The organism is Arthrobacter rhizosphaerae (assembly GCF_023062595.1).
Lineage (GTDB): Bacteria > Actinomycetota > Actinomycetes > Actinomycetales > Micrococcaceae > Arthrobacter > Arthrobacter rhizosphaerae.
On sequence record NZ_JALLAN010000020.1, the window covers coordinates 1 to 57,671 of the forward strand.

Here is a 57,671-nt window from a genome sequence, read left to right on the forward strand (position 1 = left end):
GGAATCGCCGCGGGCTACGAGCAATTGGACGAGCTCCTGGGCGGCGGATAGGAACAACGAGTTAAAGTACGACGGCGTCCCCAGGCGCTCCCACCGCTCGCAAGCTCGCAGCGGGTCCCTCGCGCCTGTGGGCCCTGGTTTGTAGTGCCTAGAGGGCTGCGTAGACTTCGCGCAGCAGCTTAGCGGTCTCGGAGGGCGTCTTACCGACCTTCACACCGGCTGCCTCGAGGGCTTCCTTCTTGGCCTGGGCTGTTCCCGCGGAGCCGGAGACGATGGCGCCTGCGTGGCCCATGGTCTTGCCTTCGGGAGCGGTGAAGCCAGCGACGTAGCCGACTACCGGCTTGGTGACGTTGGCCTTGATGAAGTCAGCGGCGCGCTCTTCAGCGTCGCCACCGATTTCGCCGATCATGACAATCGCCTTGGTCTCGGGGTCAGCCTCGAACGCGGCCAGTGCATCGATGTGCGTGGTGCCGATGACCGGGTCCCCGCCAATGCCGATGGCAGTGGAGAAGCCGAGGTCGCGGAGCTCGTACATCATCTGGTAGGTCAGGGTGCCGGACTTGGACACCAGGCCGATGGGGCCCTTACCGGTGATGTTGGCCGGGGTGATGCCGACGAGGGCCTCACCCGGGGTGATGATGCCGGGGCAGTTCGGGCCGATGATGCGTGTGACCTGATTGCCTTCGGCGTCAACCTTGGACTGTGCCAGTGCCCAGAACTCGGCGGAGTCCTGTACAGGAACGCCTTCGGTGATGACGACGACCAGGCCGATGCCTGCCTCGATGGCTTCCACGACGGCGTTCTTGGTGAATGCCGGCGGGACGAAGACGATGGAAACGTCAGCGCCGGTCTCGGCCATGGCTTCCTTGACGGTGCCGAACACGGTGATTTCGTTCTCGCCGTGCAGCACGGTGGTACCGGCCTTACGGGCGTTGACGCCGCCCACAATGTTAGTGCCGGCCTTGAGCATCAGGGCGGTGTGCTTGGTGCCTTCGCCGCCGGTGATGCCCTGGACGATGACCTTGGAGTCCTTGTTCAGATAAATAGACATGTCAGTCCCTTTACTTAGCTGCGTAGGCGAGCTCGGCGGCCTTGTCGGCGCCCTCGTCCATGGTGGCGGCCAGCGTAACCAGCGGGTGGTTGGCCTCGGCCAGGATGCGGCGGCCTTCCTCGACGTTGTTGCCGTCAAGGCGGACTACCAGCGGCTTGTTGGCTGAGTGTCCCAGTTCGGCCAGTGCGCCGACGATGCCCTTGGCAACTGCGTCACAAGCTGTGATGCCACCGAAGACGTTCACGAACACAGACTTGACCTGCTCGTCGCCCAGGATAACGTCAAGGCCTGCAGCCATGACCTCAGCGGAAGCTCCGCCGCCGATGTCCAGGAAGTTGGCGGGCTTGACGTTGCCGTGGTTTTCACCGGCGTATGCTACGACGTCCAGAGTGGACATCACCAGGCCCGCACCGTTACCGATGATGCCAACTTCGCCGTCCAGCTTGACGTAGTTCAGGTCCTGCTCTTTGGCCTTCGCCTCGAGGGGATCGGTGTCTTCCTTGTCCTCAAGGAGAGCGTGCTTGGCGTGGCGGAACCCGGCGTTTTCGTCCAGGGACACCTTGCCGTCCAGGGCTACGATCTCGCCCGCACCGGTCTTGACCAGCGGGTTGACCTCCACCAGGGTGGCGTCTTCCTTCTTGAAGACGTCCCAGAGCTTCAGGATGACGGCGGCGACTTTGCCGCGCAATTCCTCAGCGAAGCCTGCTGCAGCAACGATTTCGTCAGCCTTGGCCTGGTCGATGCCGACGGACGGATCGATCGAGATCTTAGCGAGGGCTTCCGGGCGTTCGACGGCGAGCTGCTCGATTTCCATGCCGCCTTCAACCGAGCACATGGCCAGGTAGTTGCGGTTGGCCCGGTCCAGCAGGACGGAGAAGTAGTACTCCTCGACTATGTCAGCACCCTGGGCAATCATCACCTTGTTGACGGTGTGGCCCTTGATGTCCATGCCCAGGATGTTGGTGGAGTGCTCAAACGCCTCATCGGCGGACTTGGCAACCTTGACGCCGCCGGCCTTACCGCGGCCACCGGCCTTAACCTGTGCTTTAACAACAGTTACGCCGCCGATCTTCTCGGCAGCTGCCTTTGCTTCTTCAGGGGTGTGCGCCACGATGCCAGCAAGCACGGGTACACCGTGCGCCTCGAACATATCGCGCGCCTGATATTCAAACAGGTCCACGGTTTAGTGTCCTTCTACGTCGAAGTAGTTTCTGTACAGCCGGACCCCACGTACTCGCGGTTACCGGGCTGCGGATTGAAAGCACCCTGGGACAAGCTTGGAAACGAGCCACACGGCGCAGTGCTCCTTTCGGAACTCTAGTCCTTTGCGGGGACCAGCCCGTTCCAGAGTACCGGTTAAGTGAGTAAGGACACTATTCTATGGAACGTAGAAAAACTGCAGGATTACGGGGTTTTTCCGGCTTCCGAAGGGCTTGGCGACGCTGTTTTGCCGCCGTCAAAAATAAGTTCGTAACGGTCCCGGGAAACGAAGAAAGCGACCCCTGCGGAGACATTGCCGCAGGCAACACCATCGTTGTATGCAGAGCAGCGCAACCCGTTGCGCTCAATATTCTGACCCTCGGCCAGGACCGGAAGCTGTGAGATCGGGCCGCTGCCGGTACCCTTGGGGCCGGCTTCTGATTCCATCTGGGTTACGCCGGAGCGGCATTCCCCGTAGCCCGCCTTCTCGGGCGTTAGCAAGGCAACCCCGCCCAGATACCCCACGCCGGTACCGGCACAGTCATCCTTCACGTCGGCTGACTCAGGCTTGGGATAAACGGCAAATTCACAATGGGCTACAGGCACCGTGGGGAACTTGTTGTTGGCGCTGTCAGTGAAGGCATTCTGCTCATAGGGCAGATCGATGTGTTCCCCCTTGGCGGAGGTCAGGGAGCAAGCGGCGTTCCGGTCAGCTGTGGTGAAACTGATGACGTCCCCGCCCGAGGAAAAGGGCGTGGGGTCTACTAGCGGAGCCTGTTTCAGCTGCTCGAGGGCAGCCAAGGGCGGCGGGGGGACGTAATTCGGATCCTTCGCCTCAAAGCTGCAGCCGGTGACAGCCAAGAGCAGGAAGGCGGCCAGTATCCCCAAAAACGTCCGTCGCATGGCTCCCATTATGCCTGCCGGCAGTCCCCCTCAACGCTCGGGAGACCCTCAGGCGTCCAGCTTGGTCAGGGGGGCGTACCTCAGCAGGAGCCGCTTCTCACCGACGTCGAACTTCACTTTGGCTACGGTCTTGTCCCCGGCGCCTTCCACTGCGAGCACCGTTCCGTTGCCGAAACTCGTGTGATTGACTTTGTCCCCGACGTTGACGGCAACAACTTCCTTTTGGGGCTGCACCCTGTTCTTGGCCACGGCGGCTGGAACGTCCGCGTTGAAGCCGGCAGTCGGGCTGGCTGCCGCGCCCCGTGACGTCCCCGCACCCCAGAACGATCCGCCGTAGCGGCTGGAACCGACGGGTGCGCTGCTCCCCCATCCTCCGGACTGGCGGATGGAACCTTCCCGTCGCCATTCCACGAGTTCCGCCGGGATTTCCTCGATGAACTGGCTGGCCGGGTTGTACTGGCTCTGGCCCCACATGCTGCGGACCTCCGACCGGGTCACGTACAGACGCTTCCGGGCCCGGGTCAGGCCCACGTACGCGAGCCTGCGCTCCTCTGCAAGTTCCTTTGGATCTGTGGCTGAGCGCTGGTGCGGGAACAGTCCGTGTTCCATGCCGGTGAGGAAAACCACCGGGAACTCCAATCCCTTCGCGGTGTGAAGGGTCATCAGGGTAACCACCCCGAGCCGCTTTGCTTCAGCAACGGCTGCGTCAATGTCGGCTCCCGGGGCGTCGGGGATCTGGTCAGCGTCGGCAACGAGCGAGACCTGCTCCAGGAAGGCCTCCAGGGACCCTTCCGGGTTGTCACGTTCATATTCACGTACGACGGCGACCAGTTCCGCCAGGTTCTCCACACGGGACTCGTCCTGTGGGTCAGTGCTGGAACGCAGCCCGGCGAGATAACCGGTCTGCTCCAGGACAGCTTCCAAGGCCGCGGCCGCACCCGAACCGGCTGCCACTACCGAGAGGTCATCAAGGAGTTTCACGAACCCGAGCACTGCGTTGACGGATCGTGTGGCCATGCCTGGCGCTTCCTCGGCGCGCCTGGCTGCAGCCATGAAGGACATCCGTTCGCGCGTTGCCAAGGCTGCAACTGCACCCTCGGCGCGGTCGCCGATGCCACGCTTGGGTTCGTTGAGCACGCGGCGAAGGTTGACGTCGTCGTCCGGGTTAACCAGGACCCGCAAGTAGGCGAGGGCGTCCTTGATCTCCTTGCGTTCGTAGAACCGGGTGCCGCCAACCACCTTGTAGGGCAGCCCGACGCGGACCAGAACATCTTCGATGGAACGGGACTGCGCGTTGGTGCGGTAGAAAATGGCGACGTCACCGGGACGGAGGCTGTCCTCGTCCTGCAACCGGTCGATTTCCTTGGCGATGAACTGGGCTTCGTCGTGTTCGTTTTCACCCACGTAGCCGACGATCTTCTCACCGTCGCCCTCTGCAGTCCAAAGCCTCTTCTCCGGCCTGTGGGGGTTCCGGGAAATGACCGAGTTCGCGGCATTCAGAATGTTCTGTGTTGAACGGTAGTTCTGTTCCAGCTTGATGGTGCGTGCATCCGGATAATCGTTTTCGAACTCGACGATGTTGCGGATATCCGCGCCGCGGAACGCATAAATGGACTGGTCGGAGTCGCCCACCACCGTGAGCTCGGCTGCACCTTCTCCCTCGCCGACGATTTCCCGCACCAAGGCGTACTGGGCGTGGTTCGTGTCCTGGTATTCATCCACCAGGACATGCCGGAAACGCCGCCGGTAAGACTCCGCCAGCGCAGGGAAAGCGCGGAACATGTAGACCGTCTCGGCGATGAGGTCATCGAAATCCATGGCGTTCGCCTGCCGCAGACGCTGCGTATACCCCTTGAAAACCTCGGCCACGGCCTGCTCGAAGGGGTCGTTGTAGTTGGCGCTGGACGCATAGGAGTCGGCGTCGATGAGCTCGTTCTTAAGGGCCGAGATCTTGTGCTGGATGGCCTTGGGGGCAAACCGCTTGGGATCGAGGTCCAGGCCTTTGGAGACCAGCGTGATGAGCCGGAGCGAGTCCGCGGAGTCGTAAATGGAGAAGTTGGATTTCAGGCCGACGTTGGGTGCTTCACGCCGGAGGATCCGCACACAAGAGGAGTGGAAAGTGGAAATCCACATGGTTTTGGCCCGTCCGCCCACCAAGGCCTCGATGCGCTCACGCATTTCCGCGGCCGCCTTGTTGGTGAAGGTAATGGCCAGAATCTCCCCGTGATGGGCGCGGCGGGTCGCGATGAGGTAGGCGATCCGGTTGCTGAGGACGCGTGTTTTTCCGGAGCCTGCGCCGGCAACAATCAAGAGGGCACTGCCCGAATGTTTGACTGCCTCTTCCTGTTGCGGGTTGAGCCCCTGCAGAAGTTCGGCCGCGTCAGGGTTCCTGCGCCTGCCCTCCTGTGAGGTTCCCTCCCCGGGAATGTGGCTTCCGCTGTCCGGTTTCGGTTCACTCCCGCCGCCATTTTCAGGCGCAGAACCACCACTTCCGGCGCGCACTTTAGCCAGTGCAGCCGGGTGGGAGGCAGCTTTGAAAGGACCGTCCGCGTACGGGTCAAACAACATATCCATGATGGGTACAAGTCTAGGCGGTGGGGCCGACAGCAAGTTCGCGCAGGCAAGCCCGGCCCGTTTCACTCCATGTCATCCTGTGGGTCCGGGCCACCGTTTCAGCTCAAGAATTCATCCGACCGAGCCGGACAGCAAGGCCTCGCGAAGCTCGCGGACCGCCGTCGACCCTCCGGCCATGAACCAATCAAGCCCGTTGACACGAACCGTGTCCGCGGAACCGCCGGCGGCCCGGACGATCGCTTTCCCCGGAAGCCAGTCCCACTCGGGGCAGCTGTGCTGAAACCAGCACCCGAGTTGCCCGTCCGCCACCCGGCCCAGGTCACAGGAGCCGGAGCCGAGCATTCGAAGGGCGGCAGCGGAGGTGGCGGCAGCGTGCCATGGCATGGCGCACATAGGGTCCGCAAGCCAGCCGGGGTGGATGTACGTGGCCGCCCCAAGTTCCGCCAAGGGAGTGCCGGAGCGTCCTGCCCCGTCCGAATGAAACGTGGAAAGACGTTCACCGTTCAGCGTTGCAGTCCGGGCAAGCCCGCCGAGCCACAGCTTGTCCTCCTCGGGCTGGAAGATCGCGCCCAGCACCACTCCCGATGCGTCTTTGAGCGCAATGGCGGAGCACCAATAGGTGGAGCCGTGGAGGAAGTTGTAGGTCCCGTCCACCGGGTCGATCACCCACGTTCGTCCGCTGCTTCCGGCAACTGAACTCCCTTCCTCCCCCAGAATTCCGTCCTCGGGGCGGCAGCGCTGCAGCTGCTCCAGAACGTAGGCCTCAGCTGCGTGGTCGGCTGCCGTGACGACGTCGGATATTGACGTTTTACGCTGGCCTTCCAATCCGCCCTGGCGCATCATCAGGGCGAGAGTTCCGGCTTCCCTGACCAGTGCTTCTGCGAGCTGGTAGTCGTCCATTGACGCAGAAAGTTCCGCGGCGCTGTGCTTGCCAAGTTTGTGTCTTCCAAGTTCGGTCACGCGTCCCAGCCTATCGGCACGGGCAATAATGGAGCCATGGCCAAAACACCTGCACAACGGATCAAGAAGCATGGAACCAAGGCTGAAATCCCCCAGCACCATCTTCCTGCTGTCATCAACCCCAGCACTTCGCGTACCCCCGAGAAGGCTCAGAACAACAGTAATCTGATCCTCATTGCCGGTTTGGTGGCCAGCCTCTTCCTCTTTTGGTACCTGCACCTTCTGACCCTCGATCAGCTGACCCAGCTTTCAGACGGGCTGGCTATGCCGGATTCCCTGTTCGGCGGCTTTGACGTTTCGTATGTGGAGCAGTTGCGCCAGGCCATGGATGCAGACGCCGTGGGACAACTCAACTACCTCCACAAGACGGCGGGAACCCTGTTTCCCCTCATATTTGGCTTTACCTGGCTTTTGCTGATCGGCACCAACGTCGCCCGAAAGCCGCTCCGCTGGGCTCTCTGGGCCGTCCCCCTTCTCTTCGTCGCTGTCCGCTTGTGGGGCAATGCGGCCATCGATTCCATGATGTCCGTGTCAGCGTCCGACGCCGGTGCTGTTGCGCTTGCTTCCACGCTCACCGTTGCGGGCTGGGTGCTGTTTTTGGTGAGCCTGCTGGTTGGCGCAATTGCTGTATTTTCCGGCCGCCGGCCCGGCGGCCGGGGTTAGAAGGGACGTTGACAGCTCGCCGACGGCTGATCGACTGCTGATCCACACGTACCAGTGGGGTGTTCTGCCCATCGCGGCTGCTGCCCGCGTGCAGTAGCGTTGCTGCCATTGCTGATCGAGCCTCTTGGGAGACTCTGAAACGAAGGTCTCAACCATGGCAGGCTCCACTGTGAAATCCTCATTGAGCACGTACCGCCTCAGTAGCCTCGCATGGGCTCTGGCAGTGGACAAGACCATGATGGCCTTGCGTTCCGAGCCGGAAGTGGACTTTGATTCCTATAGCGCTTCAGGACCGGCCAGGATGCTGTCCGGGCTGGACGATGACACCATGGGCGCGCTCCGTGAAGAACTGGCGGTTGCCGGCATCACCACTGCGGCGGGCAGCATCAGCCCGCAGTGGATTCTGGCAATCTGGCAGGCATCGAATGCCCCGATAAAGCTGGAGCTGGTATCGCGGGCAGACGGACTTTCAACGCACAGCCAGGTCTCTCTGTTCGACGGCCGCGGACTCGCCAATACCTTCTCACGGACAGTCGCCACTGAAGCGGACGGCTCCGTATCGGTCGTTGGCATCGGCACCGTCTCCACAATCACGTTGTTCACGGAAGACATTCTGTGGCCGGTATTGGCCGGCTCGATGCCCCCGCACCCGGAACTCACCGCCACCGGATCCGCAGACCCGGACTCTTCTTCGCTCACGGGCGGGCCACGCATTAAAGTTTCCGCAGAGGAAGTCTCAAAGCTCGTAGACGGGTCCGAAGGCGCGACAACTGTCCCTAACGACGTCACCGCAGCCATTAAGTCCCCCACGGCCACAGTCCATCTGAGTGTGGTGGCCGGCTCTGAAGCCGGCGATGCAACGCGTTCAGATGAGCACTACCAGTCAGCTGCAGTGTGGGCGCTCGCAGACAAGCTCTATTCCGTGAAGACAACGGGCGCAGATTCGCAGCGCAGCCTGGTGCTTGCAGAGCGGCCGCCTGGCCATATAGCCCAGCAGGTGGTGTGGTCCGTCCTCGGAGCGCACGACTTTCTGTCCAGCCGTCGCAGCGAAGAGGGCGCATCATGACGCTCCACGGAATGGACATCGAGCAGGGCCGGAATCTTGCCAAGGAACTGGCAAGGCAAGTGAGCGATTCGCGCTGCTCAGCAGCCAATTGACTCCGGTGGTCCATAGCAGCCTTTGGACGGGCGCGGACAGCCAGCAGTTCAAGGCCGATTGGAAAAATCACAGTCGTACCCTCATGTCCGCATCCCACGCTCTCGAAGAGGCCTCTAAGTCCCTCCAGGAGAACGTGCGCCAGCAGCAAGAGACCAGCCGTTCAGGGGGTCCCGGTGACGGGACCTCGAAATCGCTGCTGGATCGGCTCATGGAAAATGCAGAGTCTGCGGCCGAAGGACTTTGGGACGGACTCGGAGACCTGTGGGACGGCGCTGGGGACGTCGTGGACACAGTGGGCGACACCATCGGAGCCGGCTGGAACGTCTTCGCCAACATGCCTGTTCCTGATGCTGCAGGAGACGTCCTGGACGATCTGGGAAATCTTGGGCGTCTGGGGTGGGATTTCATGACCAGCGGAGAGCCTCCCTCCATCACGGAGCTTATGACGGGCGGTACCTTGCTTCTTGCCTCCGTGGGCAACCTCGGCGCCACACTTAACTCCGGAGGCCTGTACAACCCCCATGTCCTGGACGACGGTACTGCGACAGCAGGCGAACCGATAGCGGTGCCCGTCGGACCGAACACAGTTCCGGGTGCGAGCCATGCTTCGACCCCAATGCCCAGTTCGCTCGCCAATATCTTGGAGGGCGTCACTATGGCCTACGGCGACGCCGGGAAGGAAGGAACCCCGGACGCCGCGATCCGGATTGTCACCGTAGACGGCCCCGACGGCCCCGCCCACATAGTGATGATTCCGGGCACCTCGGAGTGGAACGTACAATCAGGTTCCAACCCGATGGATACGGTGGGGAACCTGAGTTCGGCCTCCGGCGACCTGTCGACGGCTTCACAAGCTGTGGCATTGGCCATGGAGAAAGCCGGAATTTCGCCAGATGCCCCGGTGTTTCTGGTGGGACACTCTCAAGGCGGCATGACAGCTGCGGCGCTCGCGGCCAGTGCCGAATTCCGCGCACAGTTCAATGTCACCAATGTATTAGCCTACGGCTCCCCCATCGACTCCACCCGGATACCCGACAACATCCACACCTTAGCCCTGCAACACCCGAACGATGTTGTCCCGCGTGTGGACCTCGACAACGCCAAGCCCGGGCCCGGCGGCCTTCCGATCCTCTCGGAAAGCCGCAACAACGCCACCGTGGTCACGTTGCCAGGCTTACCCGGCGTAAGTCCGGTCGATGTGCTCGCGAACCATGATCACCCTGCGTATGCTTTGTCGGTCCAGGCGAATGAGAATTCCGGCCCGATAGCGGCTTTCAAAAATGATCCCTCAACCCAGGCATTCTTCACCGACGATCCCAGCAAGGTGTCCTCGACTGTCTCCAACCTAGGACGAGAGCACTAAACCATGATTCGCAAAGCACTGACGATCCTGCTCATTACGACTTTGGCGATGCTTCTCGGCGGGTGCCTGGGAAAGTCCGGCGGGTCGGACGCTGACCTCGCTGCCAAATATAAGGCGGCCGCCGAGTCCATTGCTCACGTTGATCGGGCAGAAGTTGAGTACAAGACGATAGCGGGGATGGGGCGAACGGGACGAATAGATATCTTTGCGGACAGTTCCGACCATGACATCATGATGCGCGTTTTTGAGGAGGCCCTTCCCGCCATCGTCGATGCAGCGGAAGGCGACCCGGAAGTAAGTCTCCCCATCCAGGTTGTTTCTATGGATGGCAGCAAAATTCTTGGGGTGCAAGATCTCGGCATTTCAGGAGTCAGAACCCTAAACAGCTACCGCGAGTTCCTCGGCAAGAAATGATCCGCGGTCCACACTAACTCTTCAACCAACGCGGTCAGCGCCCGGCCTCCTGCAGCCGCACAGCTTTCCGGACCTTGCGCTCCTCGTGGACACGCTGGGCGATCACCAGGCCCGCCGCAGCCAGGCCAACGGTCACCGGATACCCCATCAGCCGCTCCAAGGTGCCTGGCTCGGGGACATCCATCCTGGTCAGGCCACCCACCACGAGGGCAGAGAAGGACACCACCCCGCAGCCCAGAATGAACCATGCCAACGGTGTCTTGCTGAGCCACACACCCCCCAGGGTGATGAGTCCCAGGGCGCCAGCGATAAAGAACATCAGGGCGCCGGCGAAATGCAGTGGAGATCCAACGTCCTCCGGCACCAACCCCACGAGCATTGTGCCCGCCCCTGCTGTGGCCATCAGAATCCGGACCAGGATGGCGGCGCGCCACGGTTTCTCGCCCGGCAGGACCCGTGCCCCCGGCTTGGCTGCAACGCACAACAATCCGGAACTGAGCAGCAACGCGCCCAGCAGAATGCCAAGCCCCTGGATAAAGAACGAGACGTTCATGAGCAGGTGCAGCGGAGAGCAGACAGCCCGGTCGTCGAAGATTCCGCAGGTTACCGCGCCCAGATCACTGATAAAACCGGTACGGCGGTCATATGGCTGCGGGCCTGCCCAGGCACCGATGACGGCGGATTCAGCTGCAAAATACTGCAGGACACTGAGAACGGACCAGGCTCCGATGTATTGCCGTGTTGAGGCTGTGTCCGGAATAGAGACGAGGGCGGCGGCTGGCGAAGGGGCAGAACTCATGCCAAGAGCGTAGTACGCGCCAGCACCTTGTATGCTTGTAACCGTGCCCGAACAGGATGGCCTCGTGCCGGCCGGTTCGGACGCCCGCCCTCGTAGCTCAGTGGATAGAGCACGGCTCTCCTAAAGCCGGTGTCGTTGGTTCGATTCCAATCGAGGGCACTTGAATTCGCACACGCCGGGCGCCGCTTCCGCCGTCGACCTGCGCGCCTATCTATTGGGCTTTTGGTCGGTGGACCGTATCTTGTGGGATCGGTCCGCTGACATCCGCGGCACCTTCGGCGGCGTCGCAACTTTTCTTGAAATGGACGACGGCGCCCTCCGCTTTCGTGAAGAGGGAACAGTTCGCTGGGTAGTTCCTGGCGGCGAACCCTTCACTGGCCCGGCGCAACGTGAGTATGTACTTCGCCCCTCGGAGAGCCCCGACACCCTTGAGGTTTTCTTTCCGGATGGACGACCCTTCCACCGGATGAGTTTCCTTCCGGCTGACGACTCCGAACTTCATTGGTGCAATCCCGATACCTATCGGGTCACATATTCGCTGATCGGCCCGGACGAATACCGGTACGCCTGGGACGTCAGCGGTCCCGCCAAGAATCTTCTGCTGGAGTCTGTACTGCACCGCGGTGCCGTTCCAAGAATCGGAGGCGGGCGATGACAGCGCGCATTGTGGTTTCCGCCGTCTGCGTGTTCGACGACGCCGGACGCCTGCTCACCGTCCGTAAGCGGGGCACGGACAAGTTTATGCACCCCGGCGGAAAGCCTGAACCCGGTGAAACAGCGGCACAGGCTGCTTCCCGTGAGCTTCTTGAGGAGGTTGGGATCGTCGTCCCGCCCGAGCGTCTTCGGCTCATGGGCGTGTGGATCGCTGCGGCCGCGAACGAGGCCGCCACGGACATTGAGGCCACCGTCTACACGGCCCCGGGTGTCTGGTCCGCCCACCCCTCGGCCGAAATCGCTGAGATCCGCTGGCTTGACCTCACCGCCGAGCTTCCCCTGGATCTGGCTCCGCTGCTCACAGACCACATATTGCCGGCACTATCCGGGACAACCCGGTCCTAAGGCTCAGGAACGGCCTCTTCGGCAACGGCGTGGGCCTCTGCAAACTGGGTGTGGTAAAGCTCGGCGTAGCGGCCATCGGCTGAAAGCAACTCGGTATGCGTCCCGCGTTCCACGATTCGGCCTTCCTCGACGACCAGGATCATGTCCGCTGCACGGATGGTGGACAGGCGGTGGGCAATCACGACGGCGGTGCGTCCTTCCAGCGCCGCCCCCAAAGCAGCCTGGACTGCTGCCTCATTGGTGGAGTCCAGGGCAGCTGTGGCCTCATCCAAGATCACCACCCGCGGCTGTGCAATGAGCAGGCGGGCAATGGTCAGACGCTGCCGTTCCCCGCCGGAGAGCCGGTATCCGCGCTCCCCCACAACCGTGTCCAGTCCGTCAGGGAGGGACCTGATCATGTATTCCAGCCGCGCCTGGCGCAGCACGTCCCACATGTCCTCTTCGGTGGCCTCGGGCCGGGCAAGGCGCAGGTTGGAGGCGATGCTTTCGTGGAAAAGGTGCCCGTCCTGGGTCACCATTCCCAACGTGGCCCGCATCGAGTCAAAAGTGACATCCCTGACGTCCACTCCGGTACCGGGCAGGGTGCCGCCGAGGCGCACGGCGCCGGAATCGACGTCGTACAGTCTGGCGAGCAACTGGGCGATAGTGGATTTTCCCGCTCCGGAAGATCCTACGAGTGCTACGGTCTGGCCGGGCTCAACCCGGAAGCTGATGCCGTGCAGCACTTCCTCTCCGCCGCGGGTGTCCAGTGTGGACACATCCTCAAGGGAAGCCAGCGATACCTTGTCGGCGGAGGGATACGCGAAGCGGACGTCGTCGAACTCCACGGCCACCGGCCCTGGTAGTACCTCGACGGCATCGGGTTTCTGCTGGATGAGGGGCTTGAGGTCCAGTATTTCAAAGACGCGTTCGAAGCTGACCAGCGCACTCATGATCTCGACGCGGGCATTGGAAAGGGCTGTCAACGGCGCGTAAAGCCGCGTCAACAGCAATGCCAGCACCACGACGTCGCCCGCTGCCAACTGCCCGCCGAGCGCCAGCCAGCCGCCCAGCCCGTAGACCAAAGCGAGGGCCAGGGCCGAGACGAGTGTCAGGGCGGTCACGAACGTGAACTGGAGCATGGCTGTGCGGACACCGATATCCCGGACACGACCGGCGCGGACGGCGAATTCGCGGGATTCTTCATCCGGACGGCCGAAGAGCTTAACTAGAGTGGCGCCGGGAGCGGAGAAACGCTCTGTCATCTGGGTGCCCATGGCTGCATTGTGCTCAGCAGCTTCTCGCCGAAGGTCTGCAAGCCTGGACCCCATGCGGCGCGCCGGAATGAGGAAGATGGGCAGCAGAACCATGGCCAGCACAGTGACCAGCCAGGACTTCTCCAGCATCACCACGAGGGTCAGCAGTAGCGCCACAGAGTTGCTGACCACTCCCGAAAGTGTTCCGGCGAAGGCTGCCTGCGCGCCGATCACATCGTTGTTGAGGCGGCTCACCAGCGCCCCGGTCCGCGTCCTGGTGAAAAACGCGATCGGCATTTTCTGGACGTGGTCGAACACCCTGGTGCGAAGGTCAACGATCACACCCTCGCCAATGGTGGAGGAGAGCCACCGCGTCAGCAGGCCGATGCCCGCTTCCGCAGCCGCGACGACGGCAATCAGCACAGCGAGCCGGATCACTACCGACGCCTCCACGCCGGCGATGATGGCATCCACCACCTGGCCCGCCAGAAGCGGAGTTGCCACAGCCAGGACCGCCATGACGATCGAAAGCACTACAAAGACAATCAGCTTGCGGCGATGCGGGAGGGCAAAGCCGAAGACCCGCTTAATCGTGTCCTTGGAGAACGATCTGGGGCCGCCTGAGGCCCGGGTGATCTTGTAGAGGGAGCTCCAGGCCACCCCGTCCATGCTCATCGGTTACGCCCGGTTCTCACGGTGGGGAGGTCTCCTGGGCTATGAACAGATGCGGTCCCGGAAGATTCCGTGACCTTCCCATCAAGTACGTGCCATCTCACATCGAGCCGGACATTTTCCAGCAGTCGCCGGTCGTGGGTGACCAGCAGGAGTGCACCGTCATAGCTTTCGAGAGCCTCCTCCAACTGCTCGATGGCCGGGAGGTCCAGGTGGTTGGTGGGTTCGTCGAGGACCAGCAGATTAACGCCCCGCGCCTGCAGCAGCGCGAGCGCAGCCCTGGTTCGTTCCCCAGGGGACAGTGAGTCGACCGGCCTGGATGTATGGTCCGCTTTCAGGCCGAATTTGGCCAACAGTGTGCGGACTTCAGCCTGCGTCATGTCGGTAAGCACAGCCTCCACCGCTGTGGCGAGCGTCAGGTGTCCTGCGAGAAGGCCACGGGCCTGGTCGATCTCGCCGATCGCCACGGAGGCGCCCATGGACGCAGTTCCTTCAGCGGGCTGCTGTGCTCCCAGCAGGAGCCTCAGAAGCGTGGACTTGCCGGCGCCGTTCGGGCCGGTAATCCCGATCCGCTCCCCCGCGTTGAGCTGCAGGTTCACGGGACCCAGGGTGAACTCCCCCTGATGGACCACGGCATCCCGCAGAGTGGCCACCACGGAGCTGGAACGCGGAGCCTGCCCGATGCTGAACTGGAGCTGCCATTCCTTACGGGGCTCCTCCACTTCATCCAGCCTGGCGATCCGCGATTCCATTTGGCGCACTTTCTGCGCCTGCTTTTCTGAGGATTCGGTGCTGGCCGCCCGCCTGATCTTGTCATTGTCCGGGCTTTTCTTCATGGCGTTCCGTACACCCTGGGAGCTCCATTCCCGTTGAGTGCGTGCACGCGACACCAGGTCAGCCTTGGTGGACTCAAACTCCTCATATCGCTCCCGGGCATGCCGCCTTGCGACCGCGCGCTCTTCAAGGAATGCCTCATAGCCGCCGTCGTAGACGGAGACGGAATTCTGGGCGAGGTCCAGCTCCACGATGGTGGTGACGCAGCGGGCCAGGAACTCACGGTCGTGGGAGACCAGGACCACACCACCGCGAAGGCCCTGCACAAACGCCTCAAGTTTTGCGAGTCCGTGAAGGTCCAGGTCGTTGGTGGGTTCGTCGAGGAGGACGACGTCGAAACGGCTGAGCAGCAGAGCAGCAAGTGCAACCCGTGCGGCCTGGCCGCCGGAGAGACCCGTCATGAGGGCATCGGTGGCGGTTTCCAGGCCGAGATCCGCGAGGACCGGAGCGATTCGCTCCTCAAGGTCCGCTGCCCCCGAAGCCATCCAGCGGTCAAAGGCAAGCGAGTAGGCATCCTCGGATCCCGGCGCTCCGGTCCCCAGTGCCTCTGCCGTTGACTCCATGGATGCGGTCGCCTGGGCACAGCCGGTCCGGCGGGCAATGTAGCCGCCAATGGTTTCGCCGTCGACCCGTTCATGCTCCTGCGGAAGCCAGCCGACAAAGGCATCCGACGGCGCCAGGCTGACGGTGCCGTCCTGCGGCTGATCCACACCGGCCAGAAGGCGAAGCAACGTTGATTTTCCGGCTCCGTTGGCTCCCACTACTCCTACAACATCGCCCGGTGCCACGGTGAGGGAGAGATTTGAGAAAAGGGTGCGGTGATCGTGACCGCCGGAAAGGTCTTTGGCAACAAGGGTTGCAGTCATTGGTCCATCCTCTCACCGCCACTAAGACGGCGAAAAACAGCCGGACATAGAAGAACCCGTTGATCCGGACTTGGGGGGTGTACGGACCAACGGGTTCGACCATCTAGCATAGTTGATACGTCCCCCGGCGTAAAGCCGGGCACCCCTCCCCCGATGCAGGAAGCCGTCCATGCCAGTCCCCGCCAAGGCTTTCCAACGATGGCTGCAAGGAGTTGCACAATCGGCGAGTATGGCCGATATCAGCCGCATCTCGGGCGTCAAGCGCACCACTCTGGCGCAGCAACTGGTGCGGGGCAAGGTCGCGGAGTCAACGGTAGTCAGCATCAGCCGTGCTTTCGGCGTCAACCCCGTGACTGCGCTTGCCTTCTTTGACACCTTCATTAGCTTGCGCATAGAACAACCGCCTCCGAGGCCGGAGGAGCTGGTCAGCCAGATCGCCACGACTGACCTGTTGCACGCAGTGATTGCCCGCTCAATCCCGGACGATCCGGGAGTGCCACCTGTGCCGCAGCCCCCGCTCATCCCTGCACCCCACGCAACCTCCGTGAAGAACTGGGTGGACGCCATCGACGACGGCGAGCTCCGGCACCGGGTCTCGGCCGCAACCGGCATCGCACCCCAAAATTATTCCGCCCAGCTGACGGCCAACCGCCTGACCCCCGAACTGGCGATTGCAACTGCGGTGGCAGCGGGCGTGGCTCCAACGAGCGGTTTGGTCGCAACGGGTCTCATCAGCGAGGAGGAGGCGGGGTGGGCCCCGGAAGCCCGGCAGCGGGCTTTGGCCGGCTTGTCAGACGGAGAACTCGCTTCCATGGCAGGAGAGCGGCTACAAGCCATTGGCAGGACGTTGCGCCGCCAGGAGCTGGACCATGAACGAACAGAAAAGATTTGGGAGAACCTCGGATGATCGAAGTCCTGCAGTGGTCCACACTCGCAGTATGCAGTGCCGTGGCGCTGGCTCGCATCCCCAGCGCCCTCCGAGGACGGAACCGCTCCCTCTTCGCCATTTTTGTGCTGGCCACTGTGGCCATCCTCCTCAGCATCCGGGAGCCGTACCTGGCCGTGGATTCATGGCTGGGCTCTGAAAATTACACCAACCTCATCCTCCGGTTCATCATCTACGCCACTGTCTTCCTCGCCGGGCGTGGGATAGCCCGGGCATTTGACGCTCCAAAGGCACTGCGCCGACTCACAGGCACTGTTGGTGCGTGCGTTCTTGGCCTCATCATCCTTGCCACAGTTGCATTTTTTCTCCTGGCGGATACTACAGGGTCCTCGGCAGGCCTTTCAGCGCTTCCCAGCAGGAGTCCTGAAAACCACCTGCTGATAGAGCTTTACGGTTCTGCCGGACGGCTCTACCCGGCCTACGTTGCAGCCTGTTTATTGCCCGTCACGTTCAAAGCCGCCATGCAGCAGCCGCTTCCTGGTGCCGTACGCTGCGGAGCCGTTTTACTATCGCTCGGGTTCGTAGCCTTGTTCCTCGGGATGCTCTTCCCTGTTATCCCCGAGCCGCTCGCATTTCTCCGGCCCCTCATCAACTACACAGCGGTCCTGGCCCTGATGACGGGACTGACCAGCATTTGGCTCGGGAGGGTCCTGCTGCGGCGGGCCAAGCCGTCTCTGAGGACATTTACAGAAAAGTAATAAGAGGGGCTTTCACAAAATCATTAGAACGTGAAACAATCATGAATGTGTGAACACCTTGAAGCGGCGTTGGGGGTAGGGATAATCTGCCCGACGCCGGCTCGGTGTAAGCAATGTTGGGGGATGAGTGGTGGCGGGCTGTTGGGGACCGCCCCCACTCAGCCTATTTAACGGGCCTTGTCGGGCTGCAGAAGCTTCCGCTACCGCGCGAACCTTAGCGTAACCAACTGGAACGGCCGCAGTGTCAGCTCCACGGAGTCCTTTCCGGCGCTGATGCCAGGGACTTCAGCCGGTCGTTCCAGCAGGTCGACGGCATGCACGGACTCAACCGGGAAGTTGGCCGTGATCAAGCCCGCGGACCGTTCCCCCAAGGACTCGTAGAGCCGGACAATTACGTCTCCGGAGCCGTCTTCTGCGAGTTTGACAGACTCAATCACCAGGGCCTGGTTGAAGACCGAAAACAACGCCTCCACAGGCTGCCCTCCTGTGACGATCCGCGGGGCAAGGTTGGTGCGGTAGCCTTCTTCCACTGCGTCCGCTATGGTCGCTCCCGGCCGGATGCTGACTGTCAGCTCGTGCACTCCGCGGTCTGCTGCGGGATCAGGAAACTTCGCCGCCCGGAGCAGCGAGAGGCGAACGGTGGTGGTCGTGCCGCCGTCGCTCCTCACATTCCGTGTCACGTCGTGTCCATACGTGGAGGAATTCGAGATGGCCACTCCGTAACCCGGTTCCGATACGTGGATCCACCGGTGGGCGCAGATTTCGAACTTGGCGGCCTCCCAGGATGTGTTCAGGTGGGTGGGACGGAACACGTGGCCGAACTGGGTCTCGGATGCAGAGCGGTCAGCCCGGACATCCAGCGGGAATCCGAGCTTGAGCAGCTTTTGACTCTCCTGCCAGTCGACGGCAGTTGAAATGGTCAGGGAGTCGGCTCCGGCTTCAAGGGAGATCCGCTGGGTCACTGCTGACGAGCCGGCCAGCCGCTCCACAACGACGACGGCGTCCCAGCCGCCGCGTTCCAACGTCACCGACCGCGCCTCCTGCAGTGATGTGACGTTGCGGCGGTAGAACTCATCGATGTCCCACCCGTCCCATTCGTTGGGAGTGTCCCGGTGGAGTTCCAGATGGTTCCCGAACTGGCCGGGCGCTATTGCCTCGCGCCCTGTGGAGTAGTCCATGAGTGAGGTCAGGAGTCCGTTGCCATCCACTACAGCCCGGATGACACCGTTATCCAGGATGTACCCTCCTGCTTTTTCCGTCACGGTCACGGGAGTCTCTGAGCGCACCGGTTCAGCTATGGCGAGCGCGGGTACGCCATAACGCTCATGCGGTGCGGCATTCAGGAGGAACTTTTGCCCGCCTTCCCCCAGCAGGGCCGTGACTGCGTTGCCGATGACAGCTTCGAGGCTTTCCATGACAGCGGCGTAGTTCCGCTCGGCATCCTGGTGCACCCAGGCGATGGAACTGCCGGGCAGGATGTCATGAAACTGGTGCAGGAGAACCAGTTGCCAGAGCCGTTTAAGTTCGGCCTGGGGATAGTCATAAGAGCCGCCGGTACGCACTGCGGCCGTTGCACACCACAACTCAGCTTCCCTCAGCAAATGCTCGCTGCGGCGGTTGCCCAGTTTGGTCTTTGCTTGGCTGGTGTAGGTGCCCCGATGCAGCTCCAGGTACATTTCGCCTACCCAGACGGGCAAGGCACTGTACTCGGCTTCGGCTTCGGCAAAAAAACTCTGGGGGGTTCCGATACGGACCCGCGGCGAGCCCTCCAGATCAGCCGTACGGTGCGCCGCTGCGACCATTTCACGCGTCGGTCCGCCGCCGCCGTCGCCATAGCCGAAGGGAACGAGGGAAACAGTGCCGCGCCCATGGTCCCGGTAGTTCCGTTCCGCATGGGCGAGGTCCCGCCCGCTCAATTCGGAGTTGTAGGTGTCAACCGGTGGGAAGTGCGTGAACAGGCGCGTACCGTCGATTCCTTCCCACTGGAAGGTGTGGTGCGGCATCCTGTTCACTTGGTTCCAGGAAATCTTCTGCGTCAGGAACCACCGGCTTCCGGCAGCTTTCACGATCTGCGGAAGGGCAGCCGAATATCCGAACGAATCCGGAAGCCATGCCTCCTGGCAGTCCACGCCGAACTCCCTCAAAAAGAAGCTCTTGCCTTCAATGAATTGGCGGGCCATGGCTTCCCCGCCGGGCATGTTGGTGTCCGATTCGACCCACATTCCCCCCACGGGGACGAATTGTCCGGACGCGACCTTCTCGCGGATGCGTCCAAAGAGCTCAGGGTAATACTCCTTCATCCACGCCAGTTGCTGGGCGGACGAGCAGGAGAACACAAAGTCAGGGTATTCGTCCATCAGTGCCACAACGTTGGAGAATGTCCTCGCGCATTTGCGGACAGTTTCCCGGATGGGCCACAGCCAGGCCGAGTCGATGTGGGCGTGGCCGGTAGCAACGAGTCTGTGGGAGGACGCGTAGGCCGGCCGGGACAGAACGGTGGCCAGTGCTTCACGGCCGGCAGCAGCCGTGCCAGCGACGTCCTCCGGGTCCATGACGTCCATCATTCGCTCAAGTGCCCGGAGAATCTCGTGGCGGCGCGGAAGCTCCATTGGAAGCTCGTGCATCAGGCCATGGAGCGTCCAGACATCCTGCTGAAGCTCCCAGACAGTCTGGTTCATTTCCGCAATGGCTATCGTTCCGAGCCTGTACTGGGGCTCGGTGCCGGCGGTGACCTTGTCGCCATAGGGAGAAGGCGCAAAAGTCCAGCCCTGGGCTACGTCGGGATTGGCAGCGGCCTCCACATAGAAATCGATCGCCATGCCGCTGCCCAGGAGCTTCAGCGGAACATACTGGTTCCGCGGTGAAATGGCCTTGATGATGGTGCCATCCGGACGCCAGGCGATTCCTTCACACTGGAAGCCCGGGAGTTCCGTGGTGAAACCGAGGTCGACGACGATTTCCACGGTTGTGTCCGGCAGGGTCCCCCAGGAATCCGGCACTTCACCCTGCAGCCGCAGCCATTTTGTACTCCACGGCTTTCCCCAGGGCACCCCGTGTTCCTGGGGTAAGAACTCCTGGCGCAGGGCTTCGATCACAGGAACGGGCTCGTCAGGGACATCCCAACTGCTCAGGGACAACTCCGTGGTGCGGGTATAAACGGCGGCACTGATACGTTCGCGCATAAAGCGGTCGAGACGCACTTCCGTGATCCGGCGGTCGTCGTGCACTTGATTCCTCTTTAAGCTCGTATCCGGGTAGCTGCTGGAAAAGTCTGTGGCTGGAACGTGACCTTCAGTTTGCTTGCGATCCAGTCACCTTCCCGTGGGCAGAAGACAGTTTCCATTCGATGGATAAAATCTACTTGTCCGAAAGTGTATTACCAACCCCGGATCCTATCCTGCCAGCGGCGTCGGAACCGTGATCCTGTGCTCCCCCGCGTAAACGTTAAGGCTGGTCGCGCGGCTGAAACCCACCAGCGTCATTCCGCTTGCTTCAGCCAGTTCAACAGCAAGGCTGGACGGAGCACTCACCGCTGCCAGGGCAGGGATTCCGGCTAACGAAGCCTTTTGGACAAGCTCAAAGGAGGCCCGGCCCGAGACCTGTAATACTGTGCCGGCGAGCGGAAGGAGTCGCTCCCTCAACGCCCAGCCCACAACTTTGTCCACAGCGTTGTGACGTCCCACGTCTTCCCGGAGGCAGAGGAGTTCAGCGTCGCCGTCCTCCTGTATCCGGAAGAGACCGGCAGCATGGACTCCCCCTGTCGCGTCAAACAGCGACTGGGCCGCGCGAAGCCGATCGGGAAGGGAAGTGAGGGTGCCGAGCGGTATCGACATGGTGTCTGCCGCCGGGCTGAACCGGGACGATTTCCTTACCGCCTCGATGGAGTCTGTGCCGCAGATGCCACAGGAACTCGATGTGTAGACGTTCCTCCCGGTTTCCGGAACTGCCACGTCAGGCCGCAACTGCGCCTCCACCACGTTGAAGGTCTGCACGCCATTCTCGTCTTCGCCGGCGCAGAACCTCAATGAGACGAGCTGATCCGGGTCCCAGATGACACCCTCGGAAACGAGGAAACCTGCCACGAGGTCAAAATCATTTCCCGGGGTCCTCATCGTTACGGAGAAAGAAAGAGATCCAAGCCGGATCTCCAGAGGCTCCTCGACGGCCAGGACGTCCTCTTTATGCCGAACAGGGAAGTCAACTGCACCCGCAGAGCCGTCCATGACGAACTTGTGAATTTTGCGGCGTACGCTCATGCGTCCCATGGTCAGCCCTGACTTTCGTTCATATCTCCATCATTGCAAGCGCGGGCGGGCTATGCCAGCGAGTCCTGTTCAGAAGGAAACGGTCAGTCCAGGAGTGCACTCCAGTCCACCGGTCCATCCGCCGCTGCACTTTTCCTGGCAGTCCTTTTGACGGACTGTTTCCCTGCTGGCTTTCCGGCTCCCGCATCGGCAACGGATCCAGGGGCTGCAACGCCGGCGCCCCATGGCAATGCGAAAGCCGGAACCAGCTCCCCGAGTTGCACCCCATGGGGAGGTACCACCAGTACGCCGTCAGCGGAGGCAAGTCCGCGCATCATGCCTGGCCCCGCATGTTTCGCCGGCGAGGCCATGCCATAGAGCAATCTGTACGGCACCAGCCGCGTTCGCCCGGGGTCCGGTTCGATCGTCGTCCCGCTGGGGACTTCGCTGACGGGAGTCATGGGCTGGTGTCCAAGGGCCGCCAGAAGGGGTGCCCCCACGGTCGACAGGGCCAGCATCGCCGCCAGCGGATTTCCTGGCAGGCCCAGGACGAATCTGCCATCCGGCAGTTCGGCGAGTACCACCGGGTGCCCGGGCCGCATAGCCACCCCGTCGATCAGGAGTCGTCCGCCCAGATCGGCGACGGCCTGCCGTAGATGGTCCGTGCCGCTGCGTCCGGTGCCTCCTGTGGTGATGACGACGTCGGCCGGCAAGCTTTCCGGGGCAGGGAGGCTTTCGGGGGCAGGCAGGCCGCCGTCAGGTTCAGGAATGCTGTCTTCCAGGCCCGCATGCCAATCGGCGTAGCCGTCCCCAATCCTGGCCTGGGAAGCGCAGATTCCCCCGAGCATGGCCACGACGGAGGCAAGTTGCGGTCCAAAGGTATCCCGAACCTGCCCAGGCGCGGGCAGGCCTTTGCTGACCACCTCCCCGCCCGTGAGAAGCAGCTTTACCACCGGTTTGCCCAGGACCTCGACAGTGTCATGGCCTGCCAGGGCGGCAAGAGCAATGTGGGCGGGGTTCAGGACCGTGCCGCTCTGGACAAGGGTCTCACCGCTTAAGGCCTCCTCCCCCGCCTTACGGATGTGCTGGCCGTTCCGTGGTTCACCTGGACGTGCCCCGCCGCCTACAGCCAGGACAGGAAGCCCCTCATCGTCCGTTGTCAGAACTCCGCTTTCACTCCGCAGCACCGCTTTCGCACCGGGCGGGATAAGTCCTCCGGTAACAATTGGGCTGGCCTCATGCGGAGCCAACCGCTGTCCCGGTTCCGAGAGTATCCAGGGTCCTGTGCCATTCACCGCCCAGCCGTCCATTGCCGACGACGCATAATGCGGGATGTCCTGCAGGGCCACGACGTCCGTTGCCAATGTCCTGCCGATGGCGTCGGCGAGCCTCACCGGCCCGGCCGGAATGGGAGCGGCGCAGTCGAAGGAGGCCTGCCTGGCCTCTTGCCAGGTGTGCGCAAGATGCTGGGGAGTCCGGCTGCTGCCGTCGTCGGGCACTTCATTTTCTGCGTAAGGGTGGGAAGGGTCTGAGAGGCTTTCCCCCTCAGCCTCCGGAAGACCCGTTGTCATGCGCTGGGAACTCCGGTGTTTGCCGGCGGCCCGCCTGCGTAGTCCTTGGCAACGGTGCGGGCAACGCCGAGGGCTGCCTGCATTGAATGTGCATCATTGGCCTGCCCGGAACCAGATGCCAGGCCAGCCGCGAAACCGGCAATGAACGTGGTCAGCGGGGCGGCGGGCCGGACGATGGAGTGCGCGGCCACTCCGGCCACCGCGAGTACTTCGTTGATGTCCACTTCAACGTTCTCCAGTTCGAAGGCCTGAAGCAACGCCCGGCACCACTCTTCCAGCGTTTCATCCTGGCTTTTCACGAACTGCCTCCAAAAATCACCTGTCGTTGTGGGCACCACAACCGGTCTGAGCCTGGCCTTTACTGCTCCCGGTTGGACACCCCTAGTGCGGCGGCATCGTCCCAGGTGTCCACATCGTCCGTGGATCCCGAAGGAACGGTAACCAGCCTCACGTCAAGCCTAGCAAGGAGCCAGAAAACGGAGGCGTCCCTTAGGCCGCCCCGCAGATGGGCCTCGTCGACGGCGCGTAACAGCGAATCAGTCCGGTAAAGTCCCGCAAGAGGCTGCTTCCTGCCCTCTTGGGTCACCGCCATCACTCCGTCGCTGCCCGAAGCATGGTTGGCTCCGGCAGCGGTGACGTCCACGTTTCTCCGAAGTACCTGAACCGCGGCTGCTGAGTGAGGCATGTCGCACGCCAGGATCAGGGTGAGCGGGGCCGGCGTTCCGCTAGGGTCCTCGGCCAGGGCTCCCAGCCCTGCTGCAATCGCTGACGCTGGACCTGAAAACGGCGGGTCCTCCCTGCACGCCAGGACTCCTGCCGGCAGTACCCCTGGGTCCGGACCTACCACAACAGTCTTAGCCGCTCCTTCCGCGGCTCGAAGGGCCCGCGCGAGGAGGGTTTCGCCGTCGTACATCAACCCCGATTTGGGCACACCGCCCAGACGGGAGGAACGGCCACCGGCCAGGATTACGGCATCAAAGGCCGCAGACATTGGTTCCACAAGATAAGCCTATGCGGCCTGTGAAGGCTACAAGGCAACGCCGCCGGGAGGTCTGTGGAAATCCCTAGGCTGCGGATTCCGGGAGCAGGAACGGATCCCATTCGGGCGTTGGTTTCTCAAGCTCTTTGATCTGCCAGATTGTGCCTACCGGAGGTGCAGGCGAAAACCTCAGCTTCCAGCCCATCTCGGAAGGTGTATGGTCCCCCTTCGCGTTGTTGCAACGCAGGCAGGCGGCCACAAGGTTGTCCCATGAATGAGCGCCGCCCCTGGACTTGGGGTGGACGTGATCTATCGTGTGGGCAGCTTTGCCGCAGTAGGCGCAGCGGTGTCCGTCACGGCGCAGCACCCCCCGCCGGCTCACTGCCGTCGCAGTGTTGTACCGTGGCCGGATATAGCGGTTAAGCAGGATCACGGATGGCCGGCCCAGGATCTCCTGCGGTCCGACGACGGGATCGTCGCCTTCGGCCACAACACTGGCTTTTCCAGCGAGCACAAGCACCAGCGCCCGGCGGAAGGTGACTACCGCCAGCGGTTCATATCCAGCATTCAGAACGAGTGTGCGCATGCGCATACCTCTTCACGGCCGCACCCGTCAGGGGCACGAGGGCCGGCTGCCCTCGGCATGTCCGGGCTAAGGATCGACATCACCAGAGTAAACACTGAATGCCCGAATTGCCGAATCCGGTTGGGAAACCAGGACCGTGTTGCCTGCTCCGGATTGCCGCGAACGGCAGAATGGTCCCTGCCGCAGTGGCAGGGACCATTCCGAAGTGTCCGGTTGTGGTTTTGCAGCCGGCCGTGGTCTTAGTGGTACCGGAACCAACCGTTGCGGGGTGTCACACCCGAGATGTCGCCCATATTGTTTCTGTCGAAGACGCGTGCCTGGACGCCGCCGAAGAACACCTTTGGCATGGTCCTGATTTGCTGGGTCGGGTAGACGTCCGGGACCATGATCGACAACGAGCCGGGAGAATTTTCGCTACGGTCAAAGATGGGATCGTGGATTTGCGCGTCCAGCAGATCCGAATAGGAATTGGCGAAGGACAGATGCAGCCCGCTATCCTCGGTGAGCTTCTGATCTGAGTAGCGCCCCGCAACGATCAGCTTCGGGCGTATGTGGCGGATCACGCCGGTGGTGTTTTCGTGATTGATTCCACACGACGTCAACGAACCGCCGCCCGTACCTTGGGTCCAGGTGTGGAGGTCCTCGGTGTAGATGTTCTCCGTCTTCCAGAAGGTCACCATTCCGGAGATACCGTGATGGGCATAAACACGCTTGACGACGGCATCACGGGAGTTGTTGTAGCCCAGAGCCGAGGCGCCAACACGGAGCCCTGTCACGGCATCGCGGTTGTCGAACTCGCAATCCTCAACCAGCATGTTGTTGCAGTAGTTCTGGCCGAGGCTGAATGTCTCGCCGGGTGGGTAGTTTGCATAGCCCCGGTTGGCGCCGTGGAACTTGATGCGCCGGAACGTGGCGTTCGGTGTGTTGGCGATACCGAAGCCGTTGTAGTGATGCCCCTGCTCTGTTCCTATGAAACTAAAGTCTTGGAATACGGGTGACTGACTGCCGTTGGCCATAAACCACATGAACAGCGGGTTGGTCCCGCTGGAAGGTTCCACGTGCGCTTGGGTTGACGAGTTGGGAATCATCCGGAAACGTGTGACACCCACACCCGATCCAGCGATACCTTTCAATCCCACAGGAAGGCGGATTCCGTCATGCCACCCCGTTGGGCTCCTGAAGTCCGTCCAAGTGAATTCACCCGCGGGAAAAGTGATGATCTTTCCAGCAGGCACCTTGTTGAAAACGCTCTGGAGAGAATCACCGGGCACGAACAGATCTTCGTAGCGGACATACTCAGGACCGGAAGGCCGCATCACCGTTCCAGTATCTGTCAAAGCAGGCTCTGTGGGGCTTGCTGTGGGGGTTGCGGTAGGGGTTTCTGTAGGCGTGGGAGTGGATGCGTCCGTCTGGCGGTGGAGTCCCCACGCGTGACCATCGGGATCGGCGGCAGCTGTGACGCCGAATACTGCGAGAGCCCCGGCGCCGGCGATAAAGAACCGGCGATCAATGGGTTTGCTGTTGGTGCTCAAATGCTTGGGATGTTTCATCGTTCTTCCTTACTGGGGGTTTGGCCGAGCGAATTGGTCTGGATGAGGGTATGGGTCATCGCAGTGGGTGTTTTCGGTTTAGGAAGCAGTGCTCAAGTAATCACAAGGACTGCTTCAGAAGATTGCCGCAGGTCCGGCAGGGCTCTGCTTGGGAAATCACGCTCGAAGCGCAGCAGGGATCGGTTGGGATACACCGAATATATGGTCGAAGATTCGTACCGAACATGATTGTGCTCGATTGCAGAATCCGTCGTATTCCAATCCCGGCCATAAATGACAGGGATGGGGTGTGGCAGCAGCGCCTTCCGGCGAAGCTCCGGGCAAGGACGCATTGAGCGTGTGCCGTAACTCCCGGACAACGGAGTTGCCGGGTGCTTCTTTCGAGAAAAGCAGAGGGGATCGAGCCCGGTATAAACCGACCCCAATCCCCTCATCCAGCCAATGACACCAGGAGCGTCAAATGGCTGGCTTGTAACTCAAACTTTTGGTGTCGTTAGCCGCCTACGCGGATAAAGACCGGGCCGGAGCCGACGTTGACGCTGAACAGGGCAGTGGTTCCGCCATTCCAGCCACCGTGAACTGCCTGGCCGTTGCCGACGTAAACCGCGATGTGGGCCATGCCCATTCCGCCGTTCTCGTAGTACGCAAGGTCACCGGGCTGAGCTTCGGCAGCGCTGACCGTGCGGCCGAGGGACAGGTAACCTGCCGGCCAGCCGTGGTAGTTGATGCCGACGGCAGCCAGGGAGTTGGTTGCCAGCATGGTGCAGTCCTGGGCAACGCCGAGCTGTGCATACGCGGCGGCGGCGATCGAAGCGCCCAGGCCGCTTGAGGCTGCGGGGGCGGCAGGAGCCGAGACGGCAGCTGCGACAGACGCGTTGGCGGCGACGGGCGCTGCCGGGGCGGCTTCCTGCACCTCGACGACGGGCTTGGGTGCTTCGACGACAGGAGCCGGCGTGGTTGAGACAGCAGGCTTCTCGTAGGAGATAGCAATCGTGGAAGCAGCTGAGATTGTCGCCGGAGTGGCGGACTTCACTTCGAGGGTGGACGCAGAGGTGGATTCGCGCTGAACGCTGGTGTCTGCCGCGTTGGCGGCAATTCCACTGGTCAGGACCAGGCCGGAGGCAGCAGCGATAACCGCAGCCTGACGGCCCACACCACCGGCGTTGTCGCCGACGGACTTGGCAATGACAGCCAGCGAGTTGGTCTTGGTGACCTCGGCGCGGTGCCGTGCAATGGTTGCACGTGTAGTCATTAATTTTCTCTCTTTCGTATTCCTCGGACCGCGGGGCAGGCCGTGGGCTATGGACGCTCCGGCATCTTGGGGGTAGGCCGGAACGCCCCGAACGGGTTACTTAGCGAAGGGTGTAAAACGAGGAGGTGCCTGTTGCAGACACCGCGTGCAGGAGCGTGCCCTGCGAGGGGTTCAGCGCGCTGATCATCATGCCGTTGCCAACGTAGATACCAACGTGGGCACCGCCGTTTTGCATGACCAGGTCACCGGGGGCGGGAGTGGAAGTGGGCGTCATGGACGTCCAGGCATTCGTACGGGGGATGCTGATGCCGGCCTGGGCGTAAACCCACTGGGTAAAGCCTGAGCAGTCCCAGCCACTGGGAGTGGTGCCGCCCCACAGGTAGGGGCTGCCGATGCCGGTGTAGGCGATTGCTGCCAAGCCCGATGCAGCCGCTGACGAGGCGGCCGGCTTCTCGGTGGTGGCAGCCAGCTCGATTCCCGGCTCCTCGGACTGTGCCTTGACAGTCTCGATCTTCGGCGCTGCCTCGGTGGTCACGGACGGACGCTCGAACACAACCTTGGCGGTCGGCTCGGCGGTTACCGCGATCTGGGTGGACTGTGAGCCTGATTCCGCGGTGGCGGCAACTCCAGGATTGCCCTCCGCTGCATTGGCTGGCAGGCCGGCAGCAAGAATGAGCCCTGAAGCAGCTGCAACGACAGCAGCTTGGCGACCAAAGGTTCCCGCGTTGTTAGCAACGGCTTTAGACACGGAACCCAAGGGGTTCATGCGCACCGATTGAGCACGGTGGCGCGCAGCATTGTGGCGTGAAGACACGAAAGTAGCCTCTCCCAATGCCTACGAGGTGAGCTGTCGGATTCGGATGGGAGTCACCCGGCCACTTGGCTTCCTGAGAAGCTTCGCGACTTAACCCCAAGGTCTTCTTGCGAAGACCAAAATTGGTTCCCCCGCCTCTGCCAGACGATGTAATGCGAACGGACCTTGAGCGGTGGCAGAGTTAGGCAATCCACTCAAGAGCGCCAACTTCGGAAAAGTTGGCGTGGTTTAGACGGTACAGGACTTTGGATTGAATGTCACATTCAGGTCACGGCATGTCACAGGAAACTGAGAGTAATCCATCGTCTAAGTCAGAGCCAGCCCATGGGGTCAACAACTTCGCCATTGACCATCACTTCGAAGTGGAGGTGGCAGCCAGTGGACGCGCCGGTGGTCCCGCTGAGCGCCACGGTGTCGCCTCGGCTTACCGTCTGGCCCACGTTGACATTGAATGAGGATAAGTGGTTGTACGTGGTTTCAAGCCCGTTGCCGTGATCGATGACCACACGGTTTCCGCCTCCGAAGGGATGCCAGCCCGCAAAGGTGACTGTGCCGCTCGCTGCTGCGTGGACGGCGGTACCGCACTGTGCCGCAAAGTCCTGGCCGCGGTGGAATTCACCGTAGCCACCGGTGATAGGGCTGACGCGGTAACCGAAGGGGGAGGCAGTAATAAGGGAATCCAGCGGAGTTCCCAGGCTTCCGGCGGAAGCCGCCCGGCTAACGGTGCCAGCGGACTGTGCGCTCAGGAGTTGCTTGAGTTTGCCGTCAGGATCACCGGTGGTGGAGACGGCAGTACGGCTGAAATCAACCTTCGCGCCCGCAGCTGCGGAGACTTCAGGCTGGACCGAGGCGGAAAGCACAGCTCCCGTGGAGCCGATTTCGCCGGTGGCTGCCAGAGGGCTTGTGGCCGGAACCGTGACAGTGAGGATCAATCCTGTGGCTGCCAGGGCGATGCCGGCTTTTTGTCCTACACCACTGGCTCCCGCGAATTCTGTGACCTGACGAAAGGGGCTGCGTCTGCGGCGAGCGTCCCGGTGCAGGTCCCGGGGACGGCCAGCGGCGGTGACAGCTTCGGATACTCGCGGCTCCAAAGCAGGACCTGTCGCACGGCGACGGCCCCTGGCGTTCTGGGTGGTCAAAGGTCTTCCTCTCTGGATAGCCTGCGAAGTTAGCTGTCGGATTCGGATCAGAGAGTGCAAAGATCCGGTCCGCCATGCAAGCATTCCGGCACAAAGGATCCCTGAGAGGGACCTTCGTTGGTGTGCTTGCTGCTGGCGGACTTCACCCCGAGGCTGTTTCTCAACAGCCGGTTGTGGTTCCCCCGCCTCTGCCAGTAGGTGACTCGTGCACCTGATCTGCTGGCAGAGCTCGGCTCCAGATCAGGTAACGCTTTAGTGTCGGCGCTAGTGCTCAACTATAGGCGATTAAATAGTGCAGTAATAATTTCGTTATATTTGGTCTGCCCCCAAAGGCCCGCTGTCCTGCTCAGTGGCTGATGAGGACGTCAGCTGACGGTAACAAACACGTGAGCCGCAACTTCGGGCGGTAATTCCAGCGCACCTTCGATGTCCGGCACGCGCACTGAGATGTACTCGCCCACGCGCTCTAGTGAAATGGTTGCGCCGGGCCGGATTCCACCTTCGTCGAGCTGAACAAGTAGTTCCGGCTCCACCTGGATCGGTTCGGCAAGCCTGCTGATCCTGACATTGGAGTTGGCCCGGTAAGTGGACATTGCCACCAGAAGATTAACGGCCCCGTCGCTGAAGGGCTGCGAGGGTTCCCCACCCAGGGCTGCGAGTCCGGGGATCGGGTTTCCATAGGGGGATTCCGTTGGATGGTTGAGCATTTCGTAGATCCGGCGCTCAACCCGCTCACTCATTACATGCTCCCAGCGGCATGCCTCATCGTGGACGTATGCCCAGTCCAGACCGATCACGTCGGCAAGCAGGCGCTCGGCCAGGCGGTGCTTGCGCATAACTTCGGTAGCGCGTTTCCGGCCTATTACGGTTAACTCCAGATGCCGGTCGCCCGAAACAACCACTAGCCCATCCCGCTCCATGCGCCCAATGGTCTGCGAGACCGTAGGCCCCGAATGACGCAGGCGCTCTGCAATGCGGGCACGAAGGGCCACAATGTTTTCTTCTTCAAGCTCCAAAATCGTCCGAAGATACATCTCGGTTGTATCGATCAGATCCGTCATCCAGCTCAGCTCCTCGAGCTCAGTATCTTGCGTCGTCAGCCGTACCTCGTGCCAGACCGTGCCGGCGGTCCCAGGGCCCCCGCAACGCAACCCGGCCCGGGTGCTGTACGTCAGGCCAGCTTAACGTATTTTGAACTACTCCGGATAATCTCTGCCAAGCAATGGGCGACTCCGTTGGTCATGACCGGAGTGTGACGGTCAAATTCCGTCAATGGGCTCCGTCAGGCAGAATAAACGGGAGTCTTTGTTGCAGCAACCGTTACCTGCCGGGCCATCTCCTACGTCCAAAGTCGAAAATTGGAGCCATTGTGAGCGACACCAGCATCACTATCCCCGCCAACCTCCTACCCAAGGACGGACGGTTCGGTGCGGGCCCGTCCAAGGTCCGCCCGGAGCAGATGGATGCACTGGCCGCGGCTTCGGCAACCCTGCTGGGAACCTCCCACCGCCAGGCACCTGTAAAGAACCTCGTTGGATCCGTCCGTCAAGGCCTGAGTGAGTTCTTCCAGGCCCCGGAGGGTTACGAAGTCATCCTGGGCGTAGGCGGTTCCACAGCATTCTGGGATGTCGCGGCATTCGGGTTGGTGGAACGGAAAGCCCAGCACCTGTCCTTTGGCGAGTTCGGTTCGAAATTTGCCGCGGCCACCAACAAGGCGCCCTTCCTTGAGCCCTCCTCCATCATCAAGGCTGAGCCCGGCACCCGGCCCGCCCCTGCTGCTGAGGCCGGCGTTGATGTGTATGCATGGCCCCAGAATGAAACCTCCACTGGTGTTGCCGCCCCCGTCAGGCGTGTCCTCGGGGCTGATGAAGGTTCCCTCGTCCTGGTGGACGCAACTTCCGCTGCGGGCGGGCTCGACGTGGATGTGGCCGAGACCGACGTCTACTACTTCGCGCCGCAGAAGAACTTTGCCTCCGATGGCGGCCTGTGGCTCGGGCTGTTCTCGCCGGCTGCCTTGGAGCGGTCAGCTCGTATTAAGGCGAGCGGCAGGTGGATCCCCGATTTCCTCGACCTCCAGACGGCAATCGACAACTCCCTGCTCAATCAGACTTACAACACCCCTGCGCTGGCCACGCTGGTGACTTTGGACGCCCAGGTGCAGTGGCTCAACGCCAACGGAGGCTTGGACTTCGCTGCAAAACGGACAGCAGACTCTGCTGGCCGGATTTATGACTGGGCTGAAGCTTCCGAGTACGCCACACCCTACGTCGTCAATCCTGAGGACCGCTCCAACGTCATAGCCACCATCGACTTCGATGACTCCATCGACGCTTCCGCAATTGCCAAGGTGCTCCGCGGCAACGGGATCGTTGATACCGAGCCTTACCGCAAGCTGGGACGCAACCAGCTGAGGATCGCCACGTTCGTGGCCATCGAACCTGATGACATCACCGCTTTGCTGGCAAGCATCGATTACGTCGTTGCTGAACTGAAGAAGTAGCAGTCTGAAAGTCCTGTAGCCATACATCAAGGCCAGCGTCCGCGGGCGCCGCCCGGGTTTACGCCTGGCGGCGCCGTCGCCGTCTTTGGCTAAACGGTTTCCTCGTCGGAAGGGGCGGCCTCGTCAGATGGCTCGGTCTTATCAGATGGCTCGGCGGCCTCATCAGAGGGCCCTGCCTCGTCCAAGGCTTCAGGGGATTCTGCTGAGCGCCCAGTCTCTGGATCAGCAACTTCCGGCACGACGTCAGCCACTGCTGCAGCGATCAGACCCTCCGCCGCAGCGTCAATCCCGGCGTCCCCATCTCCAGGATGGTTTTCGTTGTCGGGCTCATCGTCTTGGCGGGCATCTTCCGGGCGTACCCGCTCCGCCCAAGGAACCCACTCGGGGGCAAGAATTGAATCTTCTGACGGAAGCAGTCCAAGTTCGTTGACGGTTATGGTTTTGGACCGGGAGTTCCTTGTCAGAACGGCGTACCATTGCCACCCTTGGTAGCCTGCCAGCTTCGATTCGAAAAGGTGGGTGACAACACGGTCCCCTTCCGTCCGGGCAGCCATATGCCTGCCGATCTGGGAGGCCGGTGCGATCCCCTCTACTGCTGTCCGGGCAACATCCACGGCCGCAGCCAGAAGGGCATCGGGTTTTCCGGTACGCCAGACCGGCACGCCTGTACGTCTTTTCGCAGGCTTTGATTCAGTCTGATCGGATTCCGAAGTCATTGGGAGGCCTAGGCGTCCAGCTCGTCGGCAACCTTACGCAGGGCAGCCGCAATGGCCTTGCCCTTGTTACCCTCCGGATACTTCCCGGCGGAGAGCGTTCCCGACAGGTTGTCCAGAACCGTTACCAGATCCTGGACCATAGGCGCCAGGTCCTTGGCGTTGGCGCGCTTCGCCTTGGCGATGGAAGGCGTCTTGTCCAGGACACGCAAACCCAAGGCCTGGGCGCCCTTCCGGCCGTCGGCCACGCCGAACTCAACACGGGTTCCAGCCTTAAGTTCCGTGATGCCCTCAGGCAGCGAAGATTTGGGCAGGAACACCTCTTGGCCATCTTCCCCTGCAAGGAAACCGAAACCTTTGTCCTTGTCGTACCACTTGACCTTGCCGGTGGGCATGCAATCAACCTTCTTCGTTCTTCTGCGACTGGGAAACAGGCCTCCGCCTCCGCGTAGTTGGCGGGTTTGGGCATGACGCCTGATCCATATTGGTCTGTTACGTCAACATTATCCTGCCGGGCCCGTGTTTCCTGCTTTCAGCCCTCGGGCGCCTGGCTGTTAGCGTTGCGTTCATGATTCCCTCCCGCTTCCAGCGGCCCTTCCAGATAATCGCCGCTGCCGTGGCCATTCTGTCCCTCATTGCTGTGGGCGCCGTTATGGCCCTGGCTTTTACAGGCATAGTTGCCCCCGTCTGGATTACTTCGGCGGCGCTGTACGGCCTGCCCCTCGCGTTCCTCTTGATGTTGGCCCTGATTGCAGACGGAGTGGTCCGCCGGCGGGCAGGAAAGTCCCCCGGGCGGTAACGTTGGACTGATGTCCCTTATTCGCGCGCTCAGCAAGGAATTGGAGGCGCGCAGCGATGAATCGTTGCGGGCTCTCTTCTCCGCGCGACCGGACCTTATCTCCCCTGGCGTACCGGATTTTGCGGCTTTGGCGGCGCGAGCCAGCGGCAGGGTCAGTGTCCAGCGTGCCTTGGAGCGGCTGAACCGCCCCCAGATGCAGGTGCTGGAGGCACTGCACCTGTGCACCAACACTGACACCGGCCACAGCGCCTCCGCTCCGGTCCTGAAAAAAGTGATTGCAGGTTCCACCGTCTCGGTGATTGAACAGCTGCTGCACTCGCTTCAGGAGCTGGCACTGGTGCAACGCGCCGAACCTCCCCACGGCACCCCATCTGCGGGCACCAGACATCGCTTCTATCTCCCCGTTGGGAGCCTCAGGGACGTCGTCGGAATCTATCCGGCAGGGCTGGGTCGCAGCTACACCGAACTGGTCCGCCTGCAACCGGCCTTTTCCCAACGCGTCGTCCAGATCGTGTCAGAGCTCCGGGCAGCAGGCGCAGAGATCCATCCGGCCACCACCCCCATGGATGCAGCGCTGGCCCTGCAGCATTGGACCTCGTCGCCCGAGGCGCTGCAGGAGATCCTTGCCGCTGCACCAGGCCGGACCACAGCGCTGCTGGCACGGTTTGGAAACTGGGCCATGGGAGCTGTTCCCCAGGCACAACGCCGGACATCACTGGCAAACGAAAGTCACGACGTCGGGCCTGTCGACTGGCTCTTGGCCCGGGGCTTGCTCGTCCCCCTGGACGCTGCCCACGTGGAACTCCCCCACAGCGTGGGCATGTCGCTCCGCGGAGGGGCAATTATCGAGCACTTCACCCTGACGCCACCGGTCCCGAAACTCGGGTTCACCACGTCGGCATTGCGCAGGAACGCCGCCCTTGGTGCGATCGCCGAGACCCTTCGTCTGACCGGCGAGTTGCTCTTCGTCATCCGCGGTCAACCCCTGGTGACCCTGCGCAGTGGCGGCGTTGGGGTTCGCGAGATGAGGCGCCTTGCGGAGGCGCTGAGGATTGAACTGCATCAAGCCAACCTCCTCGTTGAGCTATGTGCCCTCGCCGGGCTCTTACGGCTCGACGTCGACAGTTCCTCGTGGGTTCAACCCCCGCAGCTGGAGTGGCTCGCCCTTCCCCGCCAGGAGCAGTGGCTGTGGCTCGTTAATGCCTGGCTGGCCAGTGAACGGGCTCCTTCGCTCGTGGGTCAACCCATGTCAGCTCAAGGAGCCGCGACAAACCGCGGAGCGGCGGGCAACGTCATCAACGCGCTGTCGGCGGAAGCCCAGCGCCCCGACGCCCCGATCGTGCGGAAGCGAATCCTGGAGATACTGCATGAGTTGACCATCGAGGCTGCTGCGCCTGACGGAAAGGCCCCGGTACTCGATGCTGATGCCGTCCTGGAGCGCGCCGAATGGGCCCAGCCCCGAATGGCCCGGCGCTTCGGCTCCCTGATCCGGGGCGTCCTGGCCGAGGCTGAGATGTTGGGCCTGATCGGATCCGGGGCACTCAGTCAACTTGGTTCTGCGATGGCCTCAGGCCAGGCTGACGATGCTCTCGGCATCCTGGGAGAGCACCTGCCAGCAGCCCTGAACCATGTGCTCTTGCAAGCGGACCTTACGGCCGTCGCGCCTGGCTATCTTGCGCCGGAACTCAGCGAAAAGCTCCTCCTGATGGCAGACGCCGAGGGTCAGGGACCGGCAACCATCTACCGGTTCTCCGTTCCTTCAATCCGCCGGGCCCTCGACGCCGGCATGGACGCACGCCTGATCATGGAATTCCTGCACAGTCATTCGGCCACGGCGGTCCCCCAGCCGCTGCAGTATCTGGTGGAAGATACCGCCGCCAGGCACGGGAAGCTGCGTGTTGGCGCGGCGGCCAGTTACATCCAGGCCGATGATGAAGACACTCTCCTGGAGCTGCTCAACAACTCCAACGCGTCCGGCCTGGGTCTGGTCCGGCTCGCCCCGACAGTCCTCGTTTCGTCCGCCACTCCCCGGGAGACCGCCCAGGTTCTGCGGGGCTTGGGTCTCTCCCCGGCGCTGGAAGACCAAGAGACCGCAACCGTCCGGCTGCGGCGCACCACAGCGGTGGGCGGCAGCGGCATACCTGTATATACGGCGCCGCGGACAGCACCACCGGAATCGGACGTAAACGCCCAGCTCGCGGTTCTCCGGCAGGACCGCAGTGAAAACGGCGGCCGGCAGTCAACCGTCTCAGGGGACTCGCGGACGAAAGGCCTTCCAGAGGGGCGCAATAACAGTGAAGAAGTCACGCAACTCGGGCTGGAGACGCTCCAGAAGGCGATCCGGCTCAAGCAACGGGTCACGATGAACATCGTGGACAACCTCGGGAATGCGAACAGGGAAACGGTTGTTCCGGTAGCTGTATCCGGCGGCAGGGTCCGCGTGTTCGACCCCCACAAAGAAATCGAGCGGGTTCTCTCCATCCACCGCATTATCGACGTTGAACCAGCAGAGGAATAGCACCAGTGTCTGACGGCCCGTTAATCGTCCAGAGCGATAAAACCATCCTCCTGGAGGTGGACCACGAACTTGCCACGGAGGCCCGGCACGCTATTGCGGCGTTTGCCGAGTTGGAGCGGGCTCCCGAACACGTCCACAGTTACCGCCTCACCCCTCTGGGACTGTGGAATGCCCGCGCCGCGGGACTCGACGCCGAACAGGTCCTCCATACGCTGCTGAAGTATTCACGGTTCCCCGTTCCGCACTCTCTGCTGGTGGACGTCGAGGAAACGATGTCCAGGTACGGCCGGCTGCGCCTGGAGAAGGATCCGCAACACGGGTTGGTCATGCGGACCGATGACTACCCGGTTCTCGAGGAGGTCTCGCGGGCGAAGAAGATCCAGCCGTTGCTCGGGCCCCGGATTGACGGCGAGACGGTGGTTGTCCATTCGTCCGCCCGGGGGCAGCTAAAGCAACTGCTGCTCAAAATCGGCTGGCCCGCCGAAGATCTCGCCGGCTATGTTGACGGCACCCCTCATCCCATCCTGCTCAACGAGACGGGGTGGAAGCTCAGGCCTTACCAGCAGTTGGCGACCGAAAACTTCTGGGCCGGCGGCAGCGGCGTCGTCGTACTTCCCTGCGGGGCGGGAAAAACAATCGTGGGCGCAGCGGCAATGGCCACCAGTTCCACCACCACCCTCATTTTGGTGACCAACACCGTAGCGGCCCGGCAATGGAAGGACGAACTGCTTAAGCGGACGTCACTGACCGAGGAGGAGATCGGCGAGTATTCGGGGGCCGTCAAGGAGGTACGGCCGGTCACCATCGCCACTTACCAGGTCCTGACGACGAAGCGAGGTGGCCTGTACCCACACCTGGAACTCGTAGATGGAAATGATTGGGGCCTCATCATTTATGACGAAGTCCACTTGCTGCCCGCTCCGATTTTCCGGATGACAGCTGATCTCCAGGCAAGGCGCCGCCTGGGCCTCACCGCCACCCTGGTCCGCGAAGACGGCCGTGAAGGCGAGGTCTTCAGCCTGATTGGTCCCAAGCGCTATGACGCGCCTTGGAAAGACATCGAGGCCCAAGGCTATATTGCTCCCGCGGATTGCGTCGAAGTCCGGATTGATCTTCCTCGCGATGAGCGCGTTGCCTATGCCATGGCCGACGACGCCGACAAGTACCGCCTGTGCGCGACCTCAGAAACGAAAACCCAACTGGTGGAGGATCTAGTGGCCCTGCACCAGGGCGAGCAGCTGCTGGTGATCGGACAGTACATCGATCAGCTCGACGACATCGCGCAGAGGCTCCAGGCACCTGTGATCAAGGGTGAGACGCCTGTGCGGGTGCGGCAGAAGCTGTTTGACGCCTTCAGGTCCGGGGAGCTCACAACCCTGGTGGTTTCCAAAGTGGCGAACTTCTCCATAGACCTGCCAGAAGCCTCTGTGGCAATTCAGGTTTCAGGTTCCTTCGGCTCCAGGCAGGAGGAAGCCCAGCGTCTTGGCCGGCTCCTCCGGCCGAAACAGGACGGTCGCTCGGCACGTTTCTACTCCCTGGTTGCCCGGGACACACTGGACCAGGATTTCGCCGCCCGTAGGCAGCGTTTCCTGGCCGAACAGGGTTATGCCTACAGGATCATGGACGCTAAGGATGTCGGCAGGAACCCCCAAGAAGCCTGATGGTCCGAGGCCTCGGCGTGACCATGAAACATACTGCTGTTATCCAGAAAACTCCCAGACACTGGGAGCATTATGGGAAGTATGAAAAAGAATGGGCCCGAAGCCAAGCTCCTTGTTGTCGACGACGAACCGAACATTCGTGAGCTGCTGTCCACGTCGCTTCGATTTGCAGGCTTCGAAGTGGTCTCCGCCGGAAACGGCCGGGATGCCTTGGCTGCAGCCGAGCTCCATGCACCGGATCTCGCCGTCCTCGACGTGATGCTGCCTGATATGGACGGCTTTACTGTCACGCGACGTCTTCGGGCTGCCGGCAAACACTTCCCCGTACTTTTCCTGACCGCGAAGGACGATACGGAAGACAAAGTGACAGGGCTGACGGTTGGCGGCGATGACTACGTCACCAAACCGTTCAGCCTGGATGAGGTGGTAGCCCGCATCCGGGCTGTCCTGAGGCGCACCCAGCCACTGATCGACGATGACGCGGTCATCCGCGTTGACGATCTCGAGCTCGACGACGACGCGCACGAAGTCCGTCGGGGCGGCACGGTTATTGAGCTCTCCCCCACGGAATTCAAGCTTCTGCGCTACCTGATGCTCAATCCGAACCGGGTGCTCTCCAAGTCCCAGATCCTGGATCATGTATGGGAGTACGACTTCAACGGAGACGCCTCGATTGTGGAATCCTACATTTCCTATCTGCGCCGCAAAGTAGATATCGACCCCGATGCCGCGGCACTCATCCAGACCAAGCGCGGCGTCGGATACGTACTGCGAACGGCCGAGAAGCGCTGACCTTGCTGCACCGTTGGAAGTCGGCCTCCCTTAGGTCGCAACTCGTGGCCATCATGATGGCGTTGATGCTGGTCGCGTTGACCGTCACCGGGGCTGGAACCCTGACACTGCTGCACAGCTATCTGCAGGGCCAGGTGGATGACAAGCTCAAAGCGGCCCTCGACTCGGCGCGCCGGCAGCAGTCATTCAGCCAGTTGCAGGAACAGAACCCGTCTGTACCCACCGACTACTCGCTCATTCTTTATAGCCCCGGGCAGCAGCCCTTCCCGTTCGGCGGCAGCAAAGTTTCCCGGCCTGACATCGAGAATATTTCTCCCGCCCAGGCTGACTCGCGGAAGAATGTCCCGTTCCAGGTGCGCGGGACAGACGGCGGCAATTGGAGGGTCGTCGCCGTTAACGTCCTGGATGGAAACCAGCGCAATGCGGTGGTGATCGTGGGCCTTCCGCTGGCTCCAGTGGACGAAGTCATGGAGCATGCCGTGCTGGTGGTCGTCGGCGTGGGGCTCCTGACACTGGTGCTGGCGTTCTTCATAGCCACCTGGACTGTGTCGCGCTCCTTCCGGCCCTTGGGAAGGGTCGAAAAAACAGCTGCGGCGATCGCTGCCGGAGATCTTTCACGCCGAGTGGACGTTGAAAACCCCGGTACCGAGGTTGGCAGGCTGGCAAGCTCGCTCAACGCGATGCTTGCCCACATCGAATCTGCTTTCGCTGCCCGCCTTGCATCAGAAGAACGCATGCGGCGCTTTGCAGCAGATGCCTCTCACGAACTCCGCACACCCTTGGTTACCATCCGCGGCTTCTCTGAGCTGTATCGTCACGGCGCCCTGGCTTCCCAGGAGGATGTGGGCACGGCTATGGGCCGGATCGAAAGCGAAGCCAAGAGAATGGGCAGCATGGTGGAGGACCTTCTGCTCCTCACTCGCCTTGATGAGCAGCGGCCACTGCAACAAAAGCCCGTTGACCTGATGCTTGTTGCCCACGACGCTGTGGTGGACACCCAGGCCAGCCAACGGAAGCGGGATATCAGTCTGCTGGGGCTCGACGGTGGCCCGGCAGCGCCAGCACCCGTTCTGGGAGACGAGGCCAAGTTACGGCAGGTTGTCGGAAATCTTGTGGGTAACGCCCTTCGATACACCCCTGAAGGCACGCCGATTGAGCTCGCAGTGGGCGTAAGGACTGACGCTGAGGGTATCCAGCGCTCCGTTATTGAAGTTCGGGATCATGGACCAGGAATCCCCGACGAGGAGGCACCCAGGATCTTTGAGCGCTTCTATCGGGCGGACACCTCAAGGACCCGCGAAACGGGAGGCAGCGGCCTGGGGCTGGCCATTGTGGCTGCAATCGTCGGCTCACATTCCGGAACCGTCAGGGTTGAACACACCGAAGGAGGAGGCGCCACCCTGGTTGTCAGCCTCCCGCACCATGACGATCCGGCCGAGACGAAAGATGCCGTCGAGGTTATCCACATAGAGGGATAGGCAATGGCAGTGGCGTCCGCCGTCTTCGTAGGCTCGATGCGTGGGCTGGGACAACCGGTCTTGTTAGTTACCAACAAGCGTCGAGAGGCATTGCCATGAGCATCATTTCCGTCGATACCGAACTTCTCCAAGTCAAGTCAGCAAACGTCAAGGCCACGGTGGACCGCATCAGTGCCGATGTCCAGACAATGAAACGCGGCCTGGACGAGCTACAGGCGACGTGGCGGGGTTCAGCAGCCACCAATTTCCAGTCCCTTGTCACCGAATGGACTCTGACCCAAGGCAAAGTGGAGGCATCCCTGGCATCCATAAATCTTGCCCTGAGTTCTGCGGCTGCCAGTTACGCCCAGGCTGAGCAAGGCAACGTCCAGCGCTTCAGTTAAGCCAGCGCTTCAGTTAAGCACGGGCGGCACTGCGGAAAGAAGCCAAGCCGGCCTCTGGGAGCTCAAACTTCGTTGGTGCTCTGGTGGAAACGGATCCGCCATTGGGTCCCTTCAAGAACCCAAAGGGAGCTGCGGAGCGTGGTCCCGGCCCGCGTATGACCCCGATAAGTGAGCAATACAGCGGTCGAGCAGATCCGGTCGGCTGCCAGAAGCTCCAGCTCAGTCCGCAGCCCTGGATTCTCTTCCAGCTCTGTCATCATGGCGTCGCGGGTCCAGAGCCTGCCTGAGCTTCCGATCTCCGTGAAGTCCCGGTGCAGCAAGACTCCAGTGCGCCCGATGTCTGCCCGGGCTTCCGGAGTGAGCAATTCCCGCTCAAGCTCCTCGACAATGGCTTCCGGGGCAGACTCGGCGACCGATTGCAGGGCGAAGGGATCTGCGTCGAGTTCGCTGAAAAGGTCAGGCTCCTCGTAGAGTGCCGCCTCCCCGTAGCCGTGGGAGGGGTTAGCTCCCGATGTTCCGGCTTTCGGAGGCACTGCCACTGCGGGGAGTGCCTTCCGAAGATCAGGCTGGCGGATGTCTTCAGGTCCTCTTGTGAGGGTTTCAGACCCCGCGAAGCTTTCGAATCCCGGGCCGTTCCGGACTGCAATACCCTGCTGATACGCGGTAGCTGCTGCCCTGGCCCGCTCATCGGCTGCTTCGTTCAGCGCGTGTCCGGCATGTCCACGAACCCATTCAAAGGAGTACTTGCGACCTATGAGGGCCTGATCAATCTCCTTCAAGAGATCAACGTTCAGTACAGGCTTGCCGTCGGCCTTTCGCCAGCCCTTGCGCTTCCACCCCGGCATCCATTTAGTGACCGAGTTGATGACATATTGGCTGTCGCACAAAATCCGCAGGTCTTCGTCGGGCAAATGCGCCGTGGCACGGAACAAATCCAGCACAGCCATGAGCTCGCCCTGATTGTTGGTGCCATGCGGCCAACCTCCGGCTCGCCAGCAATCCTCATCTACGAACCAGGCCCATCCGGCTGGACCAGGATTTCCTAAAGCCGAACCGTCGGCTGCTGCAATTATCGTCACCTGAACATCCTGCCAGAACAGGCCGCCACTAACAGCTTTCCCGCACACCGCCAAGCCATAGACAAAAGGTACGGCCCCCTCAACAGAGGGGGCCGTACCTTTGATATTCAGGCTAGAGCAGGGGGTTAGAAACCGCCCATGCCGCCCATCTCGTCGCCGCCACCCATGGCCGGAGCGTTCTTCTCCGGCTTGTCGGCCACAACAGCCTCGGTGGTGAGGAACAGACCGGCGATGGAGGCCGCGTTCTGCAGAGCAGAGCGGGTTACCTTGACGGGGTCGTTGATGCCGGCAGCCAGCAGGTCGACGTACTCGCCGGTTGCTGCGTTCAGGCCGTGGCCAGCGGGCAGGCCGCGGACCTTGTCAACCACAACACCCGGTTCGAGGCCAGCGTTGAAAGCAATCTGCTTCAGCGGGGCGTCAATGGCAACACGGACGATGTTGGCGCCTGTGGCCTCGTCGCCCTCGAGCTGCAGGTTGGCGAATGCCTTAAGGCCAGCCTGAATCAGAGCAACGCCACCACCGGCGACGATGCCTTCTTCAACGGCAGCCTTGGCGTTGCGGACAGCGTCCTCAATGCGGTGCTTGCGTTCCTTGAGTTCAACCTCGGTTGCGGCACCGGCCTTGATGACTGCAACGCCACCGGCCAGCTTGGCCAGGCGCTCCTGCAGCTTCTCGCGGTCGTAGTCCGAATCCGAGTTCTCGATCTCGGCGCGGATCTGCGAAACGCGGCCGGCGATCTGGTCCGCGTCGCCTGCACCTTCAACGATGGTGGTCTCGTCCTTGGTGACAACGACCTTGCGGGCGCGGCCCAGCAGTTCCAGTCCGGCGTTCTCAAGCTTGAGCCCGACTTCCTCGGAGATGACCTGTCCGCCGGTGAGGATGGCGATGTCGGCCAGCTGCGCCTTACGGCGGTCGCCGAAGCCCGGGGCCTTGACGGCTACGGACTTGAAGGTGCCACGGATCTTGTTGACGATGAGCGTCGCCAGGGCTTCGCCCTCTACGTCCTCGGCAATGATCAGCAGCGGCTTGTTGGACTGCATGACCTTTTCCAGGACTGCAACCAGTTCCTTGACGTTGGAGATCTTGGAGTTGACCACCAGGATGTACGGGTCCTCCAGGACGGTCTCCTGGCGTTCTGCGTCCGTGACGAAGTACGCGGAGATGTAGCCCTTGTCGAACCGCATACCCTCGGTGAGCTCAAGCTCGAGGCCGAAGGTGTTGGACTCCTCGACAGTGATGACGCCTTCTTTGCCCACCTTGTCGAGGGCTTCTGCAATCAGCGCACCGATTTCGTCGTCACCGGCTGAGATGGAAGCCGTGGCTGCGATCTCTTCCTTGGTTTCGATTTCCTTGGCCTGGTCCAGCAGCTCGCGGGTTACCGCTTCGACTGCCTTCTCGATGCCGCGCTTGAGCGACAGCGGGTCCGCGCCGGCGGCTACGTTGCGCAGGCCTTCCTTGACCAGGGCCTGTGCCAGCACAGTTGCCGTGGTGGTGCCGTCGCCAGCGACGTCGTCCGTCTTCTTAGCAACTTCCTTGACCAGCTCGGCGCCGATCTTCTCGTAAGGATCGTCCAGCTCGATCTCCTTGGCGATGGACACGCCATCGTTGGTGATCGTGGGGGCGCCCCACTTCTTTTCGAGGACGACGTTGCGTCCACGCGGGCCGAGGGTGACCTTGACGGCGTCGGCGAGGATGTTCAGGCCCCGCTCGAGGCCGCGGCGTGCCTCTTCATCAAATGCAATGATCTTGGCCATAACGGCAGTGGTCCTTTCGGGACAGTCGTTAAGAATGAACCCAGCTGTGGTGCCCGCGACGGACGATCCTTCCCCCTTGGCCTCTGTACACCAATGGTTGGAATCTCACCCCAGTCAGGTATTTCTTCCGCTCCTGTGTCCGGCTTCCGTACCCGGCGACCGGCCTGAACCGGGCACCGCATTAGCAGTCGATACATAGGAGTGCTAACTCAATAATTAGCACTCCACTGGGGAGAGTGCAAGCAGGAGCAGCCAGAACGGTGCAATAGCGGGCCAGGCTTCGCTGCCAGCGATCAGCCTGCGTTCCTGGCTGCCGACTCAATGCCGGACATTTTGGCCTTGTTATCCGCCCCATAGGTGAACACCATGTAATTGGCACTGGTGATGTCGCCGCTGGCGTCAAAAGCAATGGCGCCCGATTCGCCGTCGTAATCCACTGTCTTCCCCGACCGGATACCCGCTGCACACTCCTGATAGTTCTTGCAGACCAGTGCGTCGGCCGCCCGCTTGGCTTCGCCCGCGGTGCGGCCTCCTGAGACGGCAAGCAGGTGCGAGGCGATGGATGTGCCGGCGTCATCCTGGGCTGCCGCCGCGGCGATGGCTGCCAGATTTACAGCATCATAGGTTTCTGCGGCAAAGGTCATGTCCTTGAGCTCTGGGTTGACTGCCACCAGCTCTCCCTGGAAGTGGGCGGACGGGAAAGACCCCGGGAGCACTCCCCGGGAGCCATCCAGGGCTCTGGAACCAAGTTTCGAGCCATACTGGTCCACTGCTCCGTCGCTCAGGATCAGCTTCTTCCCGCCCAGGCCCGCATTGTTCAGTTCGGCGATTGCTCCGAGGGCACCCCCGCGCGCAACCAGCACCACGGCGTCGGGTGCTGAGTCCTTGACCTTCGCCGCGGCCGCCCGGGCATCCCCCGGCTTGAATTCAGCATCCACGGCAATGTCCAGATCGGCCTGGCCGGCTGCCGACTTCAGCGCGCCCAAAACGTCGGCGCCGTAACTGCCTGCTTCATGGACCACGGCCACACTGCGGGCACCGCCGTCCTTGGCGAGCTTGACCAGCACCGAAGCCTGCGCGACGTCGGCCGCCGCGGTGCGGAAGTAGTAGCCCCCGCTCTTGTATTTACTCAGTGCCATTGCGGTGTTGGCCGGCGAGATCAGGGTGACTTTCGCACGGGCGAGCACGTCGATCGCTCCCCCTGCATGGCTGGAATCGGTTGGCCCGATCACGACGTCTGCCTTGGCGGCAACCAGTTCCCTTGCCTGTCCGGAAGCATCCTCATTGACCTTCTCCGGCAGCAGTTCTACGGGCTTGCCTTTGTGGCCGCCTGCAGCGTTGATTTCCTGAACCGCAAGCCGGGCGGCCGCCCGCTGTGAATCATTGAGGAACGACCGCTCGCCGACGTTGTCCAGGATAAAGCCGATCCGCAGGGTTCCGTCACCGCTTGCCTCGGACCGTGCCAGACGCACGTTTCCCGCCTGGCCCGCGCAGGCTGTCATGGTCAGCACCAGGCAGACGCCTGCAATCATCACAGCCTTGACCGCGGTTCGTTCGGTCCCCACTAGGCAGGCCGGACGTTCTCTGCCTGCGGGCCCTTCTCGCCTTCGCCCACTTCCAGTTCCACACGCTGGCCCTCTTCCAGGGCACGGTAGCCGTCGCCCTCGATGGCGGACCAATGGACAAAGACGTCATCCCCGGATCCGTCCACGGTGATGAAGCCGTAGCCTTTTTCGGCGTTGAACCATTTGACGGTTCCCAGAGCCATGTTGTCCACACTTTCATTGCTGCTTCCGGCCCACGTCAATGTGCTGCGGTCGCCTTATTGCCGTCCCTGTGCCGCCCGTACTTCGATGCGTCGTTAATCACTGTAGCCAACCCCGTGGCCCGCTGTCCGGCGGCTGGCCGAATGGTGCCCAATAGTTATTCAGGCCTAACTGAGACTTACTCGTAGCCCGGTCCGAGAACCACCACGAGAGGCTGTTGAAACTCTGCCGAATCCACCAGGGTGGGGATTTTGAGCAGTGTCCCCAAAGCCGCCGCTGCCGCTTTCCGGGCTTCGCCGTTGTAGTAAATAACGGAGGTCTGCTGCGGCAGGCCGCCCCAGTTACCTACTGGATCGGGAGTCCACCCGTCCGTCTGGATCTGCCCGGCTATCCGTCCGGCCAATCCTGCTGTGGCGGTGCCGTTGTAGACCGCGACAGGCTGGCTCTTGTCAACCAGCGGAGTGGTCGGTTGTGGAGTTGGAGACGGCGGATTGGATTCCGAGGTGGTAGCCAGAGGAGCCGGGCTCTGGGACGGCTCAGGCGTTGAAGGGATGGCGCCTGCCTCCCCCGGCGTGGACTCGGAGGCGGATCGTCCGAACATGGCTAATGGATCCGCAGTGGAAATTCCAAGTTTGGGGAAGAGGAGGAATGCCGCCAGTCCAACCGCCAACGCGGCTACGCCTACAGTCAGTATGGGGCCCAGCTTACGCTTGGCAGGGCCAGCAGCCACGCGGTGGACACCTTGGCGCGACGATGCCTCCGGAATCCTGTCAAATTCATCCCGTGCGTACTTGGTCATGATTGAACGGTGTCCTTGCTGGTATTCGCCGATTGCTCAGCGCTGGCTCACTTTAGGCGTCCGAACCCAGGCGGCGTGCAGTACGTGCCCGCTGGCGTGACGTACGTAGTCTACGCAGTCTCTTCACGAGCATCGGGTCATGCGCCAAAGCAGCTTCCGTATCGATGAGTGCATTCAAGATCTGGTAGTAGTGCGTAGCCGAGAGGTCAAACAGTTCCCGAATGGCCTGTTCCTTGGCGCCTGCATACTTCCACCATTGCCGCTCCAATGCGAGCATCTGCTGCTCCCGATCACTCAGGGAAAAGTCGCTGCGAGGCTGCCCTGCGGGCTGTACCTGCTGAAGCAGATGATCCTGTACGGGTTCGGCCACGGCACGGTCCTTTGCTGGTCCTGATGAATGCAATTGGTTCTGCAAGTGGGTAGCGGATCACGCCTGCTGTTGCGGCGCGAAGTCCCGCTCCTATGTTACGGAGGAATAACACGCTTGTCATTTACGCTGCATGACTTGCTTTTCTTCAGTTCGGGGCGGGCCCCACATGTCGGCCATCTGCCTGGTACTCCGCCCAACCGTCGGTACAGGGACAATAGAGACTGTGTTTGACTCAGATGCTTTGTTCGACCTCGAGCCGGCGGCTTCGGACTCGGTGGGATTTGCCGAGCTTGCAAGCCTCCCGCTCTCCGGCCTGGTAGCTGAAGACTGGGCAGAGGCCCTCGCCCCGGTGGAGACCGAATTGCACAGCGTCCTAAGCTTCCTCGCTGCCGAAGTGGCAGCCGGACACACAGTGCTGCCATCGCCGTCGAACGTTTTGCGGGCGTTCCGGCAACCACTGATGGCGGTAAAGGTCCTGGTGGTAGGGCAAGACCCCTACCCGACCCCCGGTCATGCCGTCGGATTGTCCTTTTCGGTGGATAGAGCAACCAGGCCCATTCCCCGGAGCCTGACCAACATTTTCACTGAACTCCAAGCCGATCTCGGTCTTCCCCCGCGGATTCACGGAGACCTCAGCAGTTGGGCCGATCAGGGAGTCTTGTTGCTCAACAGGGTGATGAGCGTCAGGGCCGGTGCTGCGGGGTCCCACCGGGGCAAAGGCTGGGAAAAGATTACGACGGCGGCCATCACCGCTGTGGCCACGCGCAAGCGCGCGGACGGCAGCACTCCTCCCCTCGTGGCCGTCCTTTGGGGCAAGGACGCTGATGGCGTGCGTTCCCTCCTGGGGAACGCACCGGTGGTTGCCAGCGCACATCCGAGCCCGTTGTCAGCGTCGCGAGGGTTCTTCGGTTCCCGCCCGTTCAGCCGGACCAACGCCCTGCTGCTTGAGCAGGGCGCGGAACCGGTTGAATGGGAACTTCCCGTTCTCTGAGGGGGCCCCGTTTTGGAGCCGCCCCAGCCTTACGGGCATGTCTGCGTTGGTGCGTTGAGCTGCTGTCCCGCCATCCGGAAATAACGGGCGGCTGAGTAGGTGCTTCCATGTCCCCACAGATTGCCCGGAGAGCCCCGGAACGTGTAGCTCGCGGCAGTAGAGGTGCAGTTGAGTCCCTGCAGCGTCCCATTGGTCGCCCACGATCCGCCAGCAGCGGCACAGTTCGCCTGATTGTCCGCCGGGCCCCCGTCGAAGGTGGTCCAGGCACACAGCCCGCCGAATTCACCATTGACGCTGAAATAGACGTTTTGTGATGTCCGTCCAGGTGCCATGAGGACGTCACTGCGATGGCCCTCCGAGTCCACGGTGGTAATCAGGAATTGGATATTTTGGCCTTCCCTGTCGCCGGCAAAGATTTCACCGCCCCCTGCAGGCAAGACCCCGGACGGACCGTTCCGACCCTCGTCCGGGTACCTGCTGGACCACTCAAAGCTCGCGATAGGGCGACCGTTTGGTCCCGGGGACGCCACAGTAACGCGGACTTGGGTAGTGCCATGGTGGAATCCATCAGTAATGGCTTGGAACGGTTTCCCGAAGGGGGCCACGGGATTCGAATCCGTGAAAGGCCCCGGATAGGACTGTCCGTCGACGATGTTGGTGGCTCGTACACCGATGGTGTAGGTACCGTTGTTCGCCAGGCCGGGGATGACCCTGTTGGCCGGCATGCGGGACACGCCTCCCCCGTTCACCCTGTATTCGTAGACGGTCTCACCGGCAGCAGCGCCGCCGGTGCTGGCCGGCGCCCCAAAGGAAAGTTGTGCACTGTTGTCCAGCGGATCCGCGTGTACCCCCGTCACGGCGCCAGGCGAACCCACGGCTCTCCTGGGATCGGAGGGGGCGCTGGCGGGCGAGTAACCCGCCTTGTTCCGGGCGGCAACGGTAAATGTATAGCCTGAGTCGGAGTTGCCAACATTAAAGACCGCACTGGTCTGGCTACCCGCGACCACTTGGCTGACGGGAGCATCTCCGGCGTGGGCTGAGACAACCGTGTACTCCGTGACGGCATCACCGTTGCTTGCCGGCGCGGTCCAGTTAACCTGGATGACCGAGTTGCTGGCACCGGACGTTGCAAGGGTTGTGGTGGGTTTCGCAGGCACAGCGGGAACCCCTGCCGGTGTCTCAGCGGCCGAGAACGGACTCCAGTCCGAAGGCGTTGGCGCCTTGTTCTTTGCCCGGAGCTGTACACGGTAAGACGTCCCGTTGGCCAGGCCCGTCCAGGTGTAGCCAAGGCCAGCACCGACCGAACGGACAGCTGCTCCGGAAGGCGGAGCGGGTGATAGCTGCAACTCGTAGTCGCTGATTGCAGAACCGGTTGTTACGGCGGCCGGCCAGGAGATGGCGAGTTGCCTGTCCCCGAACACCAACACGGGAGCCTGCGGGGCCTCTGGCCGTTGGTCCGGTCTGGCAGGTGCAGAAGTATCCGACGCCGGCGAATCTCCAATCCCGTTGACGGCCACCACGGTAAAGGTGTATTCGACGTCGTTCGTCAGGGAACCGATGGTGCAGGTGTTTGTGGGGCACAACTGGGAAGCCCCGTTGGTCCCGCTGACCTTGTAGCCGGTGATGGGCGAACCGTTGGCCGCGGGCGGCGTCCAGTTGAGGACCACTGTCCTGTCCCTTACTTCGCTTGCAACCGGCGTTCCCGGCTTGTCAGGCTTGGCCTTCACGGTCAGCCGTATCCGTCCATCAGTTTGCCGCTGGGGGTCACCGGTAGCGTCCTGGATCCTGTAGCGCACCACCATAGTTCCCACAAAGGACGCCAAAGGCTGAACCCTGACACTCTCACCCGATACGGTTGCTGTCCCCTCACCGGTCTCCACCACGGAGCTGACCAGCCTGAGCGCTTCGTCCGGGAAAGGGTTCGCATCATTGGAAAGCACGTCGATAACCCGCGCCTCACCTGCTTTGGCTTCAGCCACCAGGTCGTCATTCGCCACAGGGAGCGGACGGAGCGACGGCGTGAGCACGACTTCCACCGAGCCCGGGGCAGACGCACCGCGGGGATCGGTCACGGTGAGCGGCAGAACATACGAAAGTTCCGTTGCCTCTCCCGAGGCCTTAATCCTCAGAGTGGTCCCGTCAAGCCTGGTGCTGATTCCCGCGAACTGCTGCTGCCCCAGCGCTACTTTCAGCTTGCCCTGATCTGCCTCATCAGGGTCCGCCATAAGATCGTTCAACTCCACACTGCTTTCTTCACCCTTGACGATTTCGGCCTTGGTGGAGGTGAAGCTTGGTGCGTGGTTCCGGGCCGGATCTGGTAGGACGTTGATGCTGATGGTCAGCACCGACGTCAGGGTTTCCGGAGCGTCCAGTGGTCCGTCAGCAACCTCGAAGGTCATTGAGGCAGGGCCGGAGTAGTCATCGGCCGAGGTAAACACCAAGGTGGCGCCGTCCCTGACGAGGCCCTTACCGTCCGAAGCCACGGCAGACACCTTGGAATCCACCGTGATCCGAGGGCTGTGGTCCTTCCGGACAACCACGGCGTCGGTGAGATTCACGACGAGCTCTTTGCCGCTGACGACCTCCAGAGAGCCTGCATTCTTCAGCGTCGGCCGCTGTTCCAAGGTGCCGGGAACGTGGATGAACGCGGTGGTTGCGAGCCCGTCTAAGTCGGTGGCTGTGTAAGGAATGATCCTGGCTTGTGGAAGCAGGACCACATTGACGTTTCCGCGTGCTCCCACCGAGGCGTCAGTCGTTCCGCTGCCCAGCGTCACGGTCAAATCTGCCGTCACGCCATCAGGATCTTCATCGTTTTTGAGTACTGGAACATCCACGGCGGTCTTTCCGAGGGTCTCTGCGAAGGACACGCGGTCGTCCCTTGCCACTGGAGCTTTTTTGGGTGCATCCGGGCGGACATCAACCTTGAGCGTGCTGCGGGCAAACCCGCCTTTGCCGTCCGACGCCTGGTAGCGGATGACGAGAGCACCGGGCGCGTCCGGCGTCGTAAATTTAATCCTGCCGTCCTCCACGGTGGCGTTTAACGCCTGGTCGGCTTCCACTGCCCCGTTGACGAGGGCGAGTGCATCGCCGTCCGGATCGGAATCGTTGCGCAAGACATCGACTGCGACGTCTCTTCCAGGCAAGGCCACTATTTCGTCGTCGACCGTGATCGGCTGCTGGTTGTTCGTGCTCGCGGCGCCGATTCCCACCGTAACCGTGGCGGTATTCCGGACGCCCATGGCGTCCTGGACGACGTAGCTGAAGCTGTCCTGTCCGGAGGCCTTGCTTGCCGCTTTGTATTCCAGATAAGTTGCACCCACCGTGGCTGTTCCCTGGGCAGGTGCCTTATCGAGCCCGATGAGGGACACGGAATCCCCATCGGGGTCGATGCCGTCCAGCGGGACCTGGATTCTGGTGGTGCTTCCGGCAATGGTCCGTGCCGTGAGGTTTTTGGGTTCCGGCCGGGAGTTCTGCTCCGCTCCCCCGCCCTTGATGCGAATGGTGACCTGCGCGGATGCTTCCTGTCCATCAGGTCCCGCCACAACATAGATGCCGTGAACAGTCTTGGCTTGGGGGCCTGCCTTGAACCTAAGCACGTCGCCCGAGACTCCAAGGAGCCCGTCAGCCTCAGCCACGGATTGGGCCAACTGAGGCTTCAGCGCAAGCGGCGCACCATCGGGGTGACTGTCATTCAGGAGCACAGGCACCGTTGCGACGTCGTTGACCCGTACGGTAATTTCATCTGCCACAGCCCGGGGCGGTTGCAGCTTAGCCGGGGCCTTCACGGGTTGCACCGTCACTTCACCAATGGACGTCTCCCGGCCGTTGGATACGGTGTAGGTGAACGTCTCAGGCACCGTCGCTCCGCGCACGTCAGTCACGCGCAGCACGTGGTGGTCCACTATCGCCACGGACAACGGTGACCCGGCAGGAAGCCTGACGGACTGGATGACCAGGACTCCGCCGGCAGGATCAGTATCGTTGGCAAGGGCGTCCACAAGGGTTTGTCCGCCTTGTGGGAGCCGTGCGACGTCCCGGACTGCAACGGGGGCACCATTGGATCCCCCGTTGGAAACGTCAATCCGGACCAGGCCAAGCTGGCTGGCTGGTCCATTCGTCACCTGGTAGGTCACGTAATAGGTGCCTGCTGCTGCCGCCCTGAAAAGGAATGATCCGGCGTCGAACTGAGGCGTCACAGTGGCAGATGCAGGCCCATCGGCGCGGGCAAGACGCAGCGAACCACCTGCCGGATCCAGGTCGTTCTCCAGCGGAAGTATTACCGCGTCCTCGCCGGCCACGACACTGACATGGTCAGGGTTTGCTACCGGCGGCAGGCTGGCCCTGGGACGCACGTCAACCGTTATTTTGCCCTGGGTAGACTCCCGCCCATCGGAGACTGTGAGGGTCACCTCTTTTTGCCCCAACGACGTCCCGATGTCCTGGAACTGGAGAAGTCCGTCCGGGCGGGCCTGGACCTGGTCGCGGCCGTTGTCCGCTACGGCTGCTGTCAGGATCAGATCATCGCCGTCGGGGTCCGTCCAGTCGGACAGTACGTTCTGGCTGATGGCCTTGCCCTGCTCCACAAGAATGACGGTCTTCCGTTTCTGCACAGGCGGGCCGTTTTCGGAGGCTTGCCGAACATTGACGGTGATTTTTGCCTGGGCATTTTTTCCTCGCCCGTCCTCCACCTGGTAGCCAAAAGCCGAAGAGCCGGAGGCGTCTGCCGGAACAGCTATCTGCATTGCGGAGCCGTTATAGATCGGCTGCACAGTTCCAACGCCCGGACCCGTACCGACGACGCCTGCTGTCAGCATGTCGCCGTCGGGATCTGAATCATTGTCCAAAGGTGTCAGGAGTGTGGTCTTGCCAGGGCGCACACCGTACACGTCATCCTGTGCGTTCGGTTTGCGGTTTTCCTGGCTGCGGTCCGGCAACTGGTTCAAAGGATTCTGGTCAGCGGAGTCGTCCTTCTCTTCCTCAGACCTGTTGGGGGGAATCTGCAGGTCCTGCCAGTTATTGACGAGCTGCATCTCCTGCTGAACGAGCCACACGTTGCCGCCGTTCGTGTCATTGAGCACCACGATGCTCCGGTTTACCCGGAAGACCAGTTCTGATTTGTCATCGGCGTTGGGCACGTCTGAGCGCTTATCGTAAGTGCTGTCAGCGCAATCCCGAACGTATTTGTTGCTCTTGCTCCAGGCGGCATGCACGCACCCTTCCAGCTGAACCGGGCGCGCAGGGATGCCGACGGCAGAAGCCTCCAGCGCGAGAAGCTGAGCACCGTTCAATGGCTGCTCCAGCAGGGCGGCCGGCGTTGCCACCGCAACAAAGTTACTCGCCGTACCTGGCTGTTGCAGCCTGGCCCCCTTCCCGTTCGGGAGGTCAACCACCTGGCCACCGGGTAGAAACAGCCGGCCGGCGTCCGGGTCCAGTAACACAGCCTGGGAACCAACTGTCGTGAGCTCAAGGTTCTTTGCCCCGGATAGATCTGCATAACTGATGCTGGATTTCGCACCCTCGGTGCCGTCAGGGTTTACTTCAATCCGGGTAACCTGATCGGCCCCGGGTTCCGCGATGTAGACGGCCCTGTCAGCCCCGACGAGGGCTTGGAGGTCCTTGGCGCCAGTTACCGCAGGCGGTTGGGAATCCCTGCTGAAGGCCCCGATGGTCTGCTCAGTGGCTACCCAGGCGTCCCCGCTGGAGTCGTCACTGAGAACATAGACCCCCTCGGCAACTGCGGCTGTTATGCCCCGTGGCAGCTTCAATGGTGTCTGCAGAGTCACGGCGGCAGGGTCAATGGGGGTAAGGGAGGTCCCGTCGTCCACGAATACATCGCCGGCCTGCTGGATCACGTCGAAGCCGTTTCCGGGAGGAGTGACGCCTGCGTCCAAGGTCTGGGACGGATAATTCAGCCGTGCGGTCATGGAGATACTCTTGTTCGTCACCCATACTCCGCCATCGTTCAGGTCTACGTCGGCAGAACGTACGCCTGGATGAATAACGGCAAGGGTTGCCAGTACGGCCGCGACGGCCGAAAAGCCTGTCACCTGCAGCAACCTGTTGTACTTGCGCAGGCTCAAGGTTGGTGATGGCATGGCAGAAAGACCCCCGGTCAGAAAACGTGCAGGATCCAATTACACCAACAACTGCACTAAATGTGCTAACCGTCCATTAGTAACTATGTGCAAAGTAACCATGTGCGGGGCGTCATTAACTTAGCCTAGGCTTACTTCCATGACGTCACTTCCCGCTGCCACCTCCGCGACGCGCAACTCGCGCCCCCAGACTGTCCTCACAGTTCTCCGGCGCGAAGAGCTGTCACCGCATATGGTGCGGATCATCGTCGGGGGTGACGGGTTTTCCAGCTACACCAATAACGCGTTCGAGGACCGGTATGTGAAGATCGCCTTCCCTCAGCCGGGGGTGGCCTATGACGAGCCGCTGGATCTGTGGAAGGTCCGCGAAACAATGCCCCGCGAGCAGTGGCCCTACACGCGGACCTATACCGTCCGTTGGGTGGATGCAGCGGCCCGTGAACTGGCCATTGATTTCGTCGTCCACGGGGACGAAGGACTGGCAGGCCCTTGGGCGGCGACAGCGTTGCCCGGCGACACCATCATCTTCACCGGCCCGGGCGGCGGGTACAACCCGGATCCCGCAGCCGATTGGTACCTTTTCGCGGGCGATGAGGCCGCACTGCCTGCCATTGCAGCTGCTATCGAATCCCTGCCGGAAGATGCGCTGGGCAAGGCCTATCTCGAGGTAGACAATGAGGCCGACATCCAGGCAGTGGCGGCGCCTGCAGGGGTAGAGCTGAACTGGCTCCAGCGTCGAGGCACGCCCGCGGGTTCGAGCGAACTCCTCATCGATGCTGTACGGAACGGCGAGTGGCTGAACGGGCGCGTACACGTGTTCGCCCATGGGGAACGGGGCTACATGAAGGCACTGCGGGATGTGTTTTTCGTCCAGCGTGGCCTCGAGCGTTCCCAGGTTTCCCTGTCCGGCTACTGGGCTAAGGGAAGAGTGGAAGATGACTTCCAGGCCGAGAAACAGCTCCCCATTGGAAAGATCTGAGTGGTGGAGGTCCGGAGCTGACACCTCCTAAGCCACGCCTCCTACGCGACGCTGCAAACTAGCGGCGTCGCGCCCTCCTGCGCTCATTGCTCGCCAGGTTCCGTGTGAGCGGTCTGGCCAAGGTGTCACCCAAGACGATTCCCGCGGCCACGCCCAGGACGATAGCACCGGCGTTCAGCATTCCGCCGGCCCCGATGAGGATCTGCGATTCCTCGAGGGTCAGAACGTACATGGAGCGGAATATGGTCAAGCCGGGAAGCAGGATCAAAGCAGCAGGGACTGCTACCACCAACTGGGGAGCTCCCATTTTCAGCGCCACCACGCGTCCCAAAAGGCCTATGATCACCGCTGCCACAGCCGGGGAAAACCTATCGCCGACGCCGAATGCAGTGGCCCCCCACAGAACCAGATAACCGACGACGCCGACCCCGGCAGTAGGCAGCAGGAGCTTCCAGGCTGTTTGTTCGGTGATACCGATGGCCAGTACAGCAACGGCTGTAAGAATAATCAGCGCCCACCACTCATACGCCGGTGGGAATGTTTCTGTTACTTCGATTTCTTCCATGCCGGTGACGGTACCCACTACTAATGCGACGGCAATTCCCGCGACCAGCGCACCGAAGGTCAGGACTGTGGAGAGGAATCGACCCGCGGCAGTCACCGGGAATCCGTTAATGGCGTCTTGGACCGATGAGACGAGTCGGCCCGTGGGAAGCAGCAGCAAAATACCTCCGACCACGACGATAGCCGGCTCGATCGGTACGCCGAACTGATCCAGCAGCAGCGCTATGAACGTCACGACAAAGGCGCAGGACGCTGTGATGAAGAAGTCCGGTACCCGCCGCTTGCTAAGCTGGCGCGCCAGCAGGCTGATGAGCAGGTTGGAAAGAAAAGCAATCCCAGAGGCGCCCACTCCGCCACCAAGGATTCCCACGAAAACGGCCGAGAACACCCCGAAGGCGACTGTCACCATCCAGCGCGGATAAGGCTTGGAGCTGTGGATGATCTCATCGAGACGACGGACAGCCTCGTCCCGTCCCACACCGCCCGCCACGACGTCCGTTACCAACTGGTGCACCTGGGCGAGCCCTGCATAGTTGTTGGTCCATGATCGGACCACGCGAAGAAGGGAGATGGGGGTCTGATCCTTGGGTGCATAGTTGATCGCGACGGACTGGTTGGTGATGTCCACCTCGATGTTCTTCAGTCCCAAGGCAGCGGTTACTGCAATGATGCTTGTTTCCACCTCGAGGGCACCGGCACCGTAACGGAACATCGATTCAGCCAGGTGCAGGGCAAAGTCGATTGTCTTGCGGGCGGATGTGTCCACCCCGCCAACCTGGATCATCGGGTTGGCGTAAGGGCTTCCCGCCAGCCGGTCAACGATACTCAGGGGTGCCGTGGGCGGATTCTCCCCCTGAACGAGCCGTCGCAGCATGCGCTTGGCAGCAACATTCTGCTGCAGTTGTGATGGCGAGAGCGGTTCAGTTTTGGGCAGCCCGTCCGTGTGCGGCTTCCGCCGGCCGTCTGTTTCCTTTGTCATTCGGCCTCCCTCCCTGGCGTTGACGCTGACTTGGTTGACGCTGACTTAATAGAACTGCTGTCCTGTCCGACGGGTGTAGAGCTGGCGGGCCACGCGTTCTCCGGCCGTCATCCACGCCTTGTATTTCAAGGGGTTCAGGATCTGGTCATAGCAACCCACGAAGTCCGTCACCGTCTTGCTGAAGCTGGTCTTGAAGAGCCCCAGGCCGTGGAACGGATTGGAGGTGTCCTTGAGCTGGTCACTGGGAGGAGTCCCGCAGAAATCGTATTCAGTGCATCCAAGGTTCTTAAGCTGGTTGATTGCTGTCCACTGCACCAGATGCGAGTCGCCGTACTGGTTCCGTTTCTGCAGTGACCCGCCGTCCTTGTACGTTCCTTTGCGCCCGTAGTTGACCACGAATGCCCCTACGGAAGGAACTCCGTTTTCGTAGACGAAGAGCATCCGGCCTTGACCCCTGTTGATGAAATTGGTCCAGAATTGCCGGTAGTACTCGAACTCACGGACCCGCACCTGGGATTTAGCTTCGACAGTGGTTGTCATAAGCGAATACATGGCCTTGAAGTTTTCGTCGCTGGGTTCCACGTTCTGCACTTCGACACCCTCACGGATGGCACGGCGCACAGCGTTCCGGCCACGGGAATGCAGATTTCGCAACAACTCGTTCGGCTCCGGGGAGATGTCCAGCAAGGCAGTGGAATCGTTGGGCTGCAGGTTGTGCGTCTTGCTCAGACCTGCACTCTCGATGACTTGGCGCGCATGGTCGGACAGGACAATGTCGGGCTCGATCTTCACGGTAAAGACGCCCAGCTTGGCCCTCTTGACCAGATCGGCGTTTGCTGAGGCTATACCAGGGATGTCCTCGACGTCAGCAACATCCGGGCCCTTGATGAGGTACCAGATCTTGCCCAGCAGGGGAATGGCCTTCTCCAGCGCCAGGTTATAGCTGGTGTAGTCGGCGGTCTCATACACCAGGTGCAGGGGCTTCCAGCCGAAGTGCTGCTTGACTTCGGCGAAGGCCTCGGACTGCAGCAGATTTCCACCATTGGGATTTGCAGTCACATGGTTGTCCCAGTTGGCAATCTCCTCGGCGGAGGCAAAGCGGGCAGTAAATTCTCGCAAGTCTGCGGTGTCCAATCGTTGCGTTCAGTCTGGCGGCTAATCCCAGGCGTGCAGCCTCAAGTGTATCGGCCGACCCTGACGCAAGGAGGCCACCACGTCCGCTGAACGGAACCTGGCCGTCAAGGGTGGGTCTTCCTTGACTCTCCACGGCAGCATGGCAAGGGTTGAAACATGAATGCACACGCCGAACAGTCTGTGGCCGACGGGAATGCCAACCCCACCCACAGCACGGATCCCGTGCGGTCGGTCCGAGCCCAGGTCCTGGGACTTGCCGCGTTCCTTGGTGCATCTGCCCTCGTTGCCGGCCTTGGCTCCGCAGTTACCATCGGAAATGTCAATGGCTGGTATGTCAACGCGGACAAGGCTCCCTGGAGTCCGCCAAACGCCGTTTTCGGCCCTGTGTGGACGCTGCTTTACGTCGCCATGGCCATCGCAGCCTGGCTGGTCTGGCGTGAACGGACTCCCCGGGCCAAAGGCGCATTGTGGGCCTACTGCGTGCAGCTCGGATTGAACATGTTGTGGACGCCGGTCTTTTTCGGGTTATATCCCGTCCTGGGCTCGCTTGCCCTCTGGCTCGCCTTCGCTATCATCATCGCTCTGGCAGTGGCCCTCACCGTAACAGTGCTGCTGTCGGGACCAATCAGCCGGTGGGCTGGACTGCTGCTACTGCCCTACGTTTCCTGGGTGGTGTTTGCCGCAAGCCTTAACTTCTGGGCTGCCGTGCATAACTGACATACGTATCTGAGGCTGCAAGCCTTAGCACTCCACCACGTTGACGGCGAGGCCACCCATCGCGGTTTC

Annotated in this window: 49 protein-coding genes, 1 tRNA gene and 2 riboswitches (1 of these 52 running past the window's edge); of the genes, 19 read left to right on the forward strand and 31 right to left on the reverse strand. The window is 61.8% G+C overall.

The features are described from left to right. Positions 1-148 precede the first annotated feature (148 nt). The 5 genes from sucD to MU551_RS20530 all read right to left on the reverse strand — a co-directional run bounded on the left by sucD (position 149) and on the right by MU551_RS20530 (position 6,628). Positions 149-1,051 (reverse strand): succinate--CoA ligase subunit alpha, encoded by a 903-nt coding sequence (gene sucD, locus MU551_RS20510; RefSeq protein WP_247048407.1) that lies wholly within the window; start codon positions 1,049-1,051, stop codon positions 149-151. Positions 1,052-1,061: 10 nt separating this feature from the next. Beyond that, positions 1,062-2,231, reverse strand: coding sequence for an ADP-forming succinate--CoA ligase subunit beta (sucC, locus tag MU551_RS20515; protein WP_247048408.1), 1,170 nt, complete (start codon positions 2,229-2,231; stop codon positions 1,062-1,064). A 224-nt stretch (positions 2,232-2,455) separates the two neighbouring features. Further along, positions 2,456-3,163: a hypothetical protein gene (locus MU551_RS20520; RefSeq protein ID WP_247048409.1), complete on the reverse strand. Its 708-nt coding sequence runs from the start codon at positions 3,161-3,163 to the stop codon at positions 2,456-2,458. 39 nt (positions 3,164-3,202) lie between these two features. Beyond that, complete coding sequence (pcrA, locus tag MU551_RS20525) at positions 3,203-5,728, reverse strand: DNA helicase PcrA (protein WP_247048410.1); 2,526 nt, start codon at positions 5,726-5,728, stop codon at positions 3,203-3,205. A gap of 111 nt (positions 5,729-5,839) precedes the next feature. After that, positions 5,840-6,628, reverse strand: a complete 789-nt coding sequence (locus MU551_RS20530; protein ID WP_247048474.1) for an inositol monophosphatase family protein — start codon at positions 6,626-6,628, stop codon at positions 5,840-5,842. A gap of 96 nt (positions 6,629-6,724) precedes the next feature. Here MU551_RS20530 and MU551_RS20535 point away from each other — a divergent pair, with 96 nt between their 5' ends. From MU551_RS20535 to MU551_RS20550, 4 genes are all read left to right on the forward strand, one after another. Beyond that, entirely contained in the window at positions 6,725-7,351 is a 627-nt protein-coding gene (locus tag MU551_RS20535; protein WP_247048411.1) for a hypothetical protein, read from the forward strand. A gap of 154 nt (positions 7,352-7,505) precedes the next feature. Then, a complete protein-coding gene (locus MU551_RS20540) occupies positions 7,506-8,417 on the forward strand; it encodes a hypothetical protein (RefSeq protein WP_247048412.1) in 912 nt (303 codons plus the stop codon). A gap of 175 nt (positions 8,418-8,592) precedes the next feature. Further along, a complete protein-coding gene (locus MU551_RS20545; RefSeq protein ID WP_247048413.1) occupies positions 8,593-9,873 on the forward strand; it encodes a hypothetical protein in 1,281 nt (426 codons plus the stop codon). Positions 9,874-9,876: 3 nt separating this feature from the next. Next, positions 9,877-10,287 (forward strand): hypothetical protein, encoded by a 411-nt coding sequence (locus MU551_RS20550; protein ID WP_247048414.1) that lies wholly within the window; start codon positions 9,877-9,879, stop codon positions 10,285-10,287. Positions 10,288-10,321: 34 nt separating this feature from the next. Here MU551_RS20550 and MU551_RS20555 read toward each other — a convergent pair whose 3' ends face one another. After that, positions 10,322-11,086 carry a DUF998 domain-containing protein gene (locus MU551_RS20555; RefSeq protein ID WP_247048415.1) on the reverse strand — a complete coding sequence of 255 codons (765 nt, stop codon included), beginning with the start codon at positions 11,084-11,086 and terminating at the stop codon, positions 10,322-10,324. Positions 11,087-11,172: 86 nt separating this feature from the next. Here MU551_RS20555 and MU551_RS20560 point away from each other — a divergent pair. The 3 genes from MU551_RS20560 to MU551_RS20570 all read left to right on the forward strand — a co-directional run bounded on the left by MU551_RS20560 (position 11,173) and on the right by MU551_RS20570 (position 12,145). Next, positions 11,173-11,245 (forward strand) — tRNA-Arg (locus MU551_RS20560). A gap of 1 nt (position 11,246) precedes the next feature. Continuing rightward, complete coding sequence (locus MU551_RS20565; RefSeq protein ID WP_247048416.1) at positions 11,247-11,741, forward strand: DUF6314 family protein; 495 nt, start codon at positions 11,247-11,249, stop codon at positions 11,739-11,741. Further along, positions 11,738-12,145: an NUDIX hydrolase gene (locus tag MU551_RS20570; RefSeq protein ID WP_247048417.1), complete on the forward strand. Its 408-nt coding sequence runs from the start codon at positions 11,738-11,740 to the stop codon at positions 12,143-12,145. The genes MU551_RS20565 and MU551_RS20570 overlap by 4 nt, the downstream gene beginning before the upstream one ends. On the opposite strand, the gene MU551_RS20575 is transcribed toward MU551_RS20570, so the two are convergent. Both MU551_RS20575 and MU551_RS20580 read right to left on the reverse strand, forming a co-directional pair. Then, complete coding sequence (locus MU551_RS20575) at positions 12,142-14,055, reverse strand: ABC transporter ATP-binding protein (protein WP_247048418.1); 1,914 nt, start codon at positions 14,053-14,055, stop codon at positions 12,142-12,144. The genes MU551_RS20570 and MU551_RS20575 overlap by 4 nt on opposite strands. Then, positions 14,052-15,752, reverse strand: a complete 1,701-nt coding sequence (locus MU551_RS20580) for an ABC-F family ATP-binding cassette domain-containing protein (RefSeq protein ID WP_247048419.1) — start codon at positions 15,750-15,752, stop codon at positions 14,052-14,054. The genes MU551_RS20575 and MU551_RS20580 overlap by 4 nt, the downstream gene beginning before the upstream one ends. A 169-nt stretch (positions 15,753-15,921) precedes the next feature. Between MU551_RS20580 and MU551_RS20585 the strand changes: the two genes are divergently transcribed. Both MU551_RS20585 and MU551_RS20590 read left to right on the forward strand, forming a co-directional pair. Beyond that, entirely contained in the window at positions 15,922-16,659 is a 738-nt protein-coding gene (locus tag MU551_RS20585) for a hypothetical protein (protein WP_247048420.1), read from the forward strand. After that, complete coding sequence (locus MU551_RS20590; RefSeq protein WP_247048421.1) at positions 16,656-17,396, forward strand: hypothetical protein; 741 nt, start codon at positions 16,656-16,658, stop codon at positions 17,394-17,396. Before MU551_RS20585 ends, MU551_RS20590 begins: the two co-directional genes overlap by 4 nt. A gap of 200 nt (positions 17,397-17,596) precedes the next feature. Here MU551_RS20590 and MU551_RS20595 read toward each other — a convergent pair whose 3' ends face one another. The 11 genes from MU551_RS20595 to MU551_RS20645 all read right to left on the reverse strand — a co-directional run bounded on the left by MU551_RS20595 (position 17,597) and on the right by MU551_RS20645 (position 30,592). Beyond that, positions 17,597-20,623, reverse strand: coding sequence for an alpha-mannosidase (locus MU551_RS20595; RefSeq protein WP_247048422.1), 3,027 nt, complete (start codon positions 20,621-20,623; stop codon positions 17,597-17,599). 165 nt (positions 20,624-20,788) lie between these two features. Further along, a complete protein-coding gene (gene fdhD, locus MU551_RS20600) occupies positions 20,789-21,661 on the reverse strand; it encodes a formate dehydrogenase accessory sulfurtransferase FdhD (RefSeq protein ID WP_247048423.1) in 873 nt (290 codons plus the stop codon). Positions 21,662-21,744: 83 nt separating this feature from the next. After that, a complete protein-coding gene (locus tag MU551_RS20605) occupies positions 21,745-23,211 on the reverse strand; it encodes a molybdopterin molybdotransferase MoeA (RefSeq protein WP_247048424.1) in 1,467 nt (488 codons plus the stop codon). Beyond that, a complete protein-coding gene (locus MU551_RS20610; protein WP_247048425.1) occupies positions 23,208-23,510 on the reverse strand; it encodes a DUF6457 domain-containing protein in 303 nt (100 codons plus the stop codon). The genes MU551_RS20605 and MU551_RS20610 overlap by 4 nt, the downstream gene beginning before the upstream one ends. 59 nt (positions 23,511-23,569) lie before the next feature. Further along, positions 23,570-24,202, reverse strand: coding sequence for a molybdenum cofactor guanylyltransferase (mobA, locus tag MU551_RS20615; protein ID WP_247048475.1), 633 nt, complete (start codon positions 24,200-24,202; stop codon positions 23,570-23,572). 73 nt (positions 24,203-24,275) lie between these two features. Continuing rightward, positions 24,276-24,776 (reverse strand): HNH endonuclease, encoded by a 501-nt coding sequence (locus tag MU551_RS20620; RefSeq protein WP_247048426.1) that lies wholly within the window; start codon positions 24,774-24,776, stop codon positions 24,276-24,278. A gap of 239 nt (positions 24,777-25,015) precedes the next feature. Beyond that, on the reverse strand, positions 25,016-26,326 hold the full coding sequence (locus MU551_RS20625; protein WP_247048427.1) for a hypothetical protein: 1,311 nt from the start codon (positions 26,324-26,326) through the stop codon (positions 25,016-25,018). A 493-nt stretch (positions 26,327-26,819) separates the two neighbouring features. Further along, entirely contained in the window at positions 26,820-27,578 is a 759-nt protein-coding gene (locus MU551_RS20630; RefSeq protein WP_247048428.1) for an NlpC/P60 family protein, read from the reverse strand. A 100-nt stretch (positions 27,579-27,678) separates the two neighbouring features. Beyond that, positions 27,679-28,392, reverse strand: a complete 714-nt coding sequence (locus tag MU551_RS20635) for a C40 family peptidase (protein WP_247048429.1) — start codon at positions 28,390-28,392, stop codon at positions 27,679-27,681. Positions 28,393-28,396: 4 nt separating this feature from the next. Beyond that, positions 28,397-28,574, reverse strand: a riboswitch (cyclic di-AMP (ydaO/yuaA leader). Positions 28,575-28,703: 129 nt separating this feature from the next. Then, positions 28,704-29,531 (reverse strand): M23 family metallopeptidase, encoded by an 828-nt coding sequence (locus tag MU551_RS20640; RefSeq protein WP_247048430.1) that lies wholly within the window; start codon positions 29,529-29,531, stop codon positions 28,704-28,706. Between the two features lie 3 nt (positions 29,532-29,534). Continuing rightward, positions 29,535-29,745, reverse strand: a riboswitch (cyclic di-AMP (ydaO/yuaA leader). A 151-nt stretch (positions 29,746-29,896) separates the two neighbouring features. Next, positions 29,897-30,592, reverse strand: a complete 696-nt coding sequence (locus MU551_RS20645) for an iron-dependent transcriptional repressor DtxR (protein WP_247048431.1) — start codon at positions 30,590-30,592, stop codon at positions 29,897-29,899. Between the two features lie 308 nt (positions 30,593-30,900). Between MU551_RS20645 and serC the strand changes: the two genes are divergently transcribed. After that, positions 30,901-32,031 (forward strand): phosphoserine transaminase, encoded by a 1,131-nt coding sequence (gene serC / locus MU551_RS20650; protein WP_247048432.1) that lies wholly within the window; start codon positions 30,901-30,903, stop codon positions 32,029-32,031. Between the two features lie 89 nt (positions 32,032-32,120). On the opposite strand, the gene MU551_RS20655 is transcribed toward serC, so the two are convergent. Both MU551_RS20655 and MU551_RS20660 read right to left on the reverse strand, forming a co-directional pair. Continuing rightward, entirely contained in the window at positions 32,121-32,747 is a 627-nt protein-coding gene (locus tag MU551_RS20655; protein WP_247048433.1) for a DUF3027 domain-containing protein, read from the reverse strand. 8 nt (positions 32,748-32,755) lie between these two features. Further along, positions 32,756-33,139 (reverse strand): cold-shock protein, encoded by a 384-nt coding sequence (locus tag MU551_RS20660; protein ID WP_247048434.1) that lies wholly within the window; start codon positions 33,137-33,139, stop codon positions 32,756-32,758. Positions 33,140-33,312: 173 nt separating this feature from the next. On the opposite strand from MU551_RS20660, the gene MU551_RS20665 reads away from it, so the two are divergent. From MU551_RS20665 to MU551_RS20690, 6 genes are all read left to right on the forward strand, one after another. Further along, on the forward strand, positions 33,313-33,543 hold the full coding sequence (locus MU551_RS20665) for a hypothetical protein (protein ID WP_247048435.1): 231 nt from the start codon (positions 33,313-33,315) through the stop codon (positions 33,541-33,543). Between the two features lie 10 nt (positions 33,544-33,553). Continuing rightward, on the forward strand, positions 33,554-36,061 hold the full coding sequence (locus tag MU551_RS20670; protein WP_247048436.1) for a helicase-associated domain-containing protein: 2,508 nt from the start codon (positions 33,554-33,556) through the stop codon (positions 36,059-36,061). Between the two features lie 5 nt (positions 36,062-36,066). Next, positions 36,067-37,722 (forward strand): DNA repair helicase XPB, encoded by a 1,656-nt coding sequence (locus tag MU551_RS20675; RefSeq protein ID WP_247048437.1) that lies wholly within the window; start codon positions 36,067-36,069, stop codon positions 37,720-37,722. An 81-nt stretch (positions 37,723-37,803) separates the two neighbouring features. After that, a complete protein-coding gene (locus MU551_RS20680) occupies positions 37,804-38,514 on the forward strand; it encodes a response regulator transcription factor (protein WP_247048438.1) in 711 nt (236 codons plus the stop codon). 2 nt (positions 38,515-38,516) lie between these two features. Continuing rightward, on the forward strand, positions 38,517-39,992 hold the full coding sequence (locus MU551_RS20685; RefSeq protein ID WP_247048439.1) for a sensor histidine kinase: 1,476 nt from the start codon (positions 38,517-38,519) through the stop codon (positions 39,990-39,992). A gap of 95 nt (positions 39,993-40,087) precedes the next feature. Continuing rightward, positions 40,088-40,375: a WXG100 family type VII secretion target gene (locus MU551_RS20690; RefSeq protein ID WP_247048440.1), complete on the forward strand. Its 288-nt coding sequence runs from the start codon at positions 40,088-40,090 to the stop codon at positions 40,373-40,375. Between the two features lie 62 nt (positions 40,376-40,437). Here MU551_RS20690 and MU551_RS20695 read toward each other — a convergent pair whose 3' ends face one another. The 6 genes from MU551_RS20695 to MU551_RS20720 all read right to left on the reverse strand — a co-directional run bounded on the left by MU551_RS20695 (position 40,438) and on the right by MU551_RS20720 (position 46,143). Continuing rightward, entirely contained in the window at positions 40,438-41,454 is a 1,017-nt protein-coding gene (locus MU551_RS20695; protein ID WP_247048441.1) for an RNase H family protein, read from the reverse strand. Between the two features lie 125 nt (positions 41,455-41,579). Beyond that, entirely contained in the window at positions 41,580-43,208 is a 1,629-nt protein-coding gene (gene groL / locus MU551_RS20700) for a chaperonin GroEL (RefSeq protein ID WP_247048442.1), read from the reverse strand. Positions 43,209-43,501: 293 nt separating this feature from the next. After that, a complete protein-coding gene (locus tag MU551_RS20705; protein WP_308198331.1) occupies positions 43,502-44,773 on the reverse strand; it encodes an ABC transporter substrate-binding protein in 1,272 nt (423 codons plus the stop codon). Next, positions 44,773-44,976 (reverse strand): cold-shock protein, encoded by a 204-nt coding sequence (locus MU551_RS20710; RefSeq protein WP_247048443.1) that lies wholly within the window; start codon positions 44,974-44,976, stop codon positions 44,773-44,775. Before MU551_RS20710 ends, MU551_RS20705 begins: the two co-directional genes overlap by 1 nt. Positions 44,977-45,152: 176 nt before the next feature. Next, positions 45,153-45,773, reverse strand: a complete 621-nt coding sequence (locus MU551_RS20715; RefSeq protein WP_247048444.1) for a LytR C-terminal domain-containing protein — start codon at positions 45,771-45,773, stop codon at positions 45,153-45,155. A gap of 52 nt (positions 45,774-45,825) precedes the next feature. Then, positions 45,826-46,143: a DUF3263 domain-containing protein gene (locus MU551_RS20720; protein WP_247048445.1), complete on the reverse strand. Its 318-nt coding sequence runs from the start codon at positions 46,141-46,143 to the stop codon at positions 45,826-45,828. 223 nt (positions 46,144-46,366) lie between these two features. Here MU551_RS20720 and MU551_RS20725 point away from each other — a divergent pair, with 223 nt between their 5' ends. Continuing rightward, positions 46,367-47,134 (forward strand): uracil-DNA glycosylase, encoded by a 768-nt coding sequence (locus tag MU551_RS20725; protein ID WP_247048446.1) that lies wholly within the window; start codon positions 46,367-46,369, stop codon positions 47,132-47,134. Between the two features lie 29 nt (positions 47,135-47,163). On the opposite strand, the gene MU551_RS20730 is transcribed toward MU551_RS20725, so the two are convergent. Beyond that, positions 47,164-53,229: an Ig-like domain-containing protein gene (locus MU551_RS20730; protein WP_247048447.1), complete on the reverse strand. Its 6,066-nt coding sequence runs from the start codon at positions 53,227-53,229 to the stop codon at positions 47,164-47,166. Positions 53,230-53,368: 139 nt separating this feature from the next. Here MU551_RS20730 and MU551_RS20735 point away from each other — a divergent pair, with 139 nt between their 5' ends. Further along, a complete protein-coding gene (locus tag MU551_RS20735; protein ID WP_247048448.1) occupies positions 53,369-54,208 on the forward strand; it encodes a siderophore-interacting protein in 840 nt (279 codons plus the stop codon). 58 nt (positions 54,209-54,266) lie between these two features. Here the strand turns inward: MU551_RS20735 and MU551_RS20740 are convergent, their stop codons facing one another. Continuing rightward, on the reverse strand, positions 54,267-55,751 hold the full coding sequence (locus MU551_RS20740; protein WP_247048449.1) for a threonine/serine exporter family protein: 1,485 nt from the start codon (positions 55,749-55,751) through the stop codon (positions 54,267-54,269). 45 nt (positions 55,752-55,796) lie between these two features. After that, complete coding sequence (locus MU551_RS20745) at positions 55,797-56,870, reverse strand: lipid II:glycine glycyltransferase FemX (protein WP_247048450.1); 1,074 nt, start codon at positions 56,868-56,870, stop codon at positions 55,797-55,799. A 171-nt stretch (positions 56,871-57,041) separates the two neighbouring features. Between MU551_RS20745 and MU551_RS20750 the strand changes: the two genes are divergently transcribed. After that, complete coding sequence (locus MU551_RS20750) at positions 57,042-57,602, forward strand: TspO/MBR family protein (protein ID WP_247048451.1); 561 nt, start codon at positions 57,042-57,044, stop codon at positions 57,600-57,602. A 24-nt stretch (positions 57,603-57,626) separates the two neighbouring features. Here MU551_RS20750 and MU551_RS20755 read toward each other — a convergent pair whose 3' ends face one another. Beyond that, a protein-coding gene (locus MU551_RS20755) for an L-serine ammonia-lyase (RefSeq protein WP_247048452.1) crosses the window boundary here: on the reverse strand, positions 57,627-57,671 show its 3' end. The gene runs 1,353 nt beyond the window's last position; only the last 45 of its 1,398 coding nucleotides appear in the window; its start codon lies beyond the right edge, outside the window — the gene reads right to left on this strand; the stop codon is at positions 57,627-57,629.

Coding starts and splice junctions, on each gene's coding strand:
- sucD (WP_247048407.1), bottom strand. CDS start 1,051: ATGTCTATTTATCTGAACAAGGACTCCAAGGTCATCGTCCAGGGCATC.
- MU551_RS20520 (WP_247048409.1), bottom strand. CDS start 3,163: ATGGGAGCCATGCGACGGACGTTTTTGGGGATACTGGCCGCCTTCCTG.
- pcrA (WP_247048410.1), bottom strand. CDS start 5,728: ATGGATATGTTGTTTGACCCGTACGCGGACGGTCCTTTCAAAGCTGCC.
- MU551_RS20530 (WP_247048474.1), bottom strand. CDS start 6,628: ATGGACGACTACCAGCTCGCAGAAGCACTGGTCAGGGAAGCCGGAACT.
- MU551_RS20535 (WP_247048411.1), top strand. CDS start 6,725: ATGGCCAAAACACCTGCACAACGGATCAAGAAGCATGGAACCAAGGCT.
- MU551_RS20540 (WP_247048412.1), top strand. CDS start 7,506: ATGGCAGGCTCCACTGTGAAATCCTCATTGAGCACGTACCGCCTCAGT.
- MU551_RS20545 (WP_247048413.1), top strand. CDS start 8,593: ATGTCCGCATCCCACGCTCTCGAAGAGGCCTCTAAGTCCCTCCAGGAG.
- MU551_RS20550 (WP_247048414.1), top strand. CDS start 9,877: ATGATTCGCAAAGCACTGACGATCCTGCTCATTACGACTTTGGCGATG.
- MU551_RS20555 (WP_247048415.1), bottom strand. CDS start 11,086: ATGAGTTCTGCCCCTTCGCCAGCCGCCGCCCTCGTCTCTATTCCGGAC.
- MU551_RS20570 (WP_247048417.1), top strand. CDS start 11,738: ATGACAGCGCGCATTGTGGTTTCCGCCGTCTGCGTGTTCGACGACGCC.
- MU551_RS20575 (WP_247048418.1), bottom strand. CDS start 14,055: ATGAGCATGGACGGGGTGGCCTGGAGCTCCCTCTACAAGATCACCCGG.
- MU551_RS20580 (WP_247048419.1), bottom strand. CDS start 15,752: ATGACTGCAACCCTTGTTGCCAAAGACCTTTCCGGCGGTCACGATCAC.
- MU551_RS20585 (WP_247048420.1), top strand. CDS start 15,922: ATGCCAGTCCCCGCCAAGGCTTTCCAACGATGGCTGCAAGGAGTTGCA.
- MU551_RS20590 (WP_247048421.1), top strand. CDS start 16,656: ATGATCGAAGTCCTGCAGTGGTCCACACTCGCAGTATGCAGTGCCGTG.
- fdhD (WP_247048423.1), bottom strand. CDS start 21,661: ATGGGACGCATGAGCGTACGCCGCAAAATTCACAAGTTCGTCATGGAC.
- MU551_RS20605 (WP_247048424.1), bottom strand. CDS start 23,211: ATGACAACGGGTCTTCCGGAGGCTGAGGGGGAAAGCCTCTCAGACCCT.
- mobA (WP_247048475.1), bottom strand. CDS start 24,202: ATGTCTGCGGCCTTTGATGCCGTAATCCTGGCCGGTGGCCGTTCCTCC.
- MU551_RS20620 (WP_247048426.1), bottom strand. CDS start 24,776: ATGCGCACACTCGTTCTGAATGCTGGATATGAACCGCTGGCGGTAGTC.
- MU551_RS20625 (WP_247048427.1), bottom strand. CDS start 26,326: ATGAAACATCCCAAGCATTTGAGCACCAACAGCAAACCCATTGATCGC.
- MU551_RS20630 (WP_247048428.1), bottom strand. CDS start 27,578: ATGACTACACGTGCAACCATTGCACGGCACCGCGCCGAGGTCACCAAG.
- MU551_RS20645 (WP_247048431.1), bottom strand. CDS start 30,592: ATGACGGATCTGATCGATACAACCGAGATGTATCTTCGGACGATTTTG.
- MU551_RS20655 (WP_247048433.1), bottom strand. CDS start 32,747: ATGACTTCGGAATCCGATCAGACTGAATCAAAGCCTGCGAAAAGACGT.
- MU551_RS20660 (WP_247048434.1), bottom strand. CDS start 33,139: ATGCCCACCGGCAAGGTCAAGTGGTACGACAAGGACAAAGGTTTCGGT.
- MU551_RS20665 (WP_247048435.1), top strand. CDS start 33,313: ATGATTCCCTCCCGCTTCCAGCGGCCCTTCCAGATAATCGCCGCTGCC.
- MU551_RS20670 (WP_247048436.1), top strand. CDS start 33,554: ATGTCCCTTATTCGCGCGCTCAGCAAGGAATTGGAGGCGCGCAGCGAT.
- MU551_RS20680 (WP_247048438.1), top strand. CDS start 37,804: ATGAAAAAGAATGGGCCCGAAGCCAAGCTCCTTGTTGTCGACGACGAA.
- MU551_RS20690 (WP_247048440.1), top strand. CDS start 40,088: ATGAGCATCATTTCCGTCGATACCGAACTTCTCCAAGTCAAGTCAGCA.
- groL (WP_247048442.1), bottom strand. CDS start 43,208: ATGGCCAAGATCATTGCATTTGATGAAGAGGCACGCCGCGGCCTCGAG.
- MU551_RS20710 (WP_247048443.1), bottom strand. CDS start 44,976: ATGGCTCTGGGAACCGTCAAATGGTTCAACGCCGAAAAAGGCTACGGC.
- MU551_RS20715 (WP_247048444.1), bottom strand. CDS start 45,773: ATGACCAAGTACGCACGGGATGAATTTGACAGGATTCCGGAGGCATCG.
- MU551_RS20730 (WP_247048447.1), bottom strand. CDS start 53,229: ATGCCATCACCAACCTTGAGCCTGCGCAAGTACAACAGGTTGCTGCAG.
- MU551_RS20735 (WP_247048448.1), top strand. CDS start 53,369: ATGACGTCACTTCCCGCTGCCACCTCCGCGACGCGCAACTCGCGCCCC.
- MU551_RS20740 (WP_247048449.1), bottom strand. CDS start 55,751: ATGACAAAGGAAACAGACGGCCGGCGGAAGCCGCACACGGACGGGCTG.
- MU551_RS20750 (WP_247048451.1), top strand. CDS start 57,042: ATGAATGCACACGCCGAACAGTCTGTGGCCGACGGGAATGCCAACCCC.